The organism is Psychrobacter piscatorii, from assembly GCF_043641605.1.
In the GTDB taxonomy this organism is placed as follows: domain Bacteria; phylum Pseudomonadota; class Gammaproteobacteria; order Pseudomonadales; family Moraxellaceae; genus Psychrobacter; species Psychrobacter piscatorii_C.
In genome coordinates, this window is the sequence record NZ_JBHZRK010000002.1 from 255,733 (window position 1) to 313,403 (window position 57,671).

A 57,671-nucleotide genomic window follows, 5' to 3' on the forward strand; every position below is an offset into this window, starting at 1 on the left:
CAAGTATTGCCCAACGCTGAGCATCTACAAAAACGCCGCTAAATACGTTTGGGCAGTTTTTAGCCAAAACAGTCATGCTTATCTATTTTTAAAAGCTAAATATCTGACGCTATCTTTTTATCTTGATGGTTGAGTTTTAAGCGCTTTTAACTGACAATAGCAGCTTGATATTACTAACCGGTGACCCACGCTATTATGAAAGTTATGCGCTTACTATCGTCTTTGAAGCATGATGAATCCGAGCGCGGTATTTTTCATCTTGGGCGCGCACTGGTCAAAAACGAGCATACCTCCATTATTGTCGCTAGTGCCAGTGAAAACAATGACTTGGTTAGACGCCTCAAGCGTGACGGTAATATTTATCATCAGCTATACATGAACAAGAAGTCGTGGCTAGCATTACTGCAAGTCTCAGCACTGAGGCATTTGATTGAGAAGTATGAGCCTGATGTCATTCATGTACACTCACGCACGCCTGCATGGATATTGCATTTAGCATTGCGCCGTGCGCGCGTCAAACGTTTCCCAAAGCTGGTCTCAACCATGTATGGGTTTTATCCCATCAACAAATACTCGCAAGCCCTGCTCAATGTCGATACGATTATCACTGTATCTGATAGCGTCACCCAATACCTCAAAAAAGGCCTACGTCGTGAAGAAGTCGATCCAAAAGTCATCACGCGTATCTACCGCGGCATCGATACTCGGCGCTATCCTTATCGGCACAATCCGTCAGTCTATTGGTTGCGTCATACCTTTGCGGAATATCCTGAGCTTGAGCATAAGAAGTGGCTCGTATTTCCAACGGTCATTGGCAATGAGTATGGTCAAGAGTGGCTGATTGATATCTTGGGCAATCTACAAGAGCAATTTCCCAATATTCATGTCATCATTATGGACGATGATTATAAAGATGGTGATGTCGCTCATGAAGACTTTCGTCAACGTACCAACAGTTTGGGGTTGGCTGAGCGCATTACTTATGTGGGTAGCAAACGCAATGACATGCGTGAATGGCTCTCAGCAGCCAATATCGTTATGGCACTTGCCAATGAGCCAGAATCAATCGGTATTAATGCCCTGCAAGCGATTCATTTGGGCACCCCTGTCATTGGCTGGGATCAGGCAGCTTTTAGCGAAATCCTACAACCACTCTATCCGCAAGGACTGGTCAAAAAGCACAATGCCAACTCGTTGTGTAAAGCAGTGCGCAATCAATTAGAAAGCGTGACGCGACCTGAGATGACCAACAAATTCACCATGCGTGAGATGATCGAAAAGACCCTCGCGGTATACCAAGGATTGTACGATACTGCGCTGGCAGAAGAACAAGCTGAGGCCGATGCGCTCGCCGTACGAAGAATCAAAAGAAGCCTTAACAAAACCTCTAAACCTGCCTTTGGTGCGGCGGTCAAACATGTTGAACCCATCCCCAAGCGCCCAAAAGTCAAATTGATAAAAGAAAAAGCAAACAAAGCGGAATCGCCAGAAATAGAAGATGAAGCAAAAATAGAAGAAACAACAAAAGCAGATATCAAATCAGAAGTATCTGACGCTGATCAAAAGTCATAAGCTGACTGCCTACCTCTATCTGTGCAGACGCCAATCTCAGTTATGATGAGATATATTAAGCAAAAAAAATGCCATTTCCAATAATGGAAGTGGCATTATCAAGCTATAAGCTGTATTTAGATTAAATATCTAAGCGAGATCCTAATAAGTCATTGGTGTGTGAGCACTGACAATGCGAGACACACCATCCGTAGGATTAATAAAAGTATGCGGTTGATTGGTGTCAATCACATAGCTATCCCCTTCATTTAACAAATACGTGGTCTCATTGATACGGATGATAATTTTGCCTTCGATAACTGTACCAATCTCCTCACCTTCATGAGCAATTCTTTCTTCTGTTGAGCTGTTTGGCTGATACGTTTCGATCAAAAACCCTAAGTTTCTGGTCGCGCTACAGTTATAGACTTGCTTTAACGATACTCTGCTACTGGGCTCACTAAGCTCTAGCAAATCCTTTGGCGTTACAATCACTCTCGCCTTTGGCTCCTTCCACTCATCACTAAAAAACGTGGTCAAATCAGAACCTAATACTGCCAAAATCGCCTTCAAGGTATTTACGGCGGGACTCACCTTATTACGCTCAATAGAGCTAATAGAAGTGTTCGTCAATCCTGATAATTTCGCCAATTTACGCTGCGAGTAGCCTTTTGCAAGGCGCAGCTGATTGATTTTTTTACCGATGTCTTCTTCTATTGATTCGTCAGTGTCGCTAGACGTGTCTGTTTCAGAATCTGTCAACTCATCTTCGTCATCACTACTGATGTCATCATCTTCCTCGATATCAATATCTTTATCACTGGCAACATCAGCGTCAGTGCTGTTGCCAATCTCGCTATCGACACTTTTATCTATATCAGTGTTAGCGCTGTCAATATCTACCGGACCTTTAGTGGTGCTACTCGATTTGGGGTGTGCTGGCATAGTGAATGAATTCCGTGAATAGAAATTTGGACAAGTTATCTTGTGCATAATTTAACTCAGGATGCCATTGTACACCAATCATAAAGGGATGTTGTAACAAGCTAATGGCTTCTACCAAGCCATCAGGCGCTAGGGCTTCGACAAATAAACGCTCACCTACTTTATTGATGGCTTGCTTATGTAGGGAGTTGACGTGCCATTTTTCACCGAACACCGCAAGTCTGCCATCAGGCTGGATAATGACATCGTGTACGGGTTGATATTGCACCTCAAGTGGTTGCGTGCTGTCCTCTAAGTGCGGCTCATAAAACCCCTCCACCTCGCGCCAATCAGGATGCAGCGTGCCATCAAAGTAAACATTCATCTCTTGCAGACCTCGGCAAACAGCCAGCAGCGGCGTACCCGTTCTGTCTGCATAAGCCAGTAATTTAAAGCTTAACTCATCACGGCCCAAATCTTGTTTTGCTTCGATGTGCGTTGCGCCGTAACGTGCTGGTGCCACATTGCTGTAGCTGCCTGTTAATAAAATACCATCTGCAATAGCTAGCAGTGCATCAAAATTTTCGTCTTCAGCGGCTGTACTTGGTAGCAATATAGGATTACCGCCATAAAAATTCACCGCATCGATATATTTTTGATACACCGCTTGAGAGGGCTGACCATCGACCATCTTCTGACAAGCAACAATCGCGATGATAGGTCTAGAATTTTTCATGTCGTTTTCCCTATTGATAACAATGAGGCCTAGCAGGCGATATTGTTTGATTCCTTGTTTAGCTAAAATTTACCATAGCATTCGATTAAATGTAAACTATAAACTTCAATATCAGTAGTTTTTTTATATAAATTGGTCTTATTTATATAAATTAGAGAAAAATGGGTGATTTAACGATAATTTTAAATAAAAATTGACAACTATAGTTTTCATACCTATATTAGATTGATAAGTACCTCTTAATGAATATAAACAGTAAATAATCACTTTCTTATAAATTACTGTTTTATCAAACATTTATCGCCATTTTCATCACAGATTCATACGTACTTAGGTGCAATAACCGTCTTAACCACAATCCCAATAGCTCTAAAATTCATAGGAAGAATAGATATGATGACAACCAATGGAATGGTCGAATCTGCAAATAACACAGAATATGTCTATGTTGCAGCAGGTGATATTAATGGCTTACTTCGTGGTAAGCGCATCCCCTTCGATCAAATGGAAAAAGCAGAAAAAGGCGCGATACGACTACCGATGTCGATTTTAGGGGTCGATATCTGGGGTGCAGATGTTATTGAATCTTCTCAGTGTAATGGCGATATCGATGCGATTGCCAAACCGACAGGGCGCGCCGCTTATCCCCTTCTTAACACCAGTGCGCCTTCATCGTTACTGCCCGTTTGGCTCTATACCGAAGACAATGAGCCTTACTACGGCGATGCTCGTCATGTCTTAGATTACATCAGCAAAAAATTTCAAGCGCTTGGTCTGACTCCTGTAATGGCAACGGAGCTGGAATTTTATTTGGTTGACTATACCGAAGGGGAAACGCCAAGACCGCCTATCCGCCCTAAAAGCGGATTGAGACTGAATAAGACCTCAATTTTGAGCATCAATGATTTATTGCAGTTTGATGAGTTTTTAGATGAGGTCTATGCGCAGTGCGAGAAGCTCGATATTCCTGTTGATGCGGCACTGGCTGAAAACGGCTGCGGTCAGTTTGAGATTAATTTATTACACGTCAACGATCCGCTAAAAGCGGCGGACGATGCTATCTTGTTTAAGCAAGTGGTCAAAGCAGTGGCGGCGCGCCGTAAGCTCACCGCTACTTTTATGGCAAAACCGTTTGGTCTACAATCTGGCAACGGTTTTCATGTCCATTGCAGCTTGTTAGATAAAGATGGCAATAACGTCTTTGACAACGGTACAGATGAAGGTTCAGAGATTTTGCGCCATGCGGTTGCGGGTCTGCTAAAAACCATGTCGGACTGTACATTATTGTTTGCACCGCACGTTAACTCTTATCGCCGTTTCACACCCGGTACGCTTGCACCAAACAATGTGTCATGGGGTTATGAGAATCGCACAGCGGCCGTACGTATCCCTGGTGGCGATACCAAAGCACGTCGTATCGAGCACCGTGTCTCTGGCGCTGATGCCAACCCTTACTTGGTTTGTAGTGCCGTCTTAGCAGGTATACTATATGGCATCGAAAACAAGTTAGAGGCACCAGAACCCGTCAATAGCATTACTTATAACGAAGCGGAACTCAAAACCTTGCCGTTAGATTGGCTCTCGGCTATTCGTAAATTTGAAAGCAGCGATATCATTGATTCGCTATTCCCAAGCGAGATGATTGAGCTATTGATTGCCGTCAAAAAGCAAGAAGCCAAACGCTTTGCCCAGCAAGTCACCAACCTTGAATACCTCACCTATTTACAGGATGTGTAATATGTCTAACAACACGCGCAATATCCCGCACTATTCAGACAAAGGTCAATATCCTGACAGTTATTATGCTGCCAGTCGCAACCCTAAGCCTGATAGACCGACGCTAGAAAATGACATCCAAGTAGAAATCTGTGTGGTCGGTGGCGGCTTTAGCGGCCTATCCACTGCCCTGCATCTGATTGAAACCGATCACGAAGTCGTTGTGCTTGAAGGCGCGCAGATTGGTTGGGGCGCATCAGGTCGCAATGGCGGTCAGATCGTCAACGGCCTAAACGCGAGCCTACAAAAAATCAAAAAGTCTTATGGTCAACAAAATGCAGACTTCGTCGGTCAACTGGTGACTCGCGGCGGCAAAATCATTCGCCGTTTTGTCAACGACTACGATATCAATTGTGATCTCAAAGAAAAGAATATCTTTGCCGCATTAAACAACGGACAGCTAAAAGACTTACAAGAAACGCATGCGCTGTGGGAAAGCCACGGTATGCATGATCGGGAAATGCTAGATAAAAATGGCATTCAAGAACATATTAAATCAGATGCTTATGTGGGCGGCGTCATTGACCATTCAGGCGGACATATTCACCCACTCAATCTTGCACTAGGTGAAGCGGCGGCTATCGAACAAGGTGGCGGCACAATTTATGAAAATACTTTAGTGGTAGATATTGAGTATGCCGATGATTCTATCAAAGTCATCACTGAGTTTGGCTCTGTCACTTGTAAACAAGCGATTCTGTGCGGTAACGCTTATCTTAATAAAGTGATTCCTAAGTTGACTGATCGCGTCATGCCTGTATCTACTCAAATCATCGCGACCGAGCCGTTAGGTGATTTAGCCGATCAACTGCTACCCACCGATGTCTGTGTCGAAGATGTACGCTATATTCTCGATTACTACCGTCTATCGGCAGACAAGCGCATGTTGTTCGGCGGTGGTACCGTCTATGGTGGTCAAGACCCCGCTGATATCACCGCTAAGATCAGACCCAACATGAACAAAATCTTTCCAGAGCTGCGTGATGTCAAAATCGACTATGCGTGGAGTGGCAATTTTGCCTTGTCGTTCTCTCGCGTCCCGCAAATGGGCAAGCTGCATGATCGGGTATTTTTCGCTCATGGGTATAGTGGTCATGGCGTGACAGGCTCGCATTTATTTGGACAAATCCTAGCCGATGCCATTAATGGTCAAACCAAAGAATTTGATACTTTTGCTCAAATCCCATGGATTCCGTTCCCGGGTGGTCGAGCACTGCGCGTGCCCTATTCAGTGATGGGCTCATGGTGGTATGCACTAAAAGATACGACTGGTCTATAAACCCACTAACACTGAGTCTTAAATACTGAGCACTGAACAAATACAACGCTCTTAATGACTGTTATTAGATTGACCTGTCATAGCAATGGAGTGCTGTGGCAGGGTTAGATAGAAAGCCAATTCGCTACTTTCTACCTGACATCAACCACAACGTAGAATTTGTCCTAAAAATAGAGTTTTACAGGGAGCGTAAGTATGAACATGAAACTCAATGATGCTGTCGAGGGGCAGTATCACAATAAGCGAGTATTTCTCACCGTGCTGGGTGCACTCGCTATCTATTTAGCGTTTGCGTGGCTATCAACGACTCGTGGTCCAGACGAGTCGTGGGGAGCCCTATCCTTATTGCCGACGTTATTGGTGCTCGTCACCGCCATTGTCTCTAGGCGACCGTTCGAATCTATGATGGCAGGCTGTGTCGCGGGGCTTGTGATGCTCAACCCTTTTGATCTGGTCTCCCCTTTTGCAGACAATATGTCAATGGTATTGGGTAATGAAACCATTATCTGGATTGTGCTCGTCTGTGGTCTGATGGGTGGACTCATCCAATTGCTTGAGATCAGTGGTTGCCTAGATGGGTTTAGCGAATGGCTACAAAAAATCATTAAATCGCGCCGTCAGTCATTGCTCGCAACGTTCGCCTTAGGTATCGTGGTCTTTATTGATGATTATTTAAACTGCCTTGCTGTCTCCACGTCTGTCAAAAAACTTACCGATGTGTATGGCGTCTCTCGCGAAAAACTCGCCTATATTGTCGACTCCACCGCAGCGCCGATGTGTGTAATCGTGCCTATCTCTACATGGGCGGTGTATTTTGCAGGTCTGTTAGAAGAAAACGGGGTTGCAGCTGACGGTGCTGGTCTTGGCCTTTACATCAGCGCCATTCCTTATATGGCGTATGCGTGGTTCGCTCTCCTAATCGTATTTTTGGTCGCGTACGGCATATTAGGCGACTGGGGACCGATGAAAAAAGCTGAAAAACGTGCCAAGTCAGGCCACCCTGTTCCTGAAGCCTTTATCGAAGAGCAGTTGGTCTCAAACGTGCAAGCCAAACGCAAATTATCGTTCAAAGCCAATATCGCAAACTTCGCCTTCCCAATGATTTTGCTCATTGTCTCGACCATTTATTTCGAAGTCGATCTGTTGCGCGGTGCGTTACTTACCTGTTTTGTCACCGTCATTATCTATTGGATGCAAGGTATTTTGAGCTTTGAGACGCAAGTAGAGTCTATCTTTAAAGGCTTTAAAGTCATGCTTTATCCACTTTCAACGGTTATTGGCGGCTTTTTCTTAAAAGCAATCAATGATGATCTTGGTATGACCACCTATGTGATCGAAGCCATTACGCCTTATATGACGATTATTATCTTCCCTGCGGTCATCTTTGCGGTCATGGCATTCTTAACCTTCGCCACATCATCAAGTTGGGGCTTGTATGTGTTGGCAATGCCGATTGTCTTCCCGATATCGCTTGCGCTTGGTGTGAGCACGCCACTTATGATTGGTGCGTTGTTATCCGCGTCCTCATTTGGTAGTCATGCGTGCTTCTTTAGTGACTCATCCTTACTTGCCGCACAAGGTGCTGGCTGCTCACCCATGCAGCATGCCTTTACCCAGTTCCCCTATGCCATGCTAGGAGCCGGTTTATCTGTCGCAGCCTTCTTAGGATTGGGTTACATGATGGCGTAATCCAAACCCGATGTTAGGTCATTAGGGTCTAACCAACACTCTCTAATGGTTGGTTAGACCACAAAACCCGTTATTTTTATACCGTATTACTTATCTATTATTAAAAGGATTTAGATCATGCGAAACGTTACCGTTGCCACCACGCAAATGGCCTGTGGTTGGGATATCCAAAAAAATATTGCCACTGCCACTGACTTGGTCACCAAAGCGGCCAAGGCTGGTGCTAATATCATTTTGCTCCAAGAGCTGTTTGAAACGCCATACTTCTGCCAAGTTCATGAATTTGACTATTTTAAGCTGGCAACGACCGTTGCTGATAATGCCGCTATCAATCATTTCAAACAGTTGGCCAAGGAGCTAGCAGTGGTATTACCGATCAGCTTTTATGAAAAGTCAGGCAACACCTTTTTCAATAGTGTGACCGTGATTGACGCCGATGGCGAGATACTCGGCACCTATCGCAAGACTCATATCCCAGATGGTATCCCTTATGCCGAAAAATTCTACTTTACCCCCGGTGATACAGGATTTAAAGTTTGGAACACCAAATACGCCAAAATTGGGGTCGGTATCTGCTGGGATCAGTGGTTCCCTGAATGCGCCCGTAGCATGGCATTGATGGGCGCAGAGCTGTTATTTTATCCGACTGCTATTGGTGATGAACCAACCCTCGGTGTCAACTCAAAAGGTCATTGGCAACGCTGTATGCAAGGTCATGCCGCCGCCAACCTGATGCCCGTTATCGCATCCAACCGTATCGGCACTGAGACCATCAGCCAAAATGGTAATGACAGCACGATGCAGTTCTACGGTGGCTCGTTCATTACTGATGGTCGCGGCGACATCATACAAGAAGCATCGGCGGATACTAGCGAAGTGATTAGTATGACCTTTGATTTAGACAAGCTTGCTATCGAACGTCGTCAATGGGGCGTGTTCCGTGATCGTCGTCCGTCAATGTATGGCGCGCTGCTGACTCATGGCTAATAGATACCCTATTTTCAATTATCTCTTACTACTTTTATCGTCGCATGAATGCGATAAGGTGATTTTATGTCCAGATTACTGACTGACACGACACCACAGCAAGACGGCTTTCACATGCCAGCAGAATTCGAGCCGATAGAAAAAGTATGGATGGTATGGCCATACCGCGCGGATAACTGGCGACAACAAGCCAATCCTGCTAAGAAAGCTTATACTGACGTCGCATTGGCAATTAACAAGTTTTGTGAAGTTGGCGTACTGGTTAATCCTGATGGTTATCAGCAGTGCCGCGATAGCTTACCTGCCGATATCGACGTGATTTCCATGCCGAGTGATGATGCGTGGGCGCGTGATACCGTTCCGACATTTTTAATTAATGATGCAGGCGAGCTGCGCGCTTGTGACTGGACGTTCAATGCATGGGGCGGAGATTATGATGGCCTCTACTCGCCTTGGGATGATGACGATAAACTCGCAGAACGACTATGTGAGCAGCTAGATATTAGCCGCTACCGCACAGATGACTTTGTGATGGAAGGCGGCGCGTTTCATGTCGATGGTGAAGGCACGGTTCTGACTACACGTATGTGTCTATTGAGCCCGGGGCGCAACCCACACCTGACTGAAGCACAAATTGAGGACAAACTAAAAGCCTATCTCAATGTACAAAAAGTGCTGTGGATTGATGATGGGATTGATCCTGACGAGACCACAGGTCATGTCGATGATATTGCCTGTTTTGCGCGGCCTAGTGAAGTGGTTTGTTTATACACTGATAACCCTGAGCATCCTTTTTATGAAGCCACGCAAAAAGCCTATGAGCAGCTCTCAAATATGACCGATGCAAAAGGCAGACGCTTAACAGTTCACAAACTTTGCTGCACCCAGCAGCCAGTGACCTTGCCTGATGACTATGACATTGTCCAATCTGATGATGCCAAACCGCGCTTGACAGGTGATGTTTGTATTGCCTCTTATGCCAATTTTCTCATTTGTAATGATGCGGTCATCGTACCGCAATATGATGATATAAATGATGCTTTAGCGATCGCACAGCTTGAAAAAGTCTTTCCGCAGCATCAAGTAGTGGGAGTACGCACAAAAGAGATTGTCTATGGCGGCGGTAATATTCATTGTATTACCCAGCAGCAACCAAGGCCATTAATCAAAAGCACCCGCATAAAAATATAGACCCAAATGGATTTTGAACCCAAGAATATTTTAAACTAAAGGACATAACTATGAGTGATTATCAAATCAACAACCCAGCTACCGGCGAACTAGAAGCCACTTACCCTACCGCCACTGAACAAGACATCCAGCAAGTCGTCGAGCAGGCTGACAACGCTTATCAAGACTGGCGTCAAGTCTCATTGAATGAGCGCAGTGCATTACTGCATAAAATTGCCGATAGCTATCTTGAGCGTCAAGATGAGCTGGCTCGCATCGTGGCGGGTGAGATGGGTAAACCCGTTGCACAAGCCAAGGGTGAAATCGGTCTAGTCGCTGAAATCTATCGTTACTATGCAGACAATGCTGAGCAACTACTCGCACCGAACACCATTGATGTTGACTCAGGATCAGCTTCGGTAGAAAAACGTCCTGTTGGCGCCCTACTCGGTATCATGCCGTGGAATTATCCGCATTATCAAGTGGCACGTTTTGTCGCGCCAAACTTTATGGCAGGTAATACTATTATCTTAAAGCATGCGCCTCAATGCCCTAAGACTGCAGAAGTTATCGCTGACATGTTCAAAGAAGTCGGCGTACCTGAAGGCGTTTATAACAATGTTTTTGCCACCAACGATCAGGCAGCGACTATTATCCATGACAAGCGTGTACAAGGCATCTCACTCACTGGCTCTGAACGCGCTGGGCAAGCCGTTGCCAAAGAAGCAGGCGGCGCACTCAAAAAAGTCGTATTAGAACTGGGCGGCTCAGATGCCTTTATCGTTGCAGCAGATGCCGACATCAAACAAGCAATAAAAGGCGCGATCTCTGGTCGCTTTGGTAATGCCGGCCAAGCCTGTAACGCCGCCAAACGCCTCATTGTTCTTGAGTCTGTCTATGACAAGTTCGTTGAGGGCTTTACTGATGCTGTACGCGGTATGACATTGGCTGATCCTCTTGATGAAAAAACCTTTATCGGCCCAATGTCTTCAAAGGCTGCTGCGGTCAACCTGCAAGCGCAGTTAGATAGTGCCGTTGAAGCAGGCGCGACGGTCCTAGTAGAAGGCGGACTGGTCAAAGATAAGCCTGGTGCATGGTTCAAACCTGTCGTATTGACAGATGTGACTGAATCAATGGATGTCTACCGTGAGGAGCTATTTGGTCCTGTTGCTGTCGTCTACAAGGCTCGTGATGTCGATCACGCTATCAAGATCGCTAATGATGTGCCTTTCGGTCTTGGTGCTTCTATCCAAACGCAAGATGCTGCCCTAGCTGCTGACATTGCTGACAAATTGGAAGTGGGCATGGTTACGATCAACGCACCTTCTGGTACGGAAGCAAACACACCGTTTGGCGGCGTTAAACGTTCAGGATTTGGTCGCGAGCTTGGTACACTTGGTATCACTGAATTCTTAAACTATAAGCTGATCCGCGATAAATCTTAATCGTATAAGCAATTTATTGAACAAACTAAAAAAGCCTAACGTTTGACGTTAGGCTTTTTTTAAATGGTGACTGACAGCTCTATTTTTTATATGGATTGTCTTTTAACCATTGCTGATTAACGATTTTTAGCTCATGCAGCTCATGATCCATAATTTCTTTACTCTTACCAGGATTTTTCATCGTAGCATAACCATACAATGCGCCGCCAAGAACCGTCCAACCAAGGAATATCCACCACTCGATAGGAACAAGGGCTGATGGCATACCCGGTAGATAGAGCGCCAACATACCAAGACTTAAGATAATAGTGATGATACCAACCAATTTACCTGCTGGTACTCTAAATGGACGTACCATATCAGGCTCACGGTAGCGTAGCACTAAGAATGACAATGCAACACAAGTATAAGCGATAACGATACCAAAGCCGCCCGCATCAACAATCCACACAAGCATTTTACGACCGAAGAGTGGCGCTAGTGTCGCAAGGCCACCGATCAACAAGATCGCATTGACTGGGGTGTTATACTTAGGATGTAGCTTGCACAGAAACTGTGGCAACATGTGCGTTTTACCCATGGCGTACAATAAGCGACTACCACCGATAAGAAACGCGTTCCAGCTTGATAAAATACCCAATACACCGCCAATAACGAGCAACGTACCCGCCCATTTACCATTCCAAGCATTGGTCATCGCATCAGCGGTCGCCAATGTTGAGTCTTGTGCTTGTAATAGTGGTAGTGTTTTGCCCACACTCCAAGCGACAGCCACGTACCAAAGTACGGCAATGATAATAGAGACAATCAAAAATTTGCCGATATTTGGACGGGTTAGATTGATTTCTTCTGCGGCTTGTGGAATCACATCGAAGCCCACAAACAAAAACGGTACCATCACCATCACGGTCATGATGCCGCCCATACCACCGATAAAGTTTGGTGCTTGTACTGAGTTGGAGGTTTCAGGATTGAATAACAACGCACCAACGAATAGTAAGATACCGACGCAGAAAATACCGACAACTGCCAGCTTTTGGAACCACGCACTGACTTCCATACCGCGTATATTGAGCCATGTGACAATCACTGAGCCGAGCATTCCAACAGCTACCCACGTAGCGTAAACGTCCCAACCAGCGATATTCCAGAGATAGCCTTGGCTATAATTGGGAATAACATATTCGACAACAGTAGGCAATGCTACTGCCTCAAAAGCGACGACAGAAAAATAACCAAACAAAATACTCCATGAGCAAATAAAGGAAACATTCACCCCCAATGCACGGTGTGTATACGTGTGCTCACCCCCTGTGATGGGCATGGATGCGGCCAGTTCAGCATACGTCACACCAATCAAAACCACCACGAGACCGCCGATCAAAAAGGCGCTAATTGCGCCCCAGATACCTGCCGAGATAATCCAACCACCCGCCAGCACGACCCAGCCCCAACCAACCATCGCACCGAATGCCAGCGCAATGATATCGAACACACCTAACGTTTTCTTTAATTCAGACATAACCTACTCCTTGTCTGTGTGTCATCCGTGTGAACCTTTTATGGTTACACTATTTCTGTTTAATGAGATATCACTCATCATATTTACTATATATCGTTTCCGCCAAAGAAAGCCGATTGCTCGTTGTTTGATATTCACATAGCAAAAACGGCGCCTTGACTTGCAAGGCGCCGTTTAAAATCACACTCCATGTGAGTGTCATAAGGGCAGCCTTGCCGTTATCTTAACTATAACTTTCCAATCAAAATCAATGTTTGATTAAAAGCGATCCATCGCTAAATTTTATGACACTCGATAACTATTAAGCCGCTAGGATACCTTTAATGATATCAAGACCTTCTTGTAGCACGTCATCTTCAACCGTTAATGGCACCATCACACGGATAGCATTGCCATACATGCCACAAGACGCTAGTAGCAAGCCTTGCTCAAATGCTTTTGCTTTTAAGTTGGCTGCTGCTGCTGCATCAGGTTTACCTTCGCTATCGATTAGCTCAAACGCTAGCATCGCGCCTTTATAGCGGATATGACCAATGCTGCTTAGGTTTAAGCCTTTCAAGAACGAAGCAATGGTATCGCCAATCTCGATACTACGCTCCAGTAAGTTTTCCTCTTCGATCACTTCCATCACAGCAAGCGCAGCCACACAAGCCAGTGGGTTACCAGAGTAAGTACCACCTAAGCCGCCGACTTGCGGCGCATCCATGATATCAGCACGGCCGATGACCGCAGAGATAGGATAACCACCCGCCAAACTCTTCGCAGCAGTCATCAAATCAGGCTCAACACCTAACTGTTCAGTGGCGAACAACGTACCTGTACGCGCAAAACCACACTGTACTTCGTCAAAAATAAGCACGATGCCATGCTCATCACAGATCTCGCGTAGTGCTTTGGCAAATGATGGCGTTACCTGATGGAAACCACCCTCGCCTTGGACTGGCTCAACAATCATCGCTGCTACTTCACTAGGATCGATGTCTGCTTGGAAGATCATATCAAGGCTGTGTAGCGCTTGTGCTTCGGTCACATTCAGCTCTTCTGCAGGGAACAATGCATGGAACACAGGTCCTGGCATCGGGCCAAAGTTCTTTTTGTATGGCAGTACTTTGCCTGTCAGGCTCATACACATCATGGTGCGACCATGCCAGCCACCAACAAAAGAGATCACACCTGGACGACGGGTCTTAGCACGTGCAATCTTGATGCAGTTTTCTACCGCTTCTGCGCCAGTGGTCAAAAAGAACGCCTTGGTGTCGCCGCTGATCGGTGCTTTTTCACACAGCTTTTCTGCCAAATCCACATAGCACTCATAGTTGATCATTTGCGCCGCAGTGTGCGTAAATTTATCAAGCTGCTCATGAACACGCTGGGTGATTTTTGGATGGCTGTGACCGGTGTTCAATACTGAGATACCGCCGACAAAGTCGATATAACGCTTGCCTTCAATGTCCCATATCTCTGAGTTCTTTGCTTTTTCTGCAAAGATAGGAAAGGCAACCCCAAGTCCTGTTGGTAAAACAGCTTTGCGGCGCTCAAGTAATGATTGATTGGTAGTCATGGGAATGTCCTTTTCTGTGTTCGTAACATAAATGCCATCTAATGATTGGCGGTTCATTTGAGACTTAGTGATATCAAACGGTGCTTGTCTGAGATAAAACACCGTTCGACATCTAAAATGTTTTGTTAAATGCTCTATTAAATACTGGGCGAGCTATTTATTAGCTGATATCAGAGCACCAGTATTTGGTCGTAATATAGTCTTCGATACCATATTTTGAGCCTTCACGGCCGAAGCCAGACTGCTTCACGCCGCCAAATGGGGCAACTTCTGTAGAAATCAAACCTGTGTTGTGACCGATGATGCCATACTCTAATCCTTCAGTTACGCGCCATGAGCGTGCATAGTCGCTACTATAGAAGTAAGCAGCCAAGCCATAAATGGTATCGTTGGCAGCACGAATCACTTCTGCTTCGTCTTTGAAAGTAAATATGGTCGCGATCGGGCCAAAAATTTCTTCACAGGCGATGTCCATGTCACTGCTAATATCAGTGATAACAGTCGGGTTATAAGTCAGCTCTGAGGCATCATTGACGCTACCACCCGTGACCAGTTTGGCACCTTTATCCATTGCATCTTTAAGGAGTGCTTGAACTTTATCTAATGCTTTTTTGTTGATAAGCGGACCAATATCCACGCCCTCTTCCAAGCCGTTACCGACTTTTAGCTCAGCGACTTTTTTGACAAAGACGTCTAAGAACTCATCTTTGATACTGTCTTGCACGTACACACGGTTGGCACACACACACGTCTGACCCGCATTACGGTATTTAGAGGCGATAAGGCCTGCAGCAGCTTTCTCAAGATCGGCATCATCAAAGACAATAAATGGCGCGTTGCCACCAAGCTCTAATGACAGCTTCTTAATAGTCGGCGCGCATTGTGCCATTAGCGTACGACCGACTTCGGTAGAGCCCGTGAACGACAGCTTATGAATACGTGCATCACCCGTTAGGATTTCACCGATAGTTGATGATTTACCCGTTACAATCTGGAGCACGCCTGCAGGAATACCTGCTTGCTCTGCTAAGGCACCCAGTGCCAGTGCTGAGAATGGTGTTTCGGTGGCTGGTTTGACTATAATCGTACAACCTGCTGCCATCGCTGGTGCGACTTTGCGCGTGATCATCGCAGCTGGGAAATTCCAAGGCGTGATGGCGGCACAAACACCGACGGGCTGCTTAAGCACAACATGACGTAACTGCGTACTATTAGCAGGAATGACATCACCATAAACGCGCTTGCCTTCTTCGGCGAACCAGCGAATAAAGCTATTGGCATAACCGATTTCGCCGCGTGACTCAGTAAGTGGCTTGCCTTGCTCAGCGGTCATGATGATCGCAAGATCTTCTTTATTGGCATCAATGAGATCTGCCCACTTTTGCAACAGCTCTGCACGCTCTTTAGCTGTCTTGGCCGCCCAAGCAACTTGCGCTTCATGAGCATAGGCAACGGCGTCATTGACATCTTCTATCGTAAGGCTTGGTACAGTACCAATGAGCTCACCGTTAAAAGGATTGTCCACATCGAGGGTTTCATTGTCACTGGAGACATGCCAGCCGTCTTTAGCGAAGCAAGATTGTTTGAGTAGGTCTGGATTTGATAACTGTAGCGTATTTGACATGTTGACGCTCCTTGTCATATAGGTATGTTTATAAGAGTGGATATAATAGTAATCATGAAATAATGATTGATAATTGTTTTTTTGTCCAATATACTGAACACGTATTCTATATACGAGACATCATTATAAGAACGATATGTCGCGATTTGCAACCCTTAATCTCATTATTTTGACAATTATCTTGTACTCCCTTATTTTATTTCACTTTATAGGTTATTTATGAGCTCGACTGCCGTACCTGCGCTAGACAAAACCTTTCAGATTTTGGACTTGATTACCGATAGCGCCCAGCCGCTAACAGCCGCTCATATTGCCAAAGAATTGGGGCTTCCTCGCAGCTCTACGCATAATATTTTGCAGAGCTTACTGACCAAGCACGTCATTTATAAAGATCCTGAAAGCCGCTTTTATTTGGGCTCATATCTAATGTATTGGGCGGGAAAGTACGAGCAGCAGCAAGGCGTTGTACGATTGTTTAAAGATTTGATTGTGCAGTATCCGGTGCTACTGCAACACACGGTGACGTTGTCAAAACTGGATTTGGGAGAAGTGGTGTTTTTGGCCTGCCATGAATCACCTGCCCCGCTTGGTTTTACCTTTCGTGCAGGCGTGCGCGTGCCTGCGGTTTTTTCGGCGACAGGCAAAGCCATGCTATCCACATTGTCGATGGATAGCATAAAGTCACTGTATAAAGAGAAGTTCCCCACACCCATGACCCAACATGGCGTCAAAAACTTTGCGGATTTATCCAACGAGCTTGCAGCGACTCAGGAAAGTCGATTGTCACTCGATGATGGACAGTTGCGTGATGGGATGTACTGCTTAGGTACTTATATTCGTAATGCGTCAGGCACGGCGGTCGCTGGCATGGCAGTAAGTTTTTTGCAAGGAGAGTATGAGGCTAAACGGGCTGAGGTCAGTGCAGTATTGATTGAGTTGGCCGAACAGATTGAGCGGCATTTAGGTTTTATAGCTGAATCATAATTGATTGCTTATGTGACGTAGTTGCAGGATTCATTGAGATTATATCCTGCAACTGATTTACTTTCATTTTGCTTCTCTTTAACGACAAAGCGGCTAAGATTACAGTTAAGATTTTAGCTGCTTTGATGGTTTCTATCATTCTAATTACTACTGCTATCAGCTGCTATAAGTCCTGATAAGAATGCTTGTAGATTGTCATTAAGCTTTGGCAAGTAATAACCGCCTTCGACTAAGACGATCAACGGCTTGTTTAGAGCAATCATCTTTTGTGCCAACATCTCAAAGCCCTTTGTACTGACAGTACATCTCGCTTCTGGGTCAGCCTCATAGACATCAAAACCTAAGACATGAACGATAACGTCTGGGTCAAATAGCGTCACCGCGTCAATGGATTTATCGACATACTCAAAAAACCCAGCTTCATCGGTGCCATGTGGCATCGGGAGATTGATATTATAGCCTTCGCCCTCGCCAGTCCCTTTTTCAAACGCATGCCCTGTCACTGCTGGATAAAAATTAACAGGATCACCATGTACTGAGGTATAGAGCACATCGCTGCGATCGTAAAATATCTCTTGGATACCCTGACCGTGATGCATATCGGTATCTATGATGGCGATTTTTTTATACTTTTGGCGTAAATGTTCAGCGATGATGGCGGCGTTATTAAGATAGCAAAATCCGCCGGCTGCACTCTTACGCGCATGGTGACCCGGCGGACGCGAAAAGCAAAGCTGTATGCGATTTTGGGCGCGCTCAGTACTTGATAGGTTATCGTCTAATAAAGCTTCGGCAGCATTGAGTGCGGTCTGCGCCGACCAATAAATCGATGTCCAAGAATGCTCACTGATAGGGGCGCTATCATCTGCCTGATACTTGGCCGCTTTTGCCATGATGCCAATACCGGGATTGTCATACGGCACAAAAATTCCAGTCTGCACCTGCGCGCCTAAATCTTCCTCAACTGCCATCCATTCATCATAGCCATGCTTGAGAAACTCCACATAACCAAAATCATGAACCGCCAATATGGGCGCAATGCCAATATCTGTGGCAGTGGTCACCTCCAGACCCAGCGCCACTGGTGCTTTTAGCAGTTCGGTCATACGCTCTGGTATCTCTAACGGCTCATGCATTTTTCCATAAGAAAAATAAGGTAGCGGTCTGTGCAGACTTAGGTTTTCATGGCTGTATATTTTCATGCTCAACATTCCTTGTTTGAGATTAGCTTTTGTATAGCATCCTTTAAATGGTTTACTTTTCTAACTGGTGCGCCACTTACTTGGCTACTTACTTGATCTTGCAGACGGCCATTTATAAATACTACTCTACACGATACCGTCGGCTTTTAGCTTGGCGATCATCTCGCTATCATAACCCAAATCTGCAAGTGTGCTATCGGTATGTTCGCTTAAACGCGGCGGCGGTGTACGGTAGCTGACAGGAGATGCGGAGAGCTTAATGGGATTACCAAGGGCGCGGACGGGGCTGCCTTGTGCCGCAAAATCGACAATCATCTCGCGCGCTGAGACTTGTGGCATCGCCAAAGCTTCAGCGACATTATGAATCGCACCGCAAGGTACGCCCACCTGATCCAAAATTTCTAACCAGTAAGCACGAGGATGCTTGGCAAATATTTTAGTCAATTCAGCACACAGCAGTTCGCGATTGGCAACGCGGTCAGGATTGGTCGCAAAGCGCGCATCAGTGTGCCAATCGACTGACAATACAGTGCACAGTTTGGCAAACTGATGGTCATTACCGCAGGCCAAAATAAAGTGCACCTCCCCTTGGGCGGCAAACACTTGGTAAGGCACAATGTTGGGATGATCGTTGCCCAGTCTTGGGGGTATTTTATCTGAGGCCAAATGATTCATACCGACATTGGCCAGCATAGACAACGCACTGTCTAAGAGTGCGACATCGACGTGTTGACCAGTGCCAGTATGTTGACGCGCTAATAGCGCGGCTTGGATACCAATCGTCAGTTGTAACCCCGCGAATAAATCAACCACGGCTACGCCCACCTTGTGCGGTTCGCCATCACTAGGGCCCGTAATACTCATCAGCCCTGATAACCCTTGGATAATGTAATCATAACCGGGACGCTTGGCATCTGGCCCTGTCTGCCCAAACCCTGTCAATGACGCATAAATTAAGCGCGGATTGTCTTGCTTTAGGCTGTCGTAATCTAAACCGTATTTTTTGAGACCACCGACTTTGAAGTTTTCGACCAAAATATCACTATCAGCAATGAGCTGCTTAATAATGGTCTGCCCTGCTGGCGTGGTGATGTCTACCGTGAGCGATTTTTTATTACGATTGATGGTAGCGTAATAAGCGGAGGTGTCATCGCTGAATGTTGGCGGTGCCCAGTGGCGTGTTTCGTCCCCTATTTTGGGACGCTCAACTTTGATGACGTCTGCGCCCAGATCCGCAAGTATTTGGGTACAAGAAGGACCTGCCAACACTCTTGATAAATCGAGTACCTTGATACCATGCAATGCACCTTTTGGCATATCAGTCATATCTGTCATGAGATTCCCTTACTCTGTGGCGTATTCTTCGACTTTCTGATTAGAAAATTGCTATTCATCATTTAGCGCTGAGTATATATCGTTAGTGAAAAGTAATATCGACACATCACGCACTGCTGAAACTAATTTTCTTGCTTGCTGTGCCGTTGCTGCCAGAGGCTGCAAAAATTTGTTTCAGCAGTACCGTAGCGCTTTTAAAGCATTTTCGACTATAAATGAGGAATAACAACTGAAAAACGTACGCCACTGTTGATGCTCTTTTAAAAAAGCCAAGCAGCAACGTACGTCATGAAATACAGTTGTACCGAAAACTATTTAAAAGAACGCTTGGATACCCGTCTGTGCACGGCCCAAGATCAGTGCGTGAATATCGTGCGTACCTTCGTAAGTATTGACGGCTTCTAGGTTCATCACATGACGAATGATGTGGAACTCATCAGAAATACCGTTACCGCCATGCATATCACGGGCAATACGAGCGATATCGAGCGCTTTACCACAGTTATTACGCTTGATGAGCGAGATCATTTCAGGCGCAGCGTTGTCTTCATCCATCAAGCGACCGACACGTAGCGCGGCTTGTAACCCTAGACTGATTTCGGTTTGCATATTGGCAAGTTTCAACTGTACCAGCTGCGTGGCGGCCAATGGGCGACCAAACTGCTTACGATCTAGCGTGTACTGACGAGCGGCCTTCCAGCAGAATTCTGCCGCGCCCATACTGCCCCATGCAATGCCGTAACGGGCTTTATTTAAGCAGCCAAACGGCCCTTTTAGACCACGGATATCTGGGAAAGCATTGGCTTCAGGGACAAACACTTTGTCCATGACAATCTCACCTGTGACCGAAGCACGTAGTGAGAACTTACCTTCAATCTTCGGTGCGGACAGCCCTTTCATGCCTTTGTCCAAGACAAAACCGCGAATCTCACCCGCATCGTCTTTTGCCCAGACCACAAACACGTCCGCGATAGGACTGTTAGTAATCCACATTTTATTACCTGTCAGCTCATAACCGCCATCGACTGCGCGCGCACGCGTCGACATTGAGGCAGGATCAGACCCAGAGTCTGGCTCAGTCAGACCAAAGCAGCCGACGTATTCACCTGTAGCAAGTTTCGGCAGATACTTTTCTCTTTGCTCTTCTGTGCCATACGCCCAGATCGGATGCATCACTAGGCTTGACTGTACGCTCATCGCCGAGCGATAGCCCGAGTCGACCGCCTCGACTTCTTTGGCAATCAACCCATAAGCAACGCTGGACAGACCAGCACAGCCGTAGCCCTCAATCGTCACACCAAGCAAACCCATCTCACCCATTTGGCGCATGATATTACGATCAAAATGCTCATTACGGTTGGCCTGAACGATACCGGGCATGAGCTCTTTTTGAAAAAACTGACGGGCACTGTCGGTGACCATACGCTCTTCTTCAGTGAGCTGGTCGCGTAATAAAAAAGGATCTTCCCAATCAAAGCGCGGGCTGGTAGATGTTGCCATGTAGATCTCCTTGATATCAGTCATCCTGACTGACGAATAGTGGTTGATACATCATTTGGTTTAACAAGTCATTGACTTTATTATTCCGCTGTGCGAAACTTAGTTTCATAATATAAAACTATTTAAGCAAATTTTCGCCGCGCTGTAAACCTTTATTAAAAAATAGGCATCAAAAGAGACAATCATTAAGAGAAATGGAAATAAAATGACAACATCTACATCGACAGCTAATTCACTACTCGAACGAATGGATCACCTGATGGGTCAAAGCAAGGAAGAGAACGATCGACAGTTTGTGACGGCATTAGGTCGTGGATTGGTCATATTGGCTGCCTTTGAACACCATGAGCGGCTCACCCATCAGCAACTATGTCAGATGACCAAACTGCCAAAAGCGACCATTACTCGCCTGATTCATACCTTGACCACGCTGGGATTTTTGCGTGTCACTGAGCATGGACAATATCAATTGGGCAGTAGTGCGGTACGTCTCAGTGCGACTGCGTGGAGTCGTCATGACATGGTGGCAGCGGCTGAACCATTATTACGGCAGTTCGCCAGTGAGAATGAAGTATCGGTGAATTTAGCAACCGAAGTCGAAGGAGAGATGCGCTATCATGCTTGCTGTCGTAGTCCTGCACGCCTATCGGTCAACTTACAAGTTGGCTCAGCGGTGCCGGTGGCACGTACTGCTATTGGACGGGCTTTTTATGCAGTAAGCTCGCAAGCGAGACAGGCGATCATCACTAGCAATTTGAAAGAGAATTTATCTGATGAAGAATTCAATCATGCACAAACTGCCCTAGCCAGCGCAGCAGAGCATTATGAGAGATACGGCTATACCGTCTCTGATGGGGAGTTTTCTACTGACATACTGGCAGTCGCGGTGGGCGTATATGATGTCGCAACGGGGCAATATACGTATTCGCTCAATGCCAGTGTACCAAGTGCCAACTGGGAAGCGGATGACTATGCGGCAATCATAGTGCCCAAGTTGCAGGCGTTGGCGGAGCGGATTGGTGGAGGGTTTAGATTAGTAATATGACTAAGATATAAGCCTTATAGCCAGTCATAATTTTTCTATTGATATAAACTAAAGAGCTGGTTAATTGGCTGGCTCTTTAGCATCCAACACCCACACCGCATCATGCCCGACGAAATACGTATGATGATCCGCGACTTCTATGTTATAGACATGGTCTTCATAAGGATTGGGGCAGACATCGTTATAGCGTCGCATCTGCTTATGAATACTTTCGTCTGTTAATCCCGTTGAATCGCCGTACTTTTTGATACCTGCTAAAGCTTTTTTGAATAAACCCTCATCACCAATTCTATTTTCTTTGATTATTTTTCCTTCAAAGATTAGAGGTAAGTGCATCTCTCTTACAAACCTTTCTGCACTATGTGTCTTAGGCGCTATATCTTGACGTAATCTTACATTCAATGTTTTATATAACTCTGAATCTATAATAAAAGGTGCCTTTTCATTGATGAGCAACTTGGCATCAGAAGTTTGCATATTGACAGTTTTGATTTCTTCTTTGAACGCTTCTTCTGTATTGGCTAAACTGACAAACTGATAGCCACTATCTGAAAACTTCACAAACTGAACCAGGCCATCTGTCTCCCATAAGTCATGTTCCTCAATACTTTGAGTATACGCTGTACCTTCAGGGAAGTTCGGTAAGGTGCGTACAGGGATAAACGAATAATCATCAAGCGCAATCGTATCCCCATGAGCAGACGTTAGATATCCAGCTGGCAAACGCTCCGCCGATAACCATTCACCCTCTAAATCTTCAGGCTGGCGAGTTACCCAAAATGGGTGATTGCTGGTGCATAAGATATAATTGCTACCCTTTTCACCTCGCGCATCAGCGGTCTCATTGAAATACTCAACTTTAAAGATACTTTTCTTATTGGGTGATTTAAAGGTGCTGAGTACGGGTCTGTACTCGATATCACCGACCCCACTTTCAGGCTTGGAGAGTACAGGCTTTGATAAAATGAGGTCGCCCATTTTAATATCCTGAATCGGTACTAAGCCTTTATCCGTATGAACGAGCGTGCCCGCGACAAATCCTGTGTTGGTCATTAGCTTTCCTTTTACTGTTTTTATTATTTATGGGACTGGTTGATAACATTGGTGTTATGTACCCATGCTCCTGCGCGACTAATAAAGTAGGTATGATTGTTTGCCACCTCAAAGTTGTAGACGGTTGTCGTATAAGGAATAGGCTCGCCTTGATTGTCTTTTAAAAAATTCGTTAGCAGTAGTTTACCTTTCTTATCTTTGATACCAATATCGAGATAACCGTGTTGTTGGTAATAGCTGACGTCTTTAACATAGCCTGTACCCTTATATTCTGCTTCGCTATAGTCGAGCATGTGCGATTCGGCATCTTGCACATAATCATCGTAGTAATCTTCATGATAGTGCTCTTGATACCAGTAATAATTTGGATTGAATTCTAGATTATCATTAGCGACTTGATAGGTAGGTTGTACACGCTCAACGGTGTACATTACGCCATCGGTATTCACAGCAATTTCATACTGCTGTAGTTCATCCACACGTTTAAAGTGAGGCTGATCATAGAACTCAATATCTTCCTGTGGATTCTCCATAGCACCGACTACCCAAACAGGGTGATTGGGCGTCGCTAGAAAACTACTAAAGCGGCTAGCTGATTGAATTTTTTCATCGACAAGCAGATAGTTTTGAATATCAAAGTTTTCATCACCTGGTTTTAATCTATAAGGCGAAGTATTATTTTTCTCTAAACGCACGATCCACATCTCTTTGTCTTCATTCACAAAGGTCTTGACCACAGGCTTATACTCTATGTCACCGCTACCATCTTCAGGCTTAGAGAGCACAGGCTTTGATAAAATGAGGTCGCCAACTTTAATATCATGAATCGGTACTAACCCTTTATCCGTATGTACGAGCGTGCCTGCGACAAATCCTTTATTAATCATATCTTCTCCTTTTTAGTCTTATTATTTTAACCCATCAAACCTCAGCCCAAACTTCATTAAATACTTACGCAGTCGGTCGCTGTCGTTATTGCTTTTTAGCTGATTTCTGGAGTTGGCATATAGGTAGCGTCCAGCCGCCGCTTGGCTGCTGTGCTGATAGCAGACCTCAATCACATACGCCAGCTGCACCGCGTCAAAGGGATCGAGCGCGTCTTTGTCGTCGCTGGATAGATGGCGGCTCAGCACCGTGTCCGCGTGCGCTTGTTGCTCGTTCAGGCTGGGCGCATACGCCTTGTCCGCTTGATGCTGCGTGCTATTGGGCAATGCCCACAGATGCTTAAGGCGGGTGATTTCTGCCTTAACATCGGGCATACGAATCACTTTGCCCTCGCACAATGTCGTTAGACGCGTCATGCTGGCGCTTAAATCGCGAAAGTTGCCCTGCCATGTCGCCTCAGAACTTGTGGCAAAGGCTTCAAAGTATGCCCGCGCCTCAGGCTCAAAACGGTACTGGTACTGCTGCTCACTGCCAAGACGCGCCAGCTCGTAATCAATATTGGCGGGCAAGTCCTCGATACGGTCTTTTAACGACGGTAAAAAAAACGTCCACGTGTTCAGGCGCGCAAACAAGTCGGCGCGAAACTCCCCATTCGCGACCGCTTGGCGCAAATCCTTATTCGTCCCCGCCATCAGTTGAAACGACACATCAATCGGGGTGTCGCTACCAAGCGGATAAAAGCGCTGTGCCTCAAGCGCGGTCAAGAGCATCGCTTGTTCGTCCAGTCCCAGCTCGCCGATTTCATCTAAGAACAACAAACCACCATCGGCTGATTTGAGCAGACCCTCACGGCTCGATGCCGCACCCGTAAACGCGCCTTTGACATGACCGAACAGCACGCTCATTGCCGTATCACCGCGCAAGGTGGCGCAGTTGACCTCGACGAACGGGCCGAGCGCCTGTTTGTTTTTGGCTTTGTTTTTCTTGAGCGCATAGATTTGCGTCGCCAGTTGCGACTTGCCTGCCCCTGTCGCGCCCATCAATAAAATCGGCGCGTTGGAGCGCGTGGCGACCTTTTCAATATCGGCTATCAGCTGTTGATACGCGGCGTTTTGGGTAACGAGATTGGCTTGCAGGGTTTGCCAGTGCTGAGCTTTTTCTGCCTCAAAACGTGCGCGCAAACTGTCATAGCGCGACACGTCTAAATCAATGATTTGGTAGCGCCCTTGTGGGTCGAATTGGTCGGGCTTGGGACACGGCGAGGTCTGAATCAAATCGGCAGGCAAAAACCCCGCATCGACCAGCAAAAACCAACAAATCTGCGCGACATGCGTGCCTGTGGTCAGATGCAGCAGATAGTCCGTGTCCTCACGAAAGGCGAACCCTATGACAAAGTCATACAGCTCGGCATAAACATCGGCAAAATCCCACGGACTCGCCAGCGTCACCCGATGTCCAATGACTTTGGTATCGGCGCTGACCTTTGCCACATCATCAACGATGACGTTAAACAATCGCTTATCGCGCTTGCTATAGAGGATATGCAGCTCATCGACCAGCAGGTCATCATGCAGGCACAGGCTGACGCTCGGACGCCAGCGCTGCCAACGCTTGTCATTAAAGCCGTTGTCCAATGTCGTTCCGAGAAAGCCGATAACGGCGGTTTTATGATTTTTAATCATGTTGCTTTTACTCATAATGATGCGCTTGGTTTATTGGTTTTGATTTTACTTTTTGATTGTCCATGACTTGGTACTGTCAATAGACAACGGCTCGTCTGCCATAATCTGCTGCGCAAGGTGACGATTCAACGGATACAGCACACTAAAGTGGTCGTGCTGCGCGATAAAAGCACAGTGCAGCATCGGGTTTTTGTTCTTATCACACATCGGCTTTAGGTCGCGATAGTTACCGTCACGCTTGCCCTCAATAATCCACGTCGGCATACGAATATCATTCGTCCAGTTTGCAGGCGCACGCAAATCCATTTCGCGTTGCTCATCGCTAGCAAAGTCAACGTCTTGCAAAAACATCGTCTCTTGCGTAGCGCCAAAGCTAATCACCTCTTTAAACAACTCAGGCTGCGTGCTGCTCGCCACCTCACTGACCAGTAGCGCGAGCGTGCCACCCGTACTGTGCCCACCTAGATAGATGCGGCTGCTATCGACATACGGCAGGGTCGCCAAATATTCTGCCGCCGCGATGACATCATCGACTTCACCATAATTCACTTCGATATTGCCCGCATTGTCATTACCGCCGCGCAAGGTCGGAAACATCATAATCACACCCGCATCACGGTATGGGCTGGCGGTTTGATCATTTTGCTTTGAGCCTTTGCGCCAAAAGTCTGCCAGTGTGTTGGACTCACCGCCCGTTATCCAGACGATAGCAGGATACTTTTTTTGATCTTGCGGATCGGGCGTGACAAATGCGGCTAACGACATACCGTCACTGTCATAGCGCACGCTATTAAATAGGGCTGCGGGCGGCTTGGGCAATGGCATTTGCATAGTGGGCGCGACTTGTATCGAGGTCTGATAATTGCCGCGTAGCGATGCCAAAGACGGCGCAGCAAAACAACTGCTGATGCTCACGCCTAATAAAATCGCCGTGCTTAATAAGCGTTTATCAGAGACGACCTTATGCTTTGTTTTATATTGAGCTTTCGCCATCATGCACAATCCTTTTATAGAATAAAAACTATATTTATAGAATAAATTATATCTTTATTCACTTGATTAAAGTTCATTATTTTATAAAAAAAGAATTTAAGATATTTTTTATCATTCAATATCAGATACTTATGAAAAATAAATTTGTCTTTATCAAAAACTGGCACACCTTTAGCAACCTATAAAGTACAGACAGAACAATCTTATAAAAACTAAGGAGCACATGATGCAACCCATGACACACAACATCATTCAAGACGGTGGCACCCCTATCCGCCTATGGACCAAAGGCGTGCCTGTCGACCCAAAAGCCCACGACCAGCTGGTTAAAGCCTCAAAGATGCCTTTTATTTATAAGTGGCTCGCGGTGATGCCTGATGTGCATGTCGGTATCGGCGCAACCATCGGCACCGTACTGCCGACCAAAGAGGCGATTATCCCTGCGGCGGTCGGCGTGGATATCGGCTGCGGGATGATGGCGGTGCAAACTACGCTGACCGCAGATGATTTGCCCGATAACTTGCAAGGACTGCGCACGGAGCTGGAAAAAGCCATTCCGCATGGACGCAGCAAGACACGCGGTCGCGGCTCGCGCCGTGATGTGGGCGCGTGGGCAAACCCTGATGACAGCGTCATGAATGGCTGGGGTGCACTGGTCGATGATTTTAACTATCTGACCCAAAAGCATCCCAAACTAAAAAACACCAACAATCTAACCCACTTGGGCACACTGGGTACAGGCAATCACTTTGTTGAGGTGTGCCTTGATGAGACCAATCAGGTGTGGATTATGCTGCATTCAGGGTCGCGCGGCGTCGGCAATGCCATCGGGCGCTACTTTATCGAGCTGGCGCGTGAGGACATGCGCAAATGGTTTATTAATTTGCCTGACAAAGATCTCGCCTACTTTGCCGAGGGGACTGAGCATTTTGAGGATTATTGGTTTGCGGTGGGTTGGGCGCAGCGTTTCGCCTTTAAAAACCGCGAAATCATGATGGAAAAAGCCATCCAAGCGCTACGCACCATCATGCCAAAACCGTTCGATGCAGCAGTGAAAGCGGTCAACTGTCACCACAACTATGTGGCGAAAGAAGAGCACTATGGCGAAGAAGTATTTGTGACCCGCAAAGGCGCGGTACGTGCTCGCGTTGGTGAATACGGTATCATTCCGGGGTCAATGGGCACAAAATCCTTTATCGTCAAAGGTAAAGGCAACGAGGAGTCATTTTGTTCTTGCTCGCACGGCGCAGGTCGCGTGATGTCACGCACTGAGGCGAAAAAAGTCTTTACTATTGATGACCAAATCGCCCAAACCAAAGGCGTAGAATGTCGTAAAGATGCCGACGTGATTGACGAAATCCCAGCGGCGTACAAAAACATTGAAGACGTGATGAACGCCCAAAACGACTTGGTAGAAGTGGTACATACCTTGCGGCAGGTGGTTTGTGTTAAGGGTTAGGTAGAAACTATTATTTTCTAAATAACAGGGACAAAATTATGGAAGACTCCATCCAATCTAAGATTACATACACAAACTTGCAGTTAGATAATGCATCTAAAATGATTGATAGAGGGCAGTTTGAAGAAAGTTATAAATTATGCCTATATCTAAAGGAGCTTCTAGGAGAAGTTAGTAATCCTACTGAACCAAGCTTCTATTACACCCTGTTTAGACTTGCTGGTTTATTTGTTGATATAGGCCATATGGCTTCAAAAAAAGAAGCGAGCTATATAGGTTTAGAAATAATGGAGTCCGATAGTTTTGAGAACTGTTTGGCTCGTGATAGCTACTATTATTGCTTAGGAAATGCAAAGGGAAATTTAATTCAGAGCACCTCTGAGAAACAGGTTGATATTGATGTAAAACTAACAAGACAACTCTCAGAAGTTAGCTCTCTATTTTTGAAAGCTATATTAATTTGTAGGGTAAAAAGAATAGAAACTAAGCCGCAATACTTAGTGAATTTAGCAAATAATCTTAAACAACAATATAGGATTTCTGAGGCATTGGCTTTATACGATCAAGTTATTGCGATGAATCTGGATATCGCTCAAGCTTGGGTAAACCGTAGTGAGTGTCTAATTTCGCTGAATAGTATTACTAAAATGCATACTGTACAGCAGGGTAAGGAAATAGCTTTAGGTTACAGAAAGGCAAGTGCATCAAAGTGTATACCTCCTGATTGGGCAAGATACTACTCAATGAGAGCCGAAAAAATAGATAGTGATATCGAGAAAGATTGTTCGGATATAGGTGTAGATTTAGAAGATAGTAGTCACTTAGACGAGCAAGAATATCAGTCTTTATCAGAATATCGCAGATGGTGCTTAGTCAACTTTCTAAGCCTTAGTGAACATGGTTTATATTGCAAGTGTTATGGAAGTGCGCGCGATAATTTAAATATTCCAGTGCCTACTAGAGCAATGGCTGGAGACTTTATATTACCAATGGAGAAGGTACTAAATAGGCTCAAGTCAGAATTTGGGCTTGCTAGGTTAATGCTGTACGAATATAAGTCTGCTAAGAAAAGCGAATATATAGACGATGACGCTTGCTATGCAGAGTTATATGACAATGAATTGCTAGGAACCAATATCGAAAAGCTTCGTACTGCTTTCCGAATTTGCTTTGGGATTCTTGATAAGATTGGCAATGCAATCGCCCTATTATTCGACTTGCAACCTAGAGGTAAAAACAACAAGGTGCGTAATGCTTCATTCCATACTTTTTGGGAATTAGATAAAAAAGAGAGACTAGAAAAATTTAATTCTTATGGTAATGCAGGTTTAATAGGACTGTATAGTACTGCATGTGATTTAAACTACAGTCTTAAAGGCGAGCTTAATTTTTACAAGCAGTGGCGAAATGCTTTAGAACATAGCTTTGTATTTATTTATGATAATGAAAAACCTGAAAATATTGAAACTTCATTAGCCTATTATGAAGAGCCAGTCTTTATTTCAGAATCCGAATTTGTTGAGAGTGCCGAGCATGTCCTACAATTGACACGTTCAGCTATTTTTTCTTTTGTCTTTGCAGTGAGGATAAAATCTGAAAAGGGAACTCCTAAAAATATTCCTGATATTTTAATTCAAAACAAATTTATTGAGCAAAAAAAATATATTTGAAAATTAAAAAAGAGAGCACCCCAATGAAACTCGCAGAAGCCCTACTTATCCGTAGCGATATGCAAAAAAAACTGGCGCAACTCAAAGGACGTATTCGCAACAATGTCAAAGTCCAAGACGGCGATACGCCAAGCGAAGACCCCAATCAGCTGTTGATGGACGCAAGCCAGCTGATTACTGAGCTGTCCGCGCTTATCGCCCGCATTCAGCGCACCAACGCGGTGACGATGACGGATAACAATCAATCGATGCTGGCGCTGCTCGTTGAGCGCGATACCCTTGAGATGCGCCACAAGCTGTTGACCGAGTCGATAGCGGCGACCGAAACCGAGGTCGATCGCTATAGCCCGCGTGAGATTAAATGGCAAGTGATGGTCTCGGTCGGCGCATTGCAAAAGCAAGCGGACGATATCGCCATGAAGCTGCGTCAGCTTAACATTGTCATTCAAGCCAATAACTGGCAAATTGACCTTGTAGACTAGCTTTGTAAACCTTTTTTAGCTTTGTCTGTCTGATAATGGACAGACCACCCTTTTGAAATCGACTGGGCGAGTGTCAGACCCCGCGACCCACAGCAGGGGGTTGAAAATATACTGTCGTGGCTGCCGCGCGTTGTGGGCAGGCGCATTTTTTACCACTTATGCCCCGCACATGGCACTTGGCACAATGCACCATTTAGACCTTAGCACCAGACACTGACAGTTGGTTTCAATTTTATTTTTGAGGCAGTCTATTATGAAAAGCTTAGATTATTTATCTGGTGTATTGGATACCATCGCTATTCAATCTGAAATAGATGACCAAGATTGTTCGTGGACAGAATTAACGGTATTACCAGTAGTGAATATAAATCAAATAGATGAAGAGCTTCTTAAGCATGCTTACTTAGATTACTACAGTGACTGTTATGATCTGAGTAAAAAGGACAGCCTTCTGTCAGAAGATTGGAGAATTGCAGAAAAATCTTTAGGCAGTCTCCCTGCAAGATCACTAGATCAACTTATTGATAGAATAATATCTTTTGATCATCGTTATGCCCAAGTTTTATTAAAAAACAAAGATCAAAAAATAACCCATGAAGAAGATAGGATTGACTTTTATAGAAAATTTTTAGGCAGAGCTATTGATCTAACTTTGGGTAAAGTGACGCGAGTAAGTGAATACACAATGTACCCTCCATTTGAAGTTGCTTTAAGTTGGCATTATTACTTGATAGAAGGCCAGCATAAAACTATTTTTATTGAATGGACTGGATGTCATTAATAATGAATGCCATATCTACTTAATAATTTCTAATATTGAGCGATATATACATAATACTCTATTTAAAAAGACATTTATCATGCTAGCATCAACACATAAAACCCTAAAAATAGACGGCAGCACTGGCGAAGGCGGCGGTCAAATTATCCGTAGCGCCCTCACCTTGTCGATGCTTACAGGCACACCGATTGAAATCACCAATATTCGTGCTGGACGCGCCAAGCCCGGATTGATGCGCCAGCATTTGATGTGCGTGCAAGCGTCACAACAGATATCGAACGCTAGCGTATCGGGCGCGCATTTGGGCAGTATGGCCTTTACTTTTACACCAAGCACCGTACAAGCGGACGATTATACCTTTGATATTGGCTCAGCGGGCAGTACCAGTCTCGTGTTACAAACGTTACTTCCCGCCCTACTCTTTGCCAATACTGCTTCAGCTTCGCCATCCACCGTTACCATCATAGGTGGCACGCACAACCCACTCGCGCCGACGACGGATTTTTTACAAAATGCCTTTGTACCTATGCTTGCTAAATTAGGAATGCAATTGAATATTGAGTGCCTGCAAGCAGGATTTGCGCCTGTTGGTGGCGGTATGATTAAAGCAACTATTGCGCCATTTATGCGCCGTGCTAATGCTTCACGATTAGACCTCACGGAACGCAGTAAGCTTAGCAGCATAGAGCTGGTCGCAAGCGTGCTCAACCTAGAATACGATATTTGCAAACGCGAGCTTGCCAGCGCCAAAGCCGCATTGATTGAAGCGGGTATTGATGATGCGCTTATTACAACGCGCGGTAATAAATTATACGGCATTGGTGAAGGCAATACGTGCTATGCAAAAGTCACTCATGAGACTCGTGACATGCAAAATCATAAAGAATATCACTCTGAAATATTTACCTTACTAGGAGAAAAACGTAGCTCAGCAGAAAAGATAGGTGGTCGTTTGTCAGGCTTAGTAAAGCGCTATCTGTATGACACGGATGCGCTGCTTGATGAATATTTAACTGATCAGCTGCTATTACCTTTAGCCTTATCAGGCGGTAGTACATTTAGTGCGCGGGTTATTAGCGAGCATAGCAAAACCCAAGCGTGGCTCATTGAGCAGTTTTTACCCGTTGCAATCACGTTTGATGCTATAGAGGATAAGCAAATATTAGTAAGAATCACCTGCTAAAATTTGCCAGCATTAGTATACTGTTACCCAATGATACCGACGTGGTGACCTCATCGGTGTATGATGTACGCGACAAATTTGAGCGTCTTATCTATATTTACAATGACTATTGAGCCTCGTTATGCCTGAATCTCGTACCAATCTACACCCTGAACCCAAAACCAGCTCGCCGTATTTTGTCGGGTTGCTGCTGCGCTACAGCACGCTGGGTGCAGCTATTTGTCTATTATTAGCAGGATTGCTACTGATGCACGGTTGGTTGATCGTGATTGGCGGTTTTGGCGTAGGACTCGGTATTTATGATCTGATTCAGTCCAAGCATTCAGTGCTAAAAAACTACCCGATAGCAGGACATATACGCTACGTACTAGAGGATTTTCGTCCTGAGATTCGTCAGTATTTGCTTGAGGATGACAAAGAGCAAGTGCCGTTTTCACGACAGCAGCGCGCGCTAGTGTATCAGCGGGCAAAGAACGTCAGCGATACCAATGCGTTTGGTACGCTAGACAATCTTTATACTCATGGTAAAGAATGGTTTTTGCAATCCGCCATTAGCCAGCCATTAAAAAACAAAGACTTTCGTATCACTGTTGGCGGCGAGCGTTGCCAGCAGCCACATGACATGTCGGTATTCAATATCTCCGCGATGAGTTTTGGCAGTCTGTCAGCAAACGCCATTATGGCGCTTAATCAAGGTGCCAAGATTGGTGGCTTTACCCATGATACTGGGGAAGGTGCTATTAGCCCTTATCATCGCAAGTTCGGTGGCGATTTGATTTGGGAGTTGGGTACAGGGTATTTTGGCTGCCGTGATGCCGAAGGCAATTTTGACCCACAGTCTTTTGCCGAAAAAGCCATCGATCCACAAGTCAAAATGATCGAGATCAAGCTGTCGCAAGGTGCCAAACCGGGTAAAGGTGGCGTGTTGCCATCGAGCAAAATCACCCAAGAGATTGCCGATACCCGCCAAGTACCGACAGGTCAAGACTGTATCTCGCCCGCCTCACATACTGCATTTAGTACACCGCGTGAGCTTGTCGCCTTTTGGCAGCAGCTACGTGAGCTGTCTGGCGGCAAGCCTGTTGGCTTTAAGCTATGCGTAGGTCAGCCTTGGCAATTTATGGCGATTGTCAAAGCCATGATTGAGATGGACAACTATCCTGACTTTATTGTTATTGATGGTGCTGAAGGCGGTACAGGGGCGGCGCCTGTTGAGTTTATGGACAATGTCGGTATGCCAATGGTTGAAGGGTTTTTGCTCGTTCACAATACTTTGGTCGGTGCAGGCATTCGTGACAAGATCAGACTGGGCGTCAGTGGTAAGATTGTCTCAGGGTTTGATATTGCGCGGATGATTGCACTGGGCGCTGATTGGTGTAACTCGGCACGCGGCTTTATGTTCGCAGTCGGCTGTATTCAGTCGCGCTCTTGTCATACCAATACCTGCCCGACAGGCGTCGCCACCCAAGACCCTTACCGTCAAAAGGCGCTTGATGTGCCTAGCAAAGCAGAGCGGGTAGCAAGCTTTCACAAAAACACGCTCAAATCGCTTGCCAGTATCGTCGGCGCAGTGGGTTTACAGCATCCGAGTCAGTTGCAGCCTTATCATATCGCCCGCCGTCTAGATGACGGGCAGATTAAGCTGCTATCTAAGTTTTTCTATTTTACGGATAAGGGCGCATTACTTGATAATAGCGCGCGTGCGGATATTTTCAATCAGATGTGGGTGATGGCCAATCCTGATAGTTTCTTAGCCAATAACGATGCGCTCATTGCTTATAATAAAGACTCCCGTGATAGAGGCAAAGAAACCAGCGCACCCACTGGACACCGCTCGATGTATGATACTGACCACTTGATCATGACCGATGGTGGACAACTCATCGGCAATGTGAATAATACCTTCCGTGACTATCCGCCTAGTAGCGACTAAAAGGTAGTACGCAAAAATTATTCATTAAACACAAACCACAAATACCCCTATGTTAAAAGACGTGTGATTGATGCCAACCTCCATTTTTACCTTATCGTTATCATTGATAATGCTTGCGCTAGGCCTTAGCGCTTGCCAGCAGACAGACACTGACACGACTAACCTCGATACAGACAGTTGGTCGTGTCAGACAAAAGACTCGCCATTTACATATAGCGTCTGCCGTGTGGATGCAAGTGAATTAACAAACGATCGTTATTCACTCCAGCTATTTTGGCAAGCCTCTAATGACCAACCACTACTGACCTTTGATACGTTGCTGTCCACTTTACCAAAGACTGAAACTTTAAACTTTGCTATGAATGCAGGGATGTACAACGAAAACTATGCACCGATTGGCTATACCGTTATCAAAGGCAAAGAGGTCAAATCGCTCAATCTAAAAGAAGGTGGCGGTAATTTTCATTTATTGCCCAATGGCGTTATGTGGTGGGACAAAGCTGGCAACGTGCAAATCACCGAAAGCCATACCTTAGATGAGCAGATAACTACTGGCAACGCACAGCCTTGGTATGCGACGCAGTCTGGTCCTATGCTAGTCATCAATGACGAGATACACCCGCAGTTCAATCCTGATAGCACCTCCATCAAACTGCGTAACGGTGCAGGCATTTGCCGAGATGGCAGCATACAATTCGTCAATACAGATGAGCCTGTGACGTTTTATCAGTTTGCGACTCTATTCAAAGACGAACTAGGTTGTTCAAATGCGCTATTTTTGGATGGCGGCATTGCCTCAGCACTGTATGCACCTACTATCGATAAGCAAGACAAAAAAGAGATGGGCGTGATGATTGGACTGGTTGAAAATAAAAACTAGTATCCCTCTTTACCATAGCATTTGTCGCTAATATGCCTCCTCAAAATTGGCACTACTTAACATAAAAAAGCACTTAAAACGCTAATGTCGTCTTAAGTGCTTTTTTCATATTACTCGTCCAAATGTAGACCAATATTATCGCGCCATGTATTGAGTCATCTCCTCAACACCATGTAAGGTCATTGGATACATCTTATTTTCAAACAGCTTTTTGATCTCAACGATGGTTTGCGTGTACTGCCAATAGCTTGGCGTTTCAGGATTGAGCCACGCCACTTTATCAAAATGCTCAAGCACACGCCTTAGCCATACAATACCCGCTTCATTGTTCATATACTCGACACTACCGCCCACGGTCATCAGCTCATAGGGCGACATCGATGCATCACCGACGAAGATGACGCGATACTCGCGCCCATATTTATTGAGTAGCTCAAACGTTGGCATTGGTGCGCTGTGCCGACGGTTGTTATCCTTCCACACATAGTCATATAGGCAGTTATGAAAATAAAAGAACTCTAATGTTTTAAACTCGTTCTTTGCCGCAGAGAACAGTTTCTCAAGTGCTTCAACATGGATGTCCATACTACCGCCCACGTCAAATAGCATCAATACCTTGACTCGGTTGCGGCGCTCGGCTTGCATATGTATATCGAGCACACCCTTCTTGGCAGTACGTTTAATGGTCTCATGAATATCGAGCTCATCCGCACTGCCTGTGCGCGCAAACTGACGTAGATTGCGTAGTGCCATTTGGATTTGGCGAGTACCAAGTTGATTATCATCATCAAGATTACGGTATTTACGCTGCTCCCAGACTTTCGCGGCGCTACGTTTACGCGATTCACCGCCAACGCGTACTCCTTCTGGATGATCCCCATAAGCACCAAATGGCGAGGTGCCGCCCGTCCCTACCCATTTACTGCCACCTTGGTGACGCGCTTTTTGCTCTTTTAACCGCTCCTCTAACGCCTTCATTAGCTCCTCAAGCGAGCCGTATTTTTTTAGCAGACGCCTTTGCTCTTCGGTCAAGTTCTTTGGGTCGAGCTTTAGATCGAGCCATTCTTTAGGCACATCCGTCAGCTTAGCCAACAGCGCATCCATATCAAGGCTATCAACCCCTTCAAAATAATCTGCCATGGCCCGATCAAATTTATCAAAATGGCGCTCGTCTTTGACCATGCACAGCCGAATCAGCCGATACATATCCTCACGGCTCGCAAAAGTCGTCAGTGCTGGATCTTCAGGATGCGGCTGCATCATCAAACCCTTGTCTAACGCGGCATTGAGATCAAGCAGCTCACGCGTACTGACTGGCACGCCGTAAGTCCGCAAGGTATAGAATAATTTTATGAACATAAGAGACGCACCACTGATTGACGTAAAACGGAAAAAGCACTGAACACCTAGATACGCTTAACGACGCATCATGTTGGCAAAACGCTGTAGTAAATTCACATCCGCTTCGTTTTTCAGCAATGCACCATATAATGGTGGGATAGATTTTTCACCGCGTAAGTTTTCTTCTAGCTCATCCTGCGCCATGTCATCAGCGAGCAATAACGTCAACCAATCGACCAGCTCAGACGTGGATGGTGGCTTTTTGAGGCCTTGAATGTTGCGCAGTTTGTAAAAAACATCCAACGCGTCGTTGACCAGTTTTTCTTGAATATCGGGGAAATGCACCTCTATGATTTGGCGCATGGTTTGCTCTTCTGGAAAGTCGATGTAATGAAAGAAGCAACGACGCAAAAATGCATCGGGCAGCTCTTTTTCATTGTTTGATGTGATAATCACCACAGGACGCTGCTCTGCGGTAATGGTTTCACCCGTCTCATACACATAAAACGACATCTTATCCAGCTCATGCAGCAAATCATTAGGGAACTCGATATCTGCTTTATCGATCTCATCGATCAGTAGTACGCTGCGCTCAGTGCTAGTGAAGGCATCCCACAGCTTGCCCGGCTTGATGTAATTGCCAATCTCATAAACTTTGTCATCACCCAACTGCGAATCACGCAGGCGCGATACCGCATCGTACTCGTATAAACCCTGCTCAGCTTTAGTCGTCGACTTGATGTGCCACGTAATCAGTGGCATCCCTAGACTTTCAGCAACCTCTTCTGCAAGCAATGTCTTACCCGTACCAGGTTCACCCTTGATAAGGAGCGGCTTTTGCAGGGTCATGGCCGCATTCACTGCCAGTTGTAAATCGTCTGTGGCGATATAATTTTGAGTGCCGGTAAAGGTTTGCTTGCTCATAATCAGGTCTCGATTGTTGTTATAGATGAATTGTTATGAATGTATGGTTATAAATAGGACTAAAAATTTGATAATGAATAAAAGATAAATTAGATTAGCACAGCCTGACGTATTGCCAAAATACTCATGCGTTCGCCTTTATTAACCATGGTTATATACCTCTAACCATTCATATAATTGGTAAACACTCTGGCATAAAAAAAGACACGCATTGGTGTCTTTTCATTCAGGTATGCAGTCATTTTTTAAGACAATAACTTTATATTAATGCTTAGTCTACTTTCATCATTTATCGGACATATCGCTATTAGCTTTCTTATTTAATGTACTATCTTTTTCTAGGTTTACATTAGTATCGGACTGTTCGGTGACGGTAGCACCTTCTGCCAAATAACTGCCGGTCGTCAGTTGCATCGTCGCTTGCGTATCCTCTGCCGTACGGCTACGAGCTTTATCCAAACTCGACGCAAATGCGCCGCGTATCAGCTGCCACATAAAACCGATAAACAAACCAATGACCAGTACTACCAATATTGGCAGCATATTGGCAATCGCGCCTGCGAAGTCCTTCATCATAACAGCGTAGACGACGCTGATACTGGCTGGTGCAATCTCACTAGAATCACCAAGCGCTGTGCCTGGCGCCAATAACACTGCAAACAGTATCATCCAGCTCATACCACCTAATGGTTTGGGCAATATGCGAGCGACTAGCAACCATAACACCAACACCAAAATCGAACCACCAAGATACACATACATTGGCAAATCGGCGGGCGGTACGTTTTTTACCATTTGACCCCACCAAATGGCAATCTCACCGAGAATGTCACTGATAGATTCTAATGGTAAGCTATGTAAGATGTTTTTTAACCAGTCCATGCGTGTTTCATTACCTGCGTTTATCACCGGTGACACGTTGTGTGTCTAGCAGTGTATGGTGCGTTATATCGTACCAAAATAAAATCAAATACATAATCGATGCACACATCATGTGCGTTTCTATCTGTATTTTTTTATGTAGATGTCATGGGGTGTCAGTTTATCACGACTTTCTACCCAAATGCATGTGACCAAATGTGTCGTGAGTGTTTTGTCCATGGCATTGTAAAGATCATTCTCTCAATCACCTTGTCACAACCGTCTTGCCAATAAGCATACCAAGCGTCAATGCTATCTAATCGTAAAATGTATCTAGTCGTAGATATTGTCTTGCGCTTCACGAGCGCGCAGCTCTGCTTGGCGGCGCATGACATCTTGTGGTGGCATCTGCACAAAATAGCCTTGGGAATCTAGCTTTGCCAGTACTTCTTCTTTATCAACACGCGCCAGAGTGGGCGTCGTCGCCAAATCAAGATGCATGACAAACTTGCTGCGGCCTAAACCTGCACGAAAGTCTTTTGGCAGTACGCCAAGCCAATCTTTGATCTCATCGGTATCATCAGGATAATCAGGGCGCGCAATATACACATACATGTCATCATGTTTGGGAAATTTATAAATATCGCAATGCATAAAAACCACCTATCAGTAACTATGGGCGTAGGTTAGCATATTTCAGGCAAATACCAGTAGTCGCTTTGCGTTTTGCTATCGTAATTTTGCTGTCCTATGCTGTTTTGAGCAGTCTAAAAACTGCTGGGAGAAGTGTAGAACCTCCTCTTACTACTCGCCTCTCTTCAACAAACCATCCTAGTAAAACATCATTTTTGCCAAATTTATTTACTTTAATAGCGTTGATGACTTGTAAAAGCGCTTTGAACCTTTCATAATAAAAGCGTTTTTCAGGAGAGAGTCTGTCGGCACAGATTTTGTATAAAACCGCATTGGTGATACAAACTGACAACTGCCATATGACCACCGAAGGCGCATCCACCCTGCCAATCGCTCAGGTAAAAGGACTGAAAAACGTATGTCATTATTGTTTACGTTGATGCCATCAATCATGCATCGCGAACAAACAAAAGGCATAACAAATCTGGAGAGTGGTAAGAACGGACGACGTCTTACCCACCGAAGGGGAGAAAATACGTTATCATCAATCGCAGGTTTTAAATAACTGCTCGTAAACGATGGTTCGTGTTGAAAATCTCAGGTCACAGGACAGATGGGGCTTTAGCTTAAACCGACGTTCAGCGTCTGTTTGGCTTGTGTCTTTATCTTTGATTTCTGTGTCACCCTTTGATGTGATATTTGCACCTTGCAATATTGCTTCTCGCTACTTTTACGTTGCGCATCACACCTTACTCTGCCGAGTACGACTGATGTACACATAAGGATTTGTTATGACTGATACCCATTCTCAAGACTCTAGCAGCACCCAAACCCCAAAGCGCACCCCTTTTTACCAGTCTCATCTTGATAGTGAGGGCAAACTGGTCGATTTTTCTGGTTGGGAATTGCCAATTCATTACGGTTCACAAATTGAAGAGCACGAAGCAGTACGTACGGACGCAGGTATGTTTGATGTCTCACATATGGTTGTGACTGATATCAAAGGCGCGGATACCAAAGCATGGCTACAAAAACTGCTCGCAAACGATGTCAACAAACTCACTACCGCTGGTAAAGCGCTATACTCTGGCATGCTCAATGAGCAAGGCGGCGTCATCGATGATTTGATCGTCTACCTCATGAATGCAGAAGAAACTGAGTACCGTATCGTTTCTAACGCGGCCACTCGTGACAAGGATTTAGCACAGTTTAATAAAGTCGCTGAAGGCTTTGATATTACGATTACCGAGCGTCCTGAGCTTGCGATGCTCGCCGTGCAAGGTCCAAATGCTATTACAAAATTGGCTCAAGCCAAACCAAGTTGGGCAGATACCTTAGCAGGGCTAAAACCTTTCGTTGGTGGTGACTTGACCAATATCGAAGGCACCGATTGGTTTGTGGCTCGTACTGGCTATACTGGTGAAGATGGCGTCGAAGTCATTATGCATGCCGATGATGCCCCTGCTTTCTTTGAGCAGCTAAAAGCAAATGGTATCAAACCTGCTGGTCTTGGCGCACGTGATACCTTGCGTATGGAAGCAGGCATGAACCTCTATGGCCATGACATGGACGAAACCATTAGCCCTTATGAGTGCAACATGGGCTGGACGCTAGCGCTTAAAGATGACCGCGCCTTTGTCGGCCGTGAAGCATTGGTCAGCAAACGTAAGCAGTCAAAAGAAGACAACACCGCTATGAAGCAAGTAGGTCTGCTATTGACCACGCGCGGCGTATTGCGTGAAGGCATGACCGTGACTATCAATCAAGGCACTGACAATCAGCAAACTGGCATTATCACCAGCGGTACATTCTCCCCTAGCCTAAAAAACTCCATTGCGATTGCCCGTGTGCCTGCCAGCTTATCAGAAGATGATAACGTACAGGTCGATCTACGCGGCAAAGGTAAGTTCGTCGATGTGCGCGTATTGAAGCTACCTTTTGTCCGTAATGGCAAGCAGCAGTTTGACTAATTGAAAAATGGAGGGCTAACACTCATGCTATCTTCTATTATAGGCAATGGGCGTGCATTTTGTATTACATTACTTGTTTTGTGTGTAGCCTCGCCTGCATCTGCTGCAAATAAAAGCTATGACTGGACTCCCTTCTTTAAGTCTTGGGAAAATGCTTGCGATTTTGAGCCTCAAGAGGTTTTATTTACTAGTATGATTCCTGATGCTGATACTTTATCTTCGGGAAGTATTGCTGTTCCTAAAGAGTATGCTTTTGCAGTAGATAGTGAGCTCAAAACCATATTCTATGACGATGAAGGAGAACTTAGCAGTAAAAGTAATGCCAATTATTTTGACGCTAGCTTTGATATTGTAGGGAAGTATTACGACATCCCCATTGTCAAAATTGGTTTCATAGGTGGTGTCGGTAACGGAATCTACAGCCCCTACTTTGTTTTAGATAAAAATATTGTAGATGTTAGAAAAATCTTACGTAAAAAAAATATAGATATTACATATGAGTCTTCAGACTTTCACGACTCAGACATGTATGGAAATTCGGATATTGGTATTGAAGTATATGCTAATAGCGAAAACCCTGATCGCACAAATATCATTTGTGATTTTTCCAACTAATAATATATCACTTTTATTTTTCCATTGAGAAGTAAAGAGTATCTTATATACTATAACTTCTTACTAAATACCTATTCAGGAGAGACCATGAGCAACATCCCAGCAGAGCTAAAATATATTGCGAGTCACGAGTGGCTACGCCTAGAAGACGACGGTACGATCACTGTTGGTATCACTGACCATGCTCAAGATCTATTGGGTGATGTGGTATTCGTTGAGCTACCAGATGTGGGCGATATCATCGCTGTTGATGACGAAGTCTCAGTGGTTGAGTCTGTCAAAGCGGCTTCTGACGTTTATGCACCTATCTCAGGTGAAGTCATCGCTATCAACGAAGCACTAGAAGATGATCCTGAAATCATCAACTCTGACCCATACGGCGAAGGTTGGTTCTTCAGAATGAAACCTGACAACATCGCTGACTACGAAGCCCTAATGACTGCTGATGAGTACGAAAGCGACTTATAAGCTAAGCACGTAAGCTGAGTATGCTCTCACAAGACATTAGCACTTGTAAGACGTTAGCTTATACAAAGCACTAGCCCCGACTAAACATCATAGATACTGGCAACAGCTGGTATCTATACTCTCTATTTAAACGATTTAAAAATCTTTCTCATGAAAAGTATTGGCTCATTGACCATGCTTGTTATTTGAAAGCAGCTTTATATATAGACCACCAAAAACCATTATCGTCCGATGTTATTGCTCTCAAGCATTATCTCATTGACTCGTATTGATCACCTATTCGAATTCCAATGAATACGTACTATCAATAACGACGCAAACTGATAACCCAATTCTCAGCATGGATCCTAATATGAATGCCAACACCGATAATAAAGACCCCATCGCCACACCAAACCATACGCCGCAGCTACAAGCCTTTCGCGATATCGTAGAATCACGCCGTTCCGTGCGCCGTTTTACTGACACGCCCATCCCTGACGACGTACTGGCAGACTGTCTGCGTTTGGCCATGCTAGCACCAAACTCTAGCAACTTACAGCCGTGGGAGTTTTATGTTATCGATGATACTGACAATCGCAAACGCGCCATCAAAAACTGTATGAACCAAAACGCGGCAAAAACATCGGCGCGCTTAATCGCTATCGTTGCTCGCACCGACATCTGGCATGAGCATGCTCAGCAAATATTGCGCGAATACCCTGATCAGCCAGTCCCTAAGAAAGTGAAAGACTACTATAACAAAGTCGTTACGATGGACTTTTTGCGCGGCCCAGCCAACGTGGTTTCGGCTGCAAAATGGGGCGCGACGCAAGTGGTCAGACGCGTAAAAGGCCCAATTAAATCGCCTTACTATACGTTTGAAGACACCAAAAACTGGGCAACCAATAACACCGCACTTGCCGCCGAAAACCTCATGCTAGCACTACGTGCTCATGGGTTTGATAGCTGTGCTATGGGCGGCTTTGATGAGCCTGCTATGAAGCGATTACTAGGCCTAGGCGACGATCAACATATCATTATGATGATTGGCGCAGGTGAACGTGCTGACAATGGCGTTTACAACACCCAGTTCCGTTTTGATCAAAAACAGTTTGTGCATTACGTATAACGTACCGCTCACAGTGTTTCCTTAACTGCTCACAATGTTTTCTTAATTGCTATTTTGTTTATTACTCCCTTAACCAAGGATTGTCATGACTATCTCTCAAAACCCATCGTTTGATACCTTTCAAGGATTGTTCAACGAAGCTGAATTTGTCTATCGCCACTTAGGTTCGAACGAGACCAAGCAAGCTGACCTACTCAGCGCTGTTGGTTATAAAGATATGCAAAGCTTTATCAATGACACTGTGCCTGAGCCAGTACGTTTGCACAAAGAATTGGATTTGCCAGTGGCGATGAGTGAGCACGCTGCACTTGCCAAACTACGCACGATGGCAGACGACATCACTGTTAACAAAAGCTATATCGGTCAAGGCTACTCTCCTGTCCGTATGCCTGCGGTCATTCAGCGTAATGTCCTTGAAAATCCAGGCTGGTACACCGCCTATACCCCTTATCAAGCTGAAATCGCGCAAGGCCGTCTAGAAGCATTGCTAAACTTCCAACAAGTATGTATTGATCTAACAGGTCTTGAGCTGGCTGGTGCGTCATTGCTTGATGAAGCAACAGCAGCGGCAGAAGCAATGGCGATGTCAAAGCGTGTGAGCAAAAGTAAATCAACGCAGTATTTCGTCGATGAGCGCGTCTATCCACAAACGCTAGATGTCATCAATACTCGTGCTAAGTACTTTGGTTGGGAAGTGGTCGTTGGTGATTTTGAAACGGCCAAATCAGGCGACTATTTCGGTGCGCTATTCCAGTATGTTGGCGTAGAAGGCGACGTTAAAGACTTAACAGACGTCATCGCGGCCGTAAAAGAAAACAAGACTTACGTCAGTGTCGTCAGTGACATCATGAGCTTGGTGTTATTAAAATCACCAGCCGACATGGGTGCGGACGTAGCGCTAGGTAGTACTCAGCGTTTCGGTATTCCAATGGGCTTTGGTGGTCCACATGCCGCTTATTTTGCGTTCTCTGATAAAGCAAAACGCTCAGCGCCTGGTCGTATCATTGGCGTATCTAAAGACGCACAGGGCAATACCGCATTACGTATGGCGCTACAGACGCGTGAGCAGCATATCCGCCGCGAAAAAGCCAACTCAAACATCTGTACCTCGCAAGTATTGCTCGCTAACCTCGCTGGTATGTATGCGGTATATCATGGACCAGGCGGCGTCAAACGCATCGCCACTCGTATTCATGCGTTTGCGACTGCTTTCGCTGATGCTATCAAAGAAGCCAATGACAGTAGCCTAAATGTAGTACACGATCAATTCTTCGATACAGTCGTGGTTGATTGTGGTTCAGAGAAATTAGCTACTCAAATCTTCAAAAATGCAGACAACGTTGGCTACAACTTATGGCGTTTAAGCGACACCAAATTGAGCGTTGCCTTTAGTGAAACCAGCGATCAGCAAGACTTCAACACGTTGACTCAGCTATTCGTCAATAAGTCACACGATTTACCTGAAACAGCTCGCGTCTCTCTAGATAGCACACACCTGCGTACGGATGATATCTTGACTCATCCAGTATTCAACTCGCATCATACCGAGCATGAAATGCTACGCTACCTAAAGTCGCTTGAAGACAAAGATCTAGCGATGAACCGCAGTATGATTTCACTGGGTAGCTGTACCATGAAACTCAACGCCACCAGTGAGATGTTACCTATCACTTGGCCTGAATTTGCCAATGTCCATCCTTTTGCACCACGCGACCAAGTCACTGGCTATATCGCGATGATTGATAGTCTACAAGACCAACTCAAAGCCATTACCGGTTTTGATGATGTGTCTATGCAGCCAAACTCTGGCGCCTCTGGTGAGTATGCAGGTCTGCTTGCTATCCGTCGTTATCATGAGTCACTGGGCGAGACCAATCGTGACGTTTGCTTGATTCCTATGTCAGCGCACGGTACCAACCCTGCTACCGCCATGATGATGGGCATGCAAGTGGTCGTGGTCAGAACCGATGAAAACGGCAACGTTGATATTGCTGATCTGACTGCTAAATGTGAAGAGCACAGCGAACGTTTGGGTGCTTTGATGATTACCTATCCATCAACGCATGGTGTGTTTGAAGAAGGCATCCGTCATATCTGTGATTTGACTCACAAGCATGGCGGTCAGGTCTATATGGACGGCGCAAACATGAACGCTCAGGTAGGCATGATGCAGCCTGCAGACGTTGGTGCTGATGTACTGCACATGAACTTGCATAAGACTTTCTGTATCCCGCATGGCGGCGGTGGCCCAGGTATGGGTCCTATCGGCATGAAGGCGCATTTGGCACCATTTATGGCCAACCACACGCTAAGCCCTGTCCATAATGCACAAAAAGACTGCTCAGCCGTATCAGCAGCACCTTATGGTTCGGCGAGCATTTTGCCTATCTCATGGATGTACATTGCTATGATGGGCCGTGATGGTCTATTAAAAGCCACTGAATTGGCATTGTTGAACGCAAACTATGTGGCAGCCGAATTAAAAGGTCACTACCCTGTCCTATATGCTGGCAAAAACGGCCGTGTGGCTCACGAATGTATCATCGATATTCGTCCGTTAAAAGAAGAGACTGGCATCACAGAAAGCGATATCGCTAAGCGCTTGATGGATTATGGTTTCCATTCGCCAACGATGAGCTTCCCAGTCGCTGGCACGCTTATGATTGAGCCAACAGAGTCTGAGTCAAAAGAAGAGTTGGATCGCTTTATCAGTGCGCTAAAGTCTATCAAAGCTGAAGCCATGAAAGCCAAAGCTGGTGAAGATAACTGGACGCTAGAAGACAACCCATTAGTCAATGCACCGCATACCGCAGCTATGATTACTGGCGAAGAGTGGACGCATCCTTACAGCCGTGAGACTGCTGCATTCCCACTACCATACATCCGTGCAAACAAGTTCTGGCCAAGTGTTGCGCGCGTCGATGATGCGTATGGTGATAAGAACCTAATGTGCTCTTGCCCAAGTATCGAAAACTATATGTAATTATCATTTTTGATAACTGCTCGTTTATTTTATAACAAACCGCCAAATCAGCGACTGATTTGGCGGTTTTGTTTTATGCGTGCATTGTTAAATTTTTACACTATTAATGAGACTTAACCGCCCAACCAACCTTTATTCAAACCACAATCTATCCAGTTGAGCTTTATATTTTCACCTGTCAGGATTCCTTTAGGATAAGTAAACGCCGCGCCGCCGAGATAAAGCTCATCGCCAATCTTATAAGGCTTTCCTTCAAATAGCAGTACTTCCTGAGCGGCATCCCATGAAAAAGACGTATCTGCTAATACTAGCAGAAGACTATTATCTTTTGTCGGCACCTCGTCACTATCCCTAGTCAAAGCAAGGCAGTTATTGATAACTGTCAAATATCCCGCTGTCATCGCTGTAAATCTACCATCCGTTTTGGCTGGGGACCAAGTAGAAATTTGCAGAGGTGTCTTAGCTGCTATAGGTTCGCTTACTACCACCATTTCTGGCATCTCTACCTGAACAACTGGTGGTCTCTCCGCTCTATAAGTGGTACAACCTGACAGCGTAACAATGGCTAACATTGAGATTAAAAAACTCAGATAATTTGACAACCCTTACCCCTAAAGCGCTAATATAAGATGTCTGTCTATCCGCTCATTTTGATAAACAAGCGTTGATAAAAAACCTTATAATGTTACTCATTTGGATATTATTATGCAACAAAAAGACATGGAACAAAAAGCGCCTACACGAAAAAACCTTGTGATTTTGATACATGGCTTGCATCAAACGACTTGGATGATGCGTCCATTAGCGAAGCGTCTACGAGCGCAAGGCTTTGCCACCCATCAATACAGCTATCGCAGCATGCGCGATAGTATCAAAACCAACAGCCTGCGATTACATGAATGGCTGAGTACCAACCACAACCCCGATCAACCGATAGATTTGGTCGGTCATAGCTTGGGTGGATTGATTATTCGTGATTTCTTGGCCAATTATCCCAAATGGCAAATTGGGCGCTGCGTCACGCTTGGCACGCCGCATGTGGGTAGTGTTTGCGCCGATTATGTGTGGCGTCTGAGTCCTTTGATTGTAGGACGTTCTTATATTGATGCGCTCGATGGTACAGCGACGTCCTGTCCTGAACATATCCATCTGGGCGTGATTGCAGGCGATAAACCGCGCGGCTTAGGGCAACTTTTTTTGCAATATCATAATCGCAAACTGAATAAAGAAGGCGAATCAGCAGTGGCAGAAAACTGTGCTCATGATGGCACTGTCTACGTCAGCGAAACTCGACTAGAATGCGCCAACGACCATATCGTCCTTCCCGTTACCCATACAGGCATGCTGGTCAATAAAGAAGTGGCTCGGCAAGTGATTTTGTTTTTGGAAAACGGTGAGTTTGAACACTAGGGCATATTTTTTAATACCTAAAATGCCCTAGATGACAGCGAATAATGGAATAGATATGACTGAGTAAAAGCGTAAGCACGATTTTCTAAAACGCCCATTTATCGATAGAGAAAAAAATTGATACTACCATTGATTGATTTAAAAAATTGGTTTAAAAAACAAGCAATGTGAAATTAGGCATCAATTTTTTGAGTTGGCTGTATTTGCTATCTAATACCCATCCCTTGTTGCAATTCAGTTTTATGCTTGCTGATCACTGGAATCAACGTCTGGACGACCCAGTCATTGCGCCAGCCTTTTAACCCTTGTGGTAATTCGCTGAGATCTTTATCAAGAGCAATGACTTCATACAGCTGTCCTAGCCATTTTTTGCGCATTAAAACGCTGCTAGGCACGCCGATAGCCTTAGCGTGATCATCAATCGCTTGCTGCACTGCTTTTGACAAGATTTTGTTTTTTGAGCGATATGGCGGCACTAGACAAGCTGGATGCTCAGCAGGTGGTAGGCTTTTGGCTTCTCTTATTATCTTAAGCAGCTCTTCACCATATAAGCGCAGCATGCTACGGTGCATCGTCGTTTTGTGCGCCAGCTCACGCATGCTGTTTGGTTTTTCAGTGACGATCTCACGTACCGCTTGCTTTTTGATGATAAACGTACGCGGCTGGTTGGTCGCACGTGCCAGCTCTTCTCGCCACGTCGCAATCCCTTTGAGTATCGCCATTTGCTGTGAGTTATAGCGATAATCAGCCATCGTCAGATACATCGCTTCATCTTCGACGTGCTGCAAGTCATACAAATCACTGGCATAGAGCTGACAGTCAGCCCAGACGTAATCGTATAGGCCTTGTGCCTTAAGCGCATGTTCGATACTGAGATACAGCGCTGGCAAATAACGCACATCATCGATGGCATATTGCTCCTGCTCATCTGTCAACGGGCGCTGGAGCCAATCAGACTGACTGTGCTCTTTATCGATATGCATATCTAGCTGACCTGCCAATGCCTGCTGATAGCCCATTTGTAATTGACCGGTTAAATAAGACAACGCAATTTGCGTATCAAAAATATTGGTCAATGGCGGACAGCCAGATAGCAGATAAAAAATACCCAAGTCTTCACCGCAAGCATGCCAGATGGCCACATCGACTTTGCGTAGCGCTTCCCACAACTCAGATAATTGCAACTCAGGTGCATCTAGTAAATATACGTGATTACCCGTATTCAACTGTACGAGTGCCAAACGCGGATAATAAGTGTCACGCTTGATAAACTCAGTATCTAAGGCCACGCGTCCGCAAGTCGCTAAGGCATCAATAACTTCATCTAAATCGCTTTGTTTACGTACCCATGTAATAGCAACGTCATCGGCAATATCCAATAGTTCATCAATATCTAGCACTTCAACATCTGGAGTATTAGCAGCTGACTCAGATACTGTAGTTACTGACATTGGCTCAGTATTAGCGGCTTCTTGTAATGGGCCATCATTGATATCAGAAGCATTTGATTGAGCTGAGGCGTTTGAAACGTTATTGGACACGGGCAGATACCTGCATAAATAAGAGAAAATAAAACGCGATACTGCGTCTTAATAAAATTAGAAAAGAGCACAATAATAAAGCAATTATAACAATTTCACGAAATGAAAGGGGCAAGACTTTGATGCAATCAAAACCTTATAAAAAAGAGCGGTTTTGCATGGCTTGACCCAGCGTCATACTATCTAGATACTCAAGCTCGCCGCCCATCGGTACCCCTTGTGCCAAACGCGTGACTTTATTGACATGACGACTGACCGCCTCGCTAATAAAATGTGCGGTGGTCTGCCCTTCAACCGTCGTACCTGTCGCCAGTATAATCTCTTCAACAGGCTCTTGTTTGACTCGCCATACCAGCTGATCAATATTTAGATCATCTGCACTGATTCCATCAATCGGGGATAAATGTCCGCCAAGCACAAAATAGCGACCACGATATCCTGCCGTTTGCTCGATTGCCATCACATCTGCTGCTGTCTCGACCACACACAGCAACCCATCATCACGTCTAGGGTCTTGGCAAAGCGGACATATAGTCTCATCACTAAAGCTATGACAGCGCTGACATTCAACGATATCGCGCATGGCTTCGTCTAGTGCTTGGGCGAGTGCCATACCTTGTGGGCGTTTTTTACTGAGCAGATGTAGCGCCATTCGTTGGGCACTTTTTTGACCCACACCCGGCAATATACGCAGCTGTTTGACCAGCTGATCAAATTTGGCTGTAAGCAAAGTAGCTTCCTTTAGTTGACTGAATTTAACTGAATTTAACTTAATTTAAAAAACCGTAGCTATAAAAATGGGGTCGTATCGTGTCGATAACAACCCCATTTTTGTGTTCAGTCTAAAGTATTTAATGCTTAGAACATGCCTTGCATACCTGGTGGTAGACCCATACCTGAGGTCGCGCCAGCCATGGTTTCTTCGTATAGCTCATCCGCTTGACGCACCGCATCGTTGATAGCCGCAGCGATAAGATCTTCGATCATATCTGGTTCATCTTCTAGCAGACTTGGATCGATGGTCAAACGCTTGACCACATGACGACCAGTCATGGTGACTTTAACCAGACCACTGCCCGCTTCTGCTTGTACTTCTTTGTTCGCGAGCTCTTTTTTAGCGTTTTCAACGTTTGCTTCTACTTTCTTTTGCATCGTTTGTGCTTGTTGCATCAATGCTTGAATGTTCATAGTTGCCTCTTTGTCTTATAATAATACATGGGATAATGTAAAGTCTAAAATAAAATACTGACGGCATTATACCGCTATCTTTACAAACTGTCTAAACCACGCGCCAAATCTTTGATAATATCTTCAACATCTTCCAAACCGACTGATAGACGAATCAGACCGTCTTTGACACCTGCTTCGGCACGAGCCTCAGGGGTGAGGCGGAAATGGGTGGTGGTCGCAGGATGAGTAATCGTGGTTTTGGCATCGCCCAAGTTATTGGTGATAGAGACCATTTGAGTCGAGTCAATCACATGCCAAGCCGCTTCTTTTGTATCGCGACTATCAGATGCCTTGACTTCAAAACCCATGATAGCACCGTAGCCATCTTTCATATGATGTTGGCGAGTGGCGAGCTCATGTGCAGAATGGTCGCTCAGGCCTGAGAAATGCACCGTACTGACATTAGGGTGATTGACCAAAAATTCTGCGACTTGATTGGCATTTTGGCAATGCGCTTGCATACGGAGTTTGAGCGTTTCAAGCCCTTTAGTAAACACCCAAGCATTGAACGGACTCATGCTGATACCGCCTGAGCGTACTACCGTAAACGCTTCTTGCATCAATTTGTCACTACCGACCAATGCACCGCCTAATACGCGACCCTGACCATCCAAATATTTGGTCGCAGAGTGAATCACCACATCGGCACCCAAATCTAATGGGCGCTGCAATGCTGGCGTGGCAAAGCAGTTGTCAACGACCAGTAATATGTCGTTGGCTTTACATAGCTCGCTCAAATAACCAATATCGCAAATCTGCGCCAATGGATTACTTGGGCTTTCGCAATAAATCACTTTGGTATTTGGTTGAACGGCGTTGGCCCATGCCTCATTGTCAAAGCAATCAACATAGCTGACTTCAACGCCAAATTTGGCCATATAGTTGTTAAATAGACCGATAGACGAGCCGAATAACTGATTGGCAGCGAGCAGATGGTCGCCCGCTTTTAGATATGCCAAGCACATGGTCAAAATCGCACCCATACCAGAGGCCGTTGCAACCGCGCGCTCACCGTTTTCTAGCGCGGCGAGACGACGCTCAAAAGTACGGACGCTTGGGTTGGTATGACGCGAGTAGACATTCCCTGTCTTTGTACCATCGAAATGGGCGGCGGCATCAGCTGCTGATTGATAAACATAAGAGCTGGTGGTAAAGATCGGCTCTGAATGCTCGCCCTCGTCGGTACGGTGCTGACCTGCCCGCACAGCAATCGTCTGCATACCGTAATCTAATCCTAAATCTAAGGCATCGTTACGCCAGTTTGGATCTAACCCATCGTTTGAGTTTTTTTGGTTCAAATTATTCTCATCTTTCGTTTGCGACTGACTCATAGACGTTCCGTTGCTTTGTTTTGGTTGGTATAAAAGGACTGCTTATTTTTTTGATTATCAAGCAAATTCATCAGCGTTATCATAACATGCCGATTTATTCCACACATCTGGTTTCAGATAACATCTAATTCTTAATTTTACTTATTGAAATAAATGGATGTTCAATATGACAGCCATTATGCAGATTCAACCGACAGTAAATCACGATAAAATCAATCGTCAAACCTAACAAAAATAACGTATTTATAATAGGCAGATATGCTAACAGCTGCTAAGCTTAGCGACGATTTGAATTTTGGCGTTGGTGATATTTTTATAGACCGTCCAATCAATGCTATCATCCTTAAAAATAGATGAACAATTTTAGCAAATTATTTATCCATGCATTTTATTTATCAGTATATTTAGGCTCATTAAGGTAAATTCGTTATGTCGATGTTCAGTATAGAACCAAGCAGCTTATCGTTGAGTCTGACACTTGGGCTGACTTTATGTCTAAGCGCTTGCCAGAGCCTACCCGAAAAGCCGCATCTACCTGAGAGCCAAGCGCTATCAGCGCGAGTCAATGCTTTATATCAAAAAGAAGACAGCCCAAAGATTGAACAAAAAACAGCAGCTGGAGTCAGCAACACCGACCTAGTGGCCGCTGTTAGTGCGCAAAATGACATTCATCCTGATTTGTCAGGCTATCATCCGATCGTCACTGGGGCAAATGCGTTTGCCGCCCGTAGTATCTTGACGGGTATGGCCACGCGCAATATCGATGCACAGTACTATATTTGGCACAATGATCAGGCTGGCCAACTACTGCTGAAAGACTTATGGGAAGCAGCTGAGCGCGGTGTGATCGTGCGTTTGTTGTTAGATGACTTTAATAACAGTGCAAAATTTGATCAGCACCTATTACGTTTTGCGAGCCACCCTAATATCGCGGTGCGTATCATCAATCCATTGATGCATCGTAAGTTTTCAACATTGAACTACGTCACAGGATTGCCGCGTATCAATCGCCGTATGCACAATAAAAGTATGACGTTTGATAAACAGATTACCATTATCGGCGGACGTAATATCGGTAATGAGTACCTGAGTAACGATCAAAGCAGCCAGTTTGCGGATTTGGATGTTTTACTGATTGGTAAAGTCGTCGCAGACATTGATAATAGCTTTGCCAGTTACTGGTCATCGCCGCTGTCGTTTGACATCGAAACTTTAGCCAAGTTCGACGATGACGTCACGCCTGATTTTTTGAAGGCATTAGACAAGCTGGGTATAGATGAGGAAAATAACGAAGGCAGTAGCTTGACGGTTTATAAAGCCGCCATCAAAGACTCGACGATAGACACTGATCTGATCAACAAACGCGTGCCGTTTCGTTGGACAGACATGCAGTTTTTGAGTGACGATGTTGGCAAGCTGTCCAAAAGCGTCTCATCTGAGACCAACTTGGTGCATCAACTGCGTACGTTACTCGGTAGCCCAACCAAAAAACTGACAATCATCTCGTCTTATTTTGTCCCGACCAAAGATGGGGTCGATACTTTGGTGAAGCTGGCCGAATCTGGCGTTGACATCAAAATATTAACCAACTCATTTGATGCGACCGACGTGACCGCTGTTCATTCTGGTTATAGTCAATGGCGCCCTAGCCTGCTTCGCTCAGGTGTAAAAATATATGAGCTAAAATCAACAGCAGCTGAAGAAAAACGCGACAATAAACTCTGGCGTGCGCGTAGTCAGTCATCAACGAGTTTGCATGCAAAAACGTTTGCGGTAGACGATTATCAAGTGTTTATCGGCTCCTACAACGTTGACCCTCGCTCTGCCAATATCAATACTGAAATGGGTGTAATCATCAATGATGATGAGCTGGCAAGACAGCTGCACGGGGCGCTGAGTGATGATTTGTTAAACCAAGCCTATGAAGTTAAGCTGCTAGACAACGGTAGCTTGGAGTGGCATACCATGGAAGACGGTAAAGAAGTTGTCTATGACTCAGAGCCACGCGTTGACATGAGTGACCATGTTTGGCTGACCATCATGTCATGGTTACCTATTGATTGGCTATTATAACATGTGAAATGTCCTACGCATCAACGCTTAAACATTCAGGATAAAAAGTCTAATTTCTGTTAGATCAACATCCTGTCATCGAAGTCTTTAGTATAAATCTCTAAGTTTATTTTTTCGGCAAATCATTATCTCTATGCATTGATTTGCCGGTTTTTATTGTGCACGGTTATCTAAACGATGATCGTCTTAATGACCACTTTACTCCGTGGATGCGTGATCTATTATGCCGACTCGTTCTAAATATGCCTTGATGTCTGCTAAAGACAAAAACGTCGTGATGTTTATCAGCTTTATCAGCGCTGTAATCTTTTTTGATTTTTTGATTTATTTGTACATTGCAGACATTGTCTCGGCTGCCATCTTCCCTGCTAACAGCGATCCTACGGTTGCTAAGCTGCAAGGAATGGGGCTGTTTGTTATCGGTTATTTGGCACGGCCAATCGGAGGTATTCTCTTTGGGCGTTACGGCGATATAAAAGGTCGAAAACCCGTCCTGTTGATTGCGATAGTTGTCACCGCATGCAGTCTGCTAGCAATGGCATTTTTGCCCACTTATGCACAGTGGGGTGCGCTTGCTCCTGCTTTGTTTATTCTCTTAAGAATAATACAGGGTATGGCGTACGGTCTCTATGTTCCTTTATCTTGGGTATTTGTGGCAGAGCATGTCCCTCGGCAGTATCTGTCAGTAGCCTGTAGCTATGTGACTGCCAGCTTTTTAGTAGGCGTGCTGTTTTCAAATACGTTTTTTATGTGGCTTTCTAGCATTATGACGACGGATCAATTGACCGACTACGGCTGGCGCTTGCCATTTTTGGTTGCCGCTGTATTGAGCTTTTTGCCGTTATTGGTGTGGCGACTCGTTGGAGAGACACCCTTTTTTCTGGCATTAGACAAGCCCCAAATTGGCACTGACGTACGCAAACCGCTCACTATACTATTCAAACACTGCAAGCATTCTATATTTGTCGGTATGGTACTGACATTAATTATCTCTAGTATCACCTCCGTTATTATTCTGATGTTACCTGATTTAATAGCAATAAACTTTGCTTTAGATACTGACTTGTTTAATTTTTCTCATAGTCTGGGCATCATCTTTATGATTTTTGGTTGTATATTCTACGGCCTTATTTCTAATCATGACAACTTTGGCAAAATTCTAGTGACTGGTTCTATTTTACTTATCGCTCAAATGTTGGCGTTCTTTTATCATCTGCAGGCGGGTGGCGACTATATCTTAATCATGTATGCATTGCTAGGGTTCTGTGCCGGTATCGTGGGCATGATCCCTGCCATTTTAGTGCAGCTATTTCCGACCAATGTACGTCTCACCGGCATTTCTTTTTGTTATAATATTACCTACGGTATCGTGGGTGTGCTGATACCCTTTGGTCTTGGTTACGCCACGACACTCATCAGTTTCTCGCCAGCGCTATATATTGCCTTTGTGGGCTCTATCGGTATTATTATGGGGCTTTATTTCTATAATTTGCCTGAATTCAAAAAGATTGATCATGTTATTTTATAAATAATAGATCAGTCACTAATTCGAACGATGTTTAAAACTAAGGTGCAATGAGATATCTCATTGCACCTTATCCATTTGTTTAAGACACAGATATTAAGGCTTGATAACCATGGTTGATATGACCAACAAACGCCTCTCTGTTGCGCCAATGATTGATTGGACAACGACAGATTATCGTTACTTTGCGCGACTATTTAACCCGCACACGTACCTGTATACCGAAATGATTAGCACCGGTGCATTGATACACGGTAACCGCGCACGGCACCTACGCTTTGACACACTTGAGCATCCACTGGTATTGCAGCTTGGCGGAGCAGATATCAGTGAGATGACACAATGCGCCGAATTTGCTCAGCAATACGGCTATGATGAAGTCAATATCAATGTTGGTTGCCCTTCTGATCGTGTGCAACACAACAAGATAGGTGCCTGTCTAATGGCAGAGCCAAAAACGGTGGCTGACTTGGTCAAGCACATGCAAGCTGCAGTCGATATCCCCGTGACGGTCAAACACCGTATCGGTATCGATGATTTTGACAGTTACGAGTTTATGGTGGATTTTGTGCAGACCGTTGCGGCTGCTGGCTGTACGCGTTTTATCGTTCATGCACGTACCGCGTGGCTACAAGGGCTGAGTCCTAAGCAAAACCGCGAGATACCACCGCTACGCTACGAGGATGTCTATCGTCTAAAACAAGACTTTCCTGAGCTTGATATTGAGATCAATGGCGGTATTGATACCATTGAAGACATAAAAATGCATTTGCAACATATCGATGGCGTGATGATTGGTCGGGCGTTTTATCACAACCCGTATCTATTAGCAGAAGCCAATAGCTTATGGAACGAGGCAGCACCCGACGCGATACCTAAGCGCTCAGAGATTTTAGAGCAGCTCTACCCTTATCTACAAGAACAAATCGCCAAAGGCGAAGCACTACCCACGATGACACGGCATTATCTAGGATTGTTTCAAGGATTGATGGGTGCACGCAAATGGCGGCAAGCATTGAGCGGCAAACCTCAGCTCACGCTCGATGACATTAAACGAGCAGCCGATGAAGTATTATCGTTAAATCCTAACGCATAGCTAAATGTTGGTATAACTGAATTGATAGAATTCAAGTGCTAGCCATTGTCGTGGCTAGCATGTTATCTACGCCGCTTGCGCAAGATACTGCCACATCGCTGCGCCATTATTCACGATATGCAGTACGATTGGCAGCAATAGCGACCCTGACTTGATACGTGCATAACAAAATATGAATGCCAACACCACAATGGTACTAATTTCATAAATGCCATACTGCACATGGATAATGGCAAATATCAAACTGGTCACGATACTCGCAACTATTGCACCGCGGTGCGCTGGATACAACGGCGCCTTGAACTGCTCTGCAATGGCTGACCATAATATGCCACGAAAGACCACTTCTTCATAGATAGGTGCAACCACGACCATTGCAAATACCAGCAGCCACACTGAACTAACAGACTGGTATAGTGGATCTACAAATACTAACGGCGTCATATCCAGCATATAGGTCAGCGCCTGACTGACTATCATAAATATCAATAGCAATCCTAGCATGCCCATACCAAACGCAAATGAAAACGGCTTTAATGCTAAATATTGACGCAGACTACCGCCTTTCAAACGAATGATAAGCACGCTAATTGCCACCAGCAATACACAACCGATGAGTATCGATAAGCTCACGACTGTTCCATCGTTACTACCAAAGAAGAAGATATCCCCCATCGAGGCATTTTTGGTCGCAGGTAATACCAGTTTGCCAGCGATATAGACGCCTACCAACTGACTGATAAAAAACGCAAGCACCATCCCTACCGTTAGCATAAATGTACCAACGCGCGAAAATAACGGCGGACGCTCAGGCGAGATTGCGATATCCGGTAAAGCTGTCACGTTTTTTGGCATATATATGTCACTTAAAAAATACGCTGTCAGCTTGTATTAGACACAAGCCTACATAACGATACGTTGCTTTTATTTTGACAGTTGCTGCTTAATCAGTTCAAGTACCTGCTGCGATACAGACTCTGGGTGCTCAAGTGGGAACATATGGCCACCCTCATGAGTCTCATAAGGGATACCCAAGCGCGACTTTATCTGTTGGGGAAACCGACGTTTTAAAAAGATACTGTCTTGACCGATAAGCAAGGTAACAGGCACCTTGGGGCCGCGATTCGGTGTCAACCAATACCAAGAAGGATTGGTGCGAAACACTTCCACTTCATTAGCTTTAGAGATAGCCAGTGTCACTTTACCATCCGCGCGCTCATGCAAGCCA

General features: G+C 45.2%; 49 protein-coding genes and 2 riboswitches (2 of these 51 only partly in view). Of the genes, 26 read left to right on the plus strand and 23 right to left on the minus strand.

Going from position 1 to position 57,671, the window contains the following annotated elements:
• Both ACHUET_RS03455 and ACHUET_RS03460 read left to right on the plus strand, forming a co-directional pair.
• Positions 1–42: the 3' end of a TIGR03915 family putative DNA repair protein gene (locus ACHUET_RS03455; protein ID WP_394210681.1), read on the plus strand. 831 nt of this gene lie to the left of the window's left edge; 42 of the gene's 873 nt are visible here — the last part of the coding sequence; its start codon lies beyond the left edge, outside the window; the stop codon is at positions 40–42.
• 153 nt (positions 43–195) lie between these two features.
• Positions 196–1,572 (plus strand): glycosyltransferase, encoded by a 1,377-nt coding sequence (locus ACHUET_RS03460; protein WP_394210683.1) that lies wholly within the window; start codon positions 196–198, stop codon positions 1,570–1,572.
• Positions 1,573–1,713: 141 nt separating this feature from the next.
• Here ACHUET_RS03460 and ACHUET_RS03465 read toward each other — a convergent pair whose 3' ends face one another.
• Complete coding sequence (locus ACHUET_RS03465) at positions 1,714–2,496, minus strand: cupin domain-containing protein (RefSeq protein WP_394210685.1); 783 nt, start codon at positions 2,494–2,496, stop codon at positions 1,714–1,716.
• Positions 2,471–3,211 (minus strand): gamma-glutamyl-gamma-aminobutyrate hydrolase family protein, encoded by a 741-nt coding sequence (locus tag ACHUET_RS03470; protein ID WP_394210687.1) that lies wholly within the window; start codon positions 3,209–3,211, stop codon positions 2,471–2,473. The genes ACHUET_RS03465 and ACHUET_RS03470 overlap by 26 nt, the downstream gene beginning before the upstream one ends.
• A gap of 393 nt (positions 3,212–3,604) precedes the next feature.
• On the opposite strand from ACHUET_RS03470, the gene ACHUET_RS03475 reads away from it, so the two are divergent.
• The 6 genes from ACHUET_RS03475 to ACHUET_RS03500 all read left to right on the plus strand — a co-directional run bounded on the left by ACHUET_RS03475 (position 3,605) and on the right by ACHUET_RS03500 (position 11,557).
• Positions 3,605–4,948 (plus strand): glutamine synthetase family protein, encoded by a 1,344-nt coding sequence (locus tag ACHUET_RS03475; protein WP_394210689.1) that lies wholly within the window; start codon positions 3,605–3,607, stop codon positions 4,946–4,948.
• Position 4,949: 1 nt separating this feature from the next.
• Positions 4,950–6,266: an NAD(P)/FAD-dependent oxidoreductase gene (locus tag ACHUET_RS03480; RefSeq protein WP_394210690.1), complete on the plus strand. Its 1,317-nt coding sequence runs from the start codon at positions 4,950–4,952 to the stop codon at positions 6,264–6,266.
• A gap of 195 nt (positions 6,267–6,461) precedes the next feature.
• Positions 6,462–7,955 (plus strand): Na+/H+ antiporter NhaC family protein, encoded by a 1,494-nt coding sequence (locus tag ACHUET_RS03485; protein ID WP_394210692.1) that lies wholly within the window; start codon positions 6,462–6,464, stop codon positions 7,953–7,955.
• Positions 7,956–8,072: 117 nt separating this feature from the next.
• Positions 8,073–8,942 carry an N-carbamoylputrescine amidase gene (aguB, locus tag ACHUET_RS03490; protein ID WP_463555804.1) on the plus strand — a complete coding sequence of 290 codons (870 nt, stop codon included), beginning with the start codon at positions 8,073–8,075 and terminating at the stop codon, positions 8,940–8,942.
• Positions 8,943–9,008: 66 nt separating this feature from the next.
• Positions 9,009–10,133, plus strand: coding sequence for an agmatine deiminase (gene aguA / locus ACHUET_RS03495; protein ID WP_394210694.1), 1,125 nt, complete (start codon positions 9,009–9,011; stop codon positions 10,131–10,133).
• 50 nt (positions 10,134–10,183) lie between these two features.
• A complete protein-coding gene (locus tag ACHUET_RS03500; RefSeq protein ID WP_394210695.1) occupies positions 10,184–11,557 on the plus strand; it encodes an NAD-dependent succinate-semialdehyde dehydrogenase in 1,374 nt (457 codons plus the stop codon).
• Positions 11,558–11,636: 79 nt separating this feature from the next.
• Here the strand turns inward: ACHUET_RS03500 and ACHUET_RS03505 are convergent, their stop codons facing one another.
• The 3 genes from ACHUET_RS03505 to ACHUET_RS03515 form a co-directional block, all read right to left on the minus strand.
• Positions 11,637–13,079, minus strand: a complete 1,443-nt coding sequence (locus ACHUET_RS03505; protein ID WP_394210697.1) for an APC family permease — start codon at positions 13,077–13,079, stop codon at positions 11,637–11,639.
• Positions 13,080–13,380: 301 nt separating this feature from the next.
• Positions 13,381–14,640 (minus strand): 4-aminobutyrate--2-oxoglutarate transaminase, encoded by a 1,260-nt coding sequence (gene gabT, locus ACHUET_RS03510; RefSeq protein ID WP_394210699.1) that lies wholly within the window; start codon positions 14,638–14,640, stop codon positions 13,381–13,383.
• A 160-nt stretch (positions 14,641–14,800) separates the two neighbouring features.
• Entirely contained in the window at positions 14,801–16,264 is a 1,464-nt protein-coding gene (locus ACHUET_RS03515) for an NAD-dependent succinate-semialdehyde dehydrogenase (protein WP_394210700.1), read from the minus strand.
• A 219-nt stretch (positions 16,265–16,483) separates the two neighbouring features.
• On the opposite strand from ACHUET_RS03515, the gene ACHUET_RS03520 reads away from it, so the two are divergent.
• Entirely contained in the window at positions 16,484–17,248 is a 765-nt protein-coding gene (locus ACHUET_RS03520; protein WP_394210702.1) for an IclR family transcriptional regulator, read from the plus strand.
• A gap of 140 nt (positions 17,249–17,388) precedes the next feature.
• Here ACHUET_RS03520 and ACHUET_RS03525 read toward each other — a convergent pair whose 3' ends face one another.
• From ACHUET_RS03525 to ACHUET_RS03535, 3 genes are all read right to left on the minus strand, one after another.
• Positions 17,389–18,450 (minus strand): histone deacetylase family protein, encoded by a 1,062-nt coding sequence (locus ACHUET_RS03525; protein WP_394210704.1) that lies wholly within the window; start codon positions 18,448–18,450, stop codon positions 17,389–17,391.
• Positions 18,451–18,576: 126 nt separating this feature from the next.
• Complete coding sequence (locus ACHUET_RS03530) at positions 18,577–19,785, minus strand: CaiB/BaiF CoA transferase family protein (protein WP_394210706.1); 1,209 nt, start codon at positions 19,783–19,785, stop codon at positions 18,577–18,579.
• Between the two features lie 315 nt (positions 19,786–20,100).
• The gene (locus tag ACHUET_RS03535; protein ID WP_394210708.1) at positions 20,101–21,285 is read right to left on the minus strand and encodes an acyl-CoA dehydrogenase; all 1,185 of its coding nucleotides are present in this window, start codon (positions 21,283–21,285) and stop codon (positions 20,101–20,103) included.
• 205 nt (positions 21,286–21,490) lie between these two features.
• Between ACHUET_RS03535 and ACHUET_RS03540 the strand changes: the two genes are divergently transcribed.
• A complete protein-coding gene (locus tag ACHUET_RS03540; protein ID WP_394210709.1) occupies positions 21,491–22,330 on the plus strand; it encodes an IclR family transcriptional regulator in 840 nt (279 codons plus the stop codon).
• A 60-nt stretch (positions 22,331–22,390) separates the two neighbouring features.
• Here the strand turns inward: ACHUET_RS03540 and ACHUET_RS03545 are convergent, their stop codons facing one another.
• Genes ACHUET_RS03545 through ACHUET_RS03560 form a run of 4 tightly spaced genes read right to left on the minus strand, consistent with a single transcriptional unit; the run spans position 22,391 to position 26,946 of the window.
• On the minus strand, positions 22,391–23,383 hold the full coding sequence (locus ACHUET_RS03545; RefSeq protein ID WP_394210710.1) for a Hint domain-containing protein: 993 nt from the start codon (positions 23,381–23,383) through the stop codon (positions 22,391–22,393).
• Between the two features lie 23 nt (positions 23,384–23,406).
• Positions 23,407–24,270, minus strand: a complete 864-nt coding sequence (locus tag ACHUET_RS03550; RefSeq protein ID WP_394210712.1) for a hypothetical protein — start codon at positions 24,268–24,270, stop codon at positions 23,407–23,409.
• A gap of 21 nt (positions 24,271–24,291) precedes the next feature.
• On the minus strand, positions 24,292–25,950 hold the full coding sequence (gene rtcR / locus ACHUET_RS03555) for an RNA repair transcriptional activator RtcR (RefSeq protein ID WP_394210714.1): 1,659 nt from the start codon (positions 25,948–25,950) through the stop codon (positions 24,292–24,294).
• A gap of 45 nt (positions 25,951–25,995) precedes the next feature.
• Positions 25,996–26,946, minus strand: a complete 951-nt coding sequence (locus ACHUET_RS03560; protein ID WP_394210716.1) for an alpha/beta hydrolase family protein — start codon at positions 26,944–26,946, stop codon at positions 25,996–25,998.
• Between the two features lie 220 nt (positions 26,947–27,166).
• Between ACHUET_RS03560 and ACHUET_RS03565 the strand changes: the two genes are divergently transcribed.
• From ACHUET_RS03565 to ACHUET_RS03595, 7 genes are all read left to right on the plus strand, one after another.
• Positions 27,167–28,402 carry an RtcB family protein gene (locus ACHUET_RS03565; RefSeq protein ID WP_394210718.1) on the plus strand — a complete coding sequence of 412 codons (1,236 nt, stop codon included), beginning with the start codon at positions 27,167–27,169 and terminating at the stop codon, positions 28,400–28,402.
• Between the two features lie 38 nt (positions 28,403–28,440).
• On the plus strand, positions 28,441–30,072 hold the full coding sequence (locus ACHUET_RS03570; RefSeq protein ID WP_394210720.1) for an LA2681 family HEPN domain-containing protein: 1,632 nt from the start codon (positions 28,441–28,443) through the stop codon (positions 30,070–30,072).
• Positions 30,073–30,095: 23 nt separating this feature from the next.
• Complete coding sequence (locus tag ACHUET_RS03575) at positions 30,096–30,554, plus strand: DIP1984 family protein (protein ID WP_394210722.1); 459 nt, start codon at positions 30,096–30,098, stop codon at positions 30,552–30,554.
• Between the two features lie 253 nt (positions 30,555–30,807).
• Positions 30,808–31,335, plus strand: coding sequence for a hypothetical protein (locus ACHUET_RS03580; protein WP_394210723.1), 528 nt, complete (start codon positions 30,808–30,810; stop codon positions 31,333–31,335).
• A gap of 79 nt (positions 31,336–31,414) precedes the next feature.
• Positions 31,415–32,518, plus strand: a complete 1,104-nt coding sequence (rtcA, locus tag ACHUET_RS03585) for an RNA 3'-terminal phosphate cyclase (RefSeq protein WP_394210725.1) — start codon at positions 31,415–31,417, stop codon at positions 32,516–32,518.
• Positions 32,519–32,639: 121 nt separating this feature from the next.
• Positions 32,640–34,451: an FMN-binding glutamate synthase family protein gene (locus ACHUET_RS03590; protein WP_394210727.1), complete on the plus strand. Its 1,812-nt coding sequence runs from the start codon at positions 32,640–32,642 to the stop codon at positions 34,449–34,451.
• A gap of 70 nt (positions 34,452–34,521) precedes the next feature.
• Complete coding sequence (locus ACHUET_RS03595; RefSeq protein WP_394210729.1) at positions 34,522–35,331, plus strand: phosphodiester glycosidase family protein; 810 nt, start codon at positions 34,522–34,524, stop codon at positions 35,329–35,331.
• A gap of 135 nt (positions 35,332–35,466) precedes the next feature.
• Here ACHUET_RS03595 and ACHUET_RS03600 read toward each other — a convergent pair whose 3' ends face one another.
• From ACHUET_RS03600 to ACHUET_RS03615, 4 genes are all read right to left on the minus strand, one after another.
• Positions 35,467–36,690 (minus strand): vWA domain-containing protein, encoded by a 1,224-nt coding sequence (locus ACHUET_RS03600; RefSeq protein ID WP_394210730.1) that lies wholly within the window; start codon positions 36,688–36,690, stop codon positions 35,467–35,469.
• 57 nt (positions 36,691–36,747) lie between these two features.
• The gene (locus tag ACHUET_RS03605) at positions 36,748–37,596 is read right to left on the minus strand and encodes an AAA family ATPase (protein WP_394210732.1); all 849 of its coding nucleotides are present in this window, start codon (positions 37,594–37,596) and stop codon (positions 36,748–36,750) included.
• A 285-nt stretch (positions 37,597–37,881) separates the two neighbouring features.
• Entirely contained in the window at positions 37,882–38,478 is a 597-nt protein-coding gene (locus ACHUET_RS03610) for a hypothetical protein (protein WP_394210734.1), read from the minus strand.
• Positions 38,479–38,790: 312 nt separating this feature from the next.
• Positions 38,791–39,111, minus strand: coding sequence for a YcgL domain-containing protein (locus ACHUET_RS03615; protein WP_394210736.1), 321 nt, complete (start codon positions 39,109–39,111; stop codon positions 38,791–38,793).
• A 260-nt stretch (positions 39,112–39,371) separates the two neighbouring features.
• Positions 39,372–39,510: riboswitch (glycine riboswitch) on the plus strand.
• Positions 39,511–39,564: 54 nt separating this feature from the next.
• A riboswitch (glycine riboswitch) is annotated at positions 39,565–39,713 on the plus strand.
• A gap of 168 nt (positions 39,714–39,881) precedes the next feature.
• Between ACHUET_RS03615 and gcvT the strand changes: the two genes are divergently transcribed.
• The 5 genes from gcvT (at position 39,882) to gcvP (ending at position 46,237) form a co-directional block, all read left to right on the plus strand.
• Complete coding sequence (gcvT, locus tag ACHUET_RS03620; RefSeq protein WP_394210738.1) at positions 39,882–41,060, plus strand: glycine cleavage system aminomethyltransferase GcvT; 1,179 nt, start codon at positions 39,882–39,884, stop codon at positions 41,058–41,060.
• A 24-nt stretch (positions 41,061–41,084) separates the two neighbouring features.
• Positions 41,085–41,675 carry a hypothetical protein gene (locus ACHUET_RS03625; protein ID WP_394210740.1) on the plus strand — a complete coding sequence of 197 codons (591 nt, stop codon included), beginning with the start codon at positions 41,085–41,087 and terminating at the stop codon, positions 41,673–41,675.
• 87 nt (positions 41,676–41,762) lie between these two features.
• Complete coding sequence (gene gcvH, locus ACHUET_RS03630; RefSeq protein WP_201598259.1) at positions 41,763–42,143, plus strand: glycine cleavage system protein GcvH; 381 nt, start codon at positions 41,763–41,765, stop codon at positions 42,141–42,143.
• Positions 42,144–42,495: 352 nt separating this feature from the next.
• A complete protein-coding gene (locus tag ACHUET_RS03635; protein WP_394210742.1) occupies positions 42,496–43,254 on the plus strand; it encodes a nitroreductase family protein in 759 nt (252 codons plus the stop codon).
• A gap of 85 nt (positions 43,255–43,339) precedes the next feature.
• Complete coding sequence (gcvP, locus tag ACHUET_RS03640; RefSeq protein WP_394210744.1) at positions 43,340–46,237, plus strand: aminomethyl-transferring glycine dehydrogenase; 2,898 nt, start codon at positions 43,340–43,342, stop codon at positions 46,235–46,237.
• A 113-nt stretch (positions 46,238–46,350) separates the two neighbouring features.
• Here the strand turns inward: gcvP and ACHUET_RS03645 are convergent, their stop codons facing one another.
• Positions 46,351–46,809 (minus strand): hypothetical protein, encoded by a 459-nt coding sequence (locus ACHUET_RS03645; protein ID WP_394210746.1) that lies wholly within the window; start codon positions 46,807–46,809, stop codon positions 46,351–46,353.
• A gap of 133 nt (positions 46,810–46,942) precedes the next feature.
• Between ACHUET_RS03645 and ACHUET_RS03650 the strand changes: the two genes are divergently transcribed.
• On the plus strand, positions 46,943–47,647 hold the full coding sequence (locus tag ACHUET_RS03650; protein WP_394210748.1) for an esterase/lipase family protein: 705 nt from the start codon (positions 46,943–46,945) through the stop codon (positions 47,645–47,647).
• Between the two features lie 206 nt (positions 47,648–47,853).
• On the opposite strand, the gene ACHUET_RS03655 is transcribed toward ACHUET_RS03650, so the two are convergent.
• From ACHUET_RS03655 to ACHUET_RS03670, 4 genes are all read right to left on the minus strand, one after another.
• Positions 47,854–49,188 (minus strand): ribonuclease D, encoded by a 1,335-nt coding sequence (locus ACHUET_RS03655; protein ID WP_394210749.1) that lies wholly within the window; start codon positions 49,186–49,188, stop codon positions 47,854–47,856.
• Positions 49,189–49,324: 136 nt separating this feature from the next.
• Complete coding sequence (gene recR / locus ACHUET_RS03660; protein ID WP_394210751.1) at positions 49,325–49,918, minus strand: recombination mediator RecR; 594 nt, start codon at positions 49,916–49,918, stop codon at positions 49,325–49,327.
• 128 nt (positions 49,919–50,046) lie between these two features.
• The gene (locus tag ACHUET_RS03665; RefSeq protein ID WP_025651278.1) at positions 50,047–50,376 is read right to left on the minus strand and encodes a YbaB/EbfC family nucleoid-associated protein; all 330 of its coding nucleotides are present in this window, start codon (positions 50,374–50,376) and stop codon (positions 50,047–50,049) included.
• 80 nt (positions 50,377–50,456) lie between these two features.
• Entirely contained in the window at positions 50,457–51,749 is a 1,293-nt protein-coding gene (locus ACHUET_RS03670) for an O-succinylhomoserine sulfhydrylase (RefSeq protein WP_394210753.1), read from the minus strand.
• 429 nt (positions 51,750–52,178) lie between these two features.
• On the opposite strand from ACHUET_RS03670, the gene ACHUET_RS03675 reads away from it, so the two are divergent.
• The 3 genes from ACHUET_RS03675 (at position 52,179) to dusA (ending at position 56,443) form a co-directional block, all read left to right on the plus strand.
• Entirely contained in the window at positions 52,179–53,822 is a 1,644-nt protein-coding gene (locus ACHUET_RS03675) for a phospholipase D family protein (RefSeq protein ID WP_394210755.1), read from the plus strand.
• A 223-nt stretch (positions 53,823–54,045) separates the two neighbouring features.
• Positions 54,046–55,350 (plus strand): MFS transporter, encoded by a 1,305-nt coding sequence (locus ACHUET_RS03680; protein ID WP_394210757.1) that lies wholly within the window; start codon positions 54,046–54,048, stop codon positions 55,348–55,350.
• Between the two features lie 109 nt (positions 55,351–55,459).
• A complete protein-coding gene (gene dusA, locus ACHUET_RS03685) occupies positions 55,460–56,443 on the plus strand; it encodes a tRNA dihydrouridine(20/20a) synthase DusA (RefSeq protein ID WP_394210759.1) in 984 nt (327 codons plus the stop codon).
• A gap of 66 nt (positions 56,444–56,509) precedes the next feature.
• Here dusA and ACHUET_RS03690 read toward each other — a convergent pair whose 3' ends face one another.
• Both ACHUET_RS03690 and ACHUET_RS03695 read right to left on the minus strand, forming a co-directional pair.
• A complete protein-coding gene (locus ACHUET_RS03690) occupies positions 56,510–57,298 on the minus strand; it encodes a CPBP family intramembrane glutamic endopeptidase (protein ID WP_394210760.1) in 789 nt (262 codons plus the stop codon).
• A 69-nt stretch (positions 57,299–57,367) separates the two neighbouring features.
• Positions 57,368–57,671, minus strand: the 3' portion of a protein-coding gene (locus ACHUET_RS03695; protein ID WP_394210762.1) for an alpha/beta fold hydrolase. It continues 587 nt past the right edge of the window; 304 of the gene's 891 nt are visible here — the last part of the coding sequence; its start codon lies beyond the right edge, outside the window — the gene reads right to left on this strand; its stop codon occupies positions 57,368–57,370.

Coding starts and splice junctions, on each gene's coding strand:
- ACHUET_RS03460 (WP_394210683.1), top strand. CDS start 196: ATGAAAGTTATGCGCTTACTATCGTCTTTGAAGCATGATGAATCCGAG.
- ACHUET_RS03465 (WP_394210685.1), bottom strand. CDS start 2,496: ATGCCAGCACACCCCAAATCGAGTAGCACCACTAAAGGTCCGGTAGAT.
- ACHUET_RS03470 (WP_394210687.1), bottom strand. CDS start 3,211: ATGAAAAATTCTAGACCTATCATCGCGATTGTTGCTTGTCAGAAGATG.
- ACHUET_RS03475 (WP_394210689.1), top strand. CDS start 3,605: ATGATGACAACCAATGGAATGGTCGAATCTGCAAATAACACAGAATAT.
- ACHUET_RS03480 (WP_394210690.1), top strand. CDS start 4,950: ATGTCTAACAACACGCGCAATATCCCGCACTATTCAGACAAAGGTCAA.
- ACHUET_RS03485 (WP_394210692.1), top strand. CDS start 6,462: ATGAACATGAAACTCAATGATGCTGTCGAGGGGCAGTATCACAATAAG.
- aguB (WP_463555804.1), top strand. CDS start 8,073: ATGCGAAACGTTACCGTTGCCACCACGCAAATGGCCTGTGGTTGGGAT.
- aguA (WP_394210694.1), top strand. CDS start 9,009: ATGTCCAGATTACTGACTGACACGACACCACAGCAAGACGGCTTTCAC.
- ACHUET_RS03500 (WP_394210695.1), top strand. CDS start 10,184: ATGAGTGATTATCAAATCAACAACCCAGCTACCGGCGAACTAGAAGCC.
- ACHUET_RS03505 (WP_394210697.1), bottom strand. CDS start 13,079: ATGTCTGAATTAAAGAAAACGTTAGGTGTGTTCGATATCATTGCGCTG.
- gabT (WP_394210699.1), bottom strand. CDS start 14,640: ATGACTACCAATCAATCATTACTTGAGCGCCGCAAAGCTGTTTTACCA.
- ACHUET_RS03515 (WP_394210700.1), bottom strand. CDS start 16,264: ATGTCAAATACGCTACAGTTATCAAATCCAGACCTACTCAAACAATCT.
- ACHUET_RS03520 (WP_394210702.1), top strand. CDS start 16,484: ATGAGCTCGACTGCCGTACCTGCGCTAGACAAAACCTTTCAGATTTTG.
- ACHUET_RS03525 (WP_394210704.1), bottom strand. CDS start 18,450: ATGAAAATATACAGCCATGAAAACCTAAGTCTGCACAGACCGCTACCT.
- ACHUET_RS03530 (WP_394210706.1), bottom strand. CDS start 19,785: ATGACAGATATGACTGATATGCCAAAAGGTGCATTGCATGGTATCAAG.
- ACHUET_RS03535 (WP_394210708.1), bottom strand. CDS start 21,285: ATGGCAACATCTACCAGCCCGCGCTTTGATTGGGAAGATCCTTTTTTA.
- ACHUET_RS03540 (WP_394210709.1), top strand. CDS start 21,491: ATGACAACATCTACATCGACAGCTAATTCACTACTCGAACGAATGGAT.
- ACHUET_RS03545 (WP_394210710.1), bottom strand. CDS start 23,383: ATGACCAACACAGGATTTGTCGCGGGCACGCTCGTTCATACGGATAAA.
- ACHUET_RS03550 (WP_394210712.1), bottom strand. CDS start 24,270: ATGATTAATAAAGGATTTGTCGCAGGCACGCTCGTACATACGGATAAA.
- rtcR (WP_394210714.1), bottom strand. CDS start 25,950: ATGATTAAAAATCATAAAACCGCCGTTATCGGCTTTCTCGGAACGACA.
- ACHUET_RS03560 (WP_394210716.1), bottom strand. CDS start 26,946: ATGATGGCGAAAGCTCAATATAAAACAAAGCATAAGGTCGTCTCTGAT.
- ACHUET_RS03565 (WP_394210718.1), top strand. CDS start 27,167: ATGATGCAACCCATGACACACAACATCATTCAAGACGGTGGCACCCCT.
- ACHUET_RS03570 (WP_394210720.1), top strand. CDS start 28,441: ATGGAAGACTCCATCCAATCTAAGATTACATACACAAACTTGCAGTTA.
- ACHUET_RS03575 (WP_394210722.1), top strand. CDS start 30,096: ATGAAACTCGCAGAAGCCCTACTTATCCGTAGCGATATGCAAAAAAAA.
- ACHUET_RS03580 (WP_394210723.1), top strand. CDS start 30,808: ATGAAAAGCTTAGATTATTTATCTGGTGTATTGGATACCATCGCTATT.
- rtcA (WP_394210725.1), top strand. CDS start 31,415: ATGCTAGCATCAACACATAAAACCCTAAAAATAGACGGCAGCACTGGC.
- ACHUET_RS03590 (WP_394210727.1), top strand. CDS start 32,640: ATGCCTGAATCTCGTACCAATCTACACCCTGAACCCAAAACCAGCTCG.
- ACHUET_RS03595 (WP_394210729.1), top strand. CDS start 34,522: ATGCCAACCTCCATTTTTACCTTATCGTTATCATTGATAATGCTTGCG.
- ACHUET_RS03600 (WP_394210730.1), bottom strand. CDS start 36,690: ATGTTCATAAAATTATTCTATACCTTGCGGACTTACGGCGTGCCAGTC.
- ACHUET_RS03605 (WP_394210732.1), bottom strand. CDS start 37,596: ATGAGCAAGCAAACCTTTACCGGCACTCAAAATTATATCGCCACAGAC.
- ACHUET_RS03610 (WP_394210734.1), bottom strand. CDS start 38,478: ATGGACTGGTTAAAAAACATCTTACATAGCTTACCATTAGAATCTATC.
- ACHUET_RS03615 (WP_394210736.1), bottom strand. CDS start 39,111: ATGCATTGCGATATTTATAAATTTCCCAAACATGATGACATGTATGTG.
- gcvT (WP_394210738.1), top strand. CDS start 39,882: ATGACTGATACCCATTCTCAAGACTCTAGCAGCACCCAAACCCCAAAG.
- ACHUET_RS03625 (WP_394210740.1), top strand. CDS start 41,085: ATGCTATCTTCTATTATAGGCAATGGGCGTGCATTTTGTATTACATTA.
- gcvH (WP_201598259.1), top strand. CDS start 41,763: ATGAGCAACATCCCAGCAGAGCTAAAATATATTGCGAGTCACGAGTGG.
- ACHUET_RS03635 (WP_394210742.1), top strand. CDS start 42,496: ATGAATGCCAACACCGATAATAAAGACCCCATCGCCACACCAAACCAT.
- gcvP (WP_394210744.1), top strand. CDS start 43,340: ATGACTATCTCTCAAAACCCATCGTTTGATACCTTTCAAGGATTGTTC.
- ACHUET_RS03645 (WP_394210746.1), bottom strand. CDS start 46,809: ATGTTAGCCATTGTTACGCTGTCAGGTTGTACCACTTATAGAGCGGAG.
- ACHUET_RS03650 (WP_394210748.1), top strand. CDS start 46,943: ATGCAACAAAAAGACATGGAACAAAAAGCGCCTACACGAAAAAACCTT.
- ACHUET_RS03665 (WP_025651278.1), bottom strand. CDS start 50,376: ATGAACATTCAAGCATTGATGCAACAAGCACAAACGATGCAAAAGAAA.
- ACHUET_RS03670 (WP_394210753.1), bottom strand. CDS start 51,749: ATGAGTCAGTCGCAAACGAAAGATGAGAATAATTTGAACCAAAAAAAC.
- ACHUET_RS03675 (WP_394210755.1), top strand. CDS start 52,179: ATGTCGATGTTCAGTATAGAACCAAGCAGCTTATCGTTGAGTCTGACA.
- ACHUET_RS03680 (WP_394210757.1), top strand. CDS start 54,046: ATGCCGACTCGTTCTAAATATGCCTTGATGTCTGCTAAAGACAAAAAC.
- dusA (WP_394210759.1), top strand. CDS start 55,460: ATGGTTGATATGACCAACAAACGCCTCTCTGTTGCGCCAATGATTGAT.
- ACHUET_RS03690 (WP_394210760.1), bottom strand. CDS start 57,298: ATGCCAAAAAACGTGACAGCTTTACCGGATATCGCAATCTCGCCTGAG.